Origin of the sequence: Pararoseomonas sp. SCSIO 73927 (assembly GCF_037040815.1) — a bacterium.
Taxonomy (GTDB): Bacteria; Pseudomonadota; Alphaproteobacteria; order Acetobacterales; family Acetobacteraceae; genus Roseomonas.
The window spans coordinates 5,010,604-5,063,919 of sequence record NZ_CP146232.1 but is presented as its reverse complement, the minus strand read 5'-3'; the positions used below and the strand labels follow the sequence as shown (position 1 = coordinate 5,063,919).

General features: G+C 71.6%; 61 protein-coding genes and 3 tRNA genes (2 of these 64 cut by a window edge). 36 read left to right on the top strand and 28 right to left on the bottom strand.

Annotation, left to right across the window (positions count from 1 at the left end; translation table 11 throughout):
- Positions 1-1,195, bottom strand: the 5' portion of a protein-coding gene (locus tag VQH23_RS23975; RefSeq protein WP_338666155.1) for a circularly permuted type 2 ATP-grasp protein. Its footprint begins 335 nt before the window's first position; only the first 1,195 of its 1,530 coding nucleotides appear in the window; its start codon is at positions 1,193-1,195; the stop codon falls past the left edge of the window.
- Between the two features lie 209 nt (positions 1,196-1,404).
- Between VQH23_RS23975 and VQH23_RS23970 the strand changes: the two genes are divergently transcribed.
- On the top strand, positions 1,405-1,536 hold the full coding sequence (locus VQH23_RS23970; RefSeq protein WP_338663181.1) for a hypothetical protein: 132 nt from the start codon (positions 1,405-1,407) through the stop codon (positions 1,534-1,536).
- Here the strand turns inward: VQH23_RS23970 and VQH23_RS23965 are convergent.
- Positions 1,533-2,237: a DNA-3-methyladenine glycosylase 2 family protein gene (locus VQH23_RS23965; RefSeq protein WP_338663180.1), complete on the bottom strand. Its 705-nt coding sequence runs from the start codon at positions 2,235-2,237 to the stop codon at positions 1,533-1,535. The two genes, VQH23_RS23970 and VQH23_RS23965, sit on opposite strands and share 4 nt — an antisense overlap.
- Before the next feature lie 256 nt (positions 2,238-2,493).
- On the opposite strand from VQH23_RS23965, the gene VQH23_RS23960 reads away from it, so the two are divergent.
- The 4 genes from VQH23_RS23960 to VQH23_RS23945 all read left to right on the top strand — a co-directional run bounded on the left by VQH23_RS23960 (position 2,494) and on the right by VQH23_RS23945 (position 5,989).
- A complete protein-coding gene (locus VQH23_RS23960) occupies positions 2,494-3,213 on the top strand; it encodes a response regulator (RefSeq protein WP_338663179.1) in 720 nt (239 codons plus the stop codon).
- Positions 3,214-3,226: 13 nt separating this feature from the next.
- The gene (locus VQH23_RS23955; protein WP_338663178.1) at positions 3,227-4,573 is read left to right on the top strand and encodes an ATP-binding protein; all 1,347 of its coding nucleotides are present in this window, start codon (positions 3,227-3,229) and stop codon (positions 4,571-4,573) included.
- A 170-nt stretch (positions 4,574-4,743) separates the two neighbouring features.
- Positions 4,744-5,289, top strand: a complete 546-nt coding sequence (locus tag VQH23_RS23950) for a hypothetical protein (RefSeq protein WP_338663177.1) — start codon at positions 4,744-4,746, stop codon at positions 5,287-5,289.
- A 49-nt stretch (positions 5,290-5,338) separates the two neighbouring features.
- Positions 5,339-5,989, top strand: coding sequence for a hypothetical protein (locus VQH23_RS23945; RefSeq protein WP_338663176.1), 651 nt, complete (start codon positions 5,339-5,341; stop codon positions 5,987-5,989).
- Positions 5,990-6,017: 28 nt separating this feature from the next.
- On the opposite strand, the gene VQH23_RS23940 is transcribed toward VQH23_RS23945, so the two are convergent.
- Positions 6,018-7,760, bottom strand: coding sequence for a class I poly(R)-hydroxyalkanoic acid synthase (locus tag VQH23_RS23940; RefSeq protein ID WP_338666154.1), 1,743 nt, complete (start codon positions 7,758-7,760; stop codon positions 6,018-6,020).
- Between the two features lie 766 nt (positions 7,761-8,526).
- Here VQH23_RS23940 and VQH23_RS23935 point away from each other — a divergent pair.
- The 7 genes from VQH23_RS23935 to VQH23_RS23905 all read left to right on the top strand — a co-directional run bounded on the left by VQH23_RS23935 (position 8,527) and on the right by VQH23_RS23905 (position 15,334).
- The gene (locus tag VQH23_RS23935; RefSeq protein ID WP_338663175.1) at positions 8,527-9,033 is read left to right on the top strand and encodes a hypothetical protein; all 507 of its coding nucleotides are present in this window, start codon (positions 8,527-8,529) and stop codon (positions 9,031-9,033) included.
- Between the two features lie 46 nt (positions 9,034-9,079).
- Entirely contained in the window at positions 9,080-10,306 is a 1,227-nt protein-coding gene (locus VQH23_RS23930) for an LL-diaminopimelate aminotransferase (protein WP_338663174.1), read from the top strand.
- Positions 10,303-11,589: a homoserine dehydrogenase gene (locus tag VQH23_RS23925; protein ID WP_338663173.1), complete on the top strand. Its 1,287-nt coding sequence runs from the start codon at positions 10,303-10,305 to the stop codon at positions 11,587-11,589. Before VQH23_RS23930 ends, VQH23_RS23925 begins: the two co-directional genes overlap by 4 nt.
- A complete protein-coding gene (gene glpX / locus VQH23_RS23920; protein ID WP_338663172.1) occupies positions 11,586-12,593 on the top strand; it encodes a class II fructose-bisphosphatase in 1,008 nt (335 codons plus the stop codon). The genes VQH23_RS23925 and glpX overlap by 4 nt, the downstream gene beginning before the upstream one ends.
- A 7-nt stretch (positions 12,594-12,600) precedes the next feature.
- The gene (recJ, locus tag VQH23_RS23915; protein ID WP_338663171.1) at positions 12,601-14,394 is read left to right on the top strand and encodes a single-stranded-DNA-specific exonuclease RecJ; all 1,794 of its coding nucleotides are present in this window, start codon (positions 12,601-12,603) and stop codon (positions 14,392-14,394) included.
- Positions 14,395-14,542: 148 nt separating this feature from the next.
- On the top strand, positions 14,543-15,211 hold the full coding sequence (locus VQH23_RS23910) for a hypothetical protein (RefSeq protein WP_338663170.1): 669 nt from the start codon (positions 14,543-14,545) through the stop codon (positions 15,209-15,211).
- A 47-nt stretch (positions 15,212-15,258) separates the two neighbouring features.
- Positions 15,259-15,334 (top strand) — tRNA-Glu (locus tag VQH23_RS23905).
- Between the two features lie 64 nt (positions 15,335-15,398).
- Here VQH23_RS23905 and VQH23_RS23900 read toward each other — a convergent pair.
- From VQH23_RS23900 to VQH23_RS23890, 3 genes are all read right to left on the bottom strand, one after another.
- Complete coding sequence (locus VQH23_RS23900) at positions 15,399-15,977, bottom strand: hypothetical protein (protein ID WP_338663169.1); 579 nt, start codon at positions 15,975-15,977, stop codon at positions 15,399-15,401.
- Between the two features lie 289 nt (positions 15,978-16,266).
- Entirely contained in the window at positions 16,267-16,533 is a 267-nt protein-coding gene (locus VQH23_RS23895) for a hypothetical protein (RefSeq protein ID WP_338663168.1), read from the bottom strand.
- Entirely contained in the window at positions 16,530-16,793 is a 264-nt protein-coding gene (locus VQH23_RS23890; RefSeq protein WP_338663166.1) for a hypothetical protein, read from the bottom strand. Before VQH23_RS23890 ends, VQH23_RS23895 begins: the two co-directional genes overlap by 4 nt.
- A 159-nt stretch (positions 16,794-16,952) precedes the next feature.
- Here VQH23_RS23890 and VQH23_RS23885 point away from each other — a divergent pair, with 159 nt between their 5' ends.
- The 4 genes from VQH23_RS23885 (at position 16,953) to VQH23_RS23870 (ending at position 19,083) form a co-directional block, all read left to right on the top strand.
- On the top strand, positions 16,953-17,207 hold the full coding sequence (locus VQH23_RS23885) for a helix-turn-helix transcriptional regulator (protein ID WP_338663165.1): 255 nt from the start codon (positions 16,953-16,955) through the stop codon (positions 17,205-17,207).
- 241 nt (positions 17,208-17,448) lie between these two features.
- The gene (locus VQH23_RS23880; protein WP_338663164.1) at positions 17,449-18,195 is read left to right on the top strand and encodes a hypothetical protein; all 747 of its coding nucleotides are present in this window, start codon (positions 17,449-17,451) and stop codon (positions 18,193-18,195) included.
- Between the two features lie 18 nt (positions 18,196-18,213).
- Positions 18,214-18,675: a peptidoglycan-binding domain-containing protein gene (locus VQH23_RS23875; RefSeq protein WP_338663163.1), complete on the top strand. Its 462-nt coding sequence runs from the start codon at positions 18,214-18,216 to the stop codon at positions 18,673-18,675.
- 75 nt (positions 18,676-18,750) lie between these two features.
- Positions 18,751-19,083: a hypothetical protein gene (locus VQH23_RS23870; protein ID WP_338663162.1), complete on the top strand. Its 333-nt coding sequence runs from the start codon at positions 18,751-18,753 to the stop codon at positions 19,081-19,083.
- A 475-nt stretch (positions 19,084-19,558) separates the two neighbouring features.
- Here VQH23_RS23870 and VQH23_RS23865 read toward each other — a convergent pair whose 3' ends face one another.
- The 4 genes from VQH23_RS23865 to VQH23_RS23855 all read right to left on the bottom strand — a co-directional run bounded on the left by VQH23_RS23865 (position 19,559) and on the right by VQH23_RS23855 (position 22,457).
- Complete coding sequence (locus VQH23_RS23865) at positions 19,559-19,798, bottom strand: hypothetical protein (RefSeq protein ID WP_338663161.1); 240 nt, start codon at positions 19,796-19,798, stop codon at positions 19,559-19,561.
- A gap of 1,385 nt (positions 19,799-21,183) precedes the next feature.
- Positions 21,184-21,429, bottom strand: a complete 246-nt coding sequence (locus VQH23_RS26650) for a phage integrase central domain-containing protein (protein WP_408904256.1) — start codon at positions 21,427-21,429, stop codon at positions 21,184-21,186.
- Complete coding sequence (locus tag VQH23_RS23860; protein WP_338663160.1) at positions 21,320-21,757, bottom strand: Arm DNA-binding domain-containing protein; 438 nt, start codon at positions 21,755-21,757, stop codon at positions 21,320-21,322. Before VQH23_RS23860 ends, VQH23_RS26650 begins: the two co-directional genes overlap by 110 nt.
- Before the next feature lie 463 nt (positions 21,758-22,220).
- Complete coding sequence (locus tag VQH23_RS23855; protein WP_338663159.1) at positions 22,221-22,457, bottom strand: hypothetical protein; 237 nt, start codon at positions 22,455-22,457, stop codon at positions 22,221-22,223.
- 404 nt (positions 22,458-22,861) lie between these two features.
- On the opposite strand from VQH23_RS23855, the gene ffh reads away from it, so the two are divergent.
- The 10 genes from ffh to VQH23_RS23805 all read left to right on the top strand — a co-directional run bounded on the left by ffh (position 22,862) and on the right by VQH23_RS23805 (position 30,011).
- Positions 22,862-24,247 carry a signal recognition particle protein gene (gene ffh / locus VQH23_RS23850; protein WP_338663158.1) on the top strand — a complete coding sequence of 462 codons (1,386 nt, stop codon included), beginning with the start codon at positions 22,862-22,864 and terminating at the stop codon, positions 24,245-24,247.
- Positions 24,248-24,296: 49 nt separating this feature from the next.
- On the top strand, positions 24,297-24,641 hold the full coding sequence (gene rpsP / locus VQH23_RS23845; protein ID WP_338663157.1) for a 30S ribosomal protein S16: 345 nt from the start codon (positions 24,297-24,299) through the stop codon (positions 24,639-24,641).
- Positions 24,642-24,659: 18 nt separating this feature from the next.
- Positions 24,660-25,247, top strand: a complete 588-nt coding sequence (gene rimM, locus VQH23_RS23840) for a ribosome maturation factor RimM (RefSeq protein ID WP_338663156.1) — start codon at positions 24,660-24,662, stop codon at positions 25,245-25,247.
- Positions 25,244-25,984 (top strand): tRNA (guanosine(37)-N1)-methyltransferase TrmD, encoded by a 741-nt coding sequence (trmD, locus tag VQH23_RS23835; RefSeq protein ID WP_338663155.1) that lies wholly within the window; start codon positions 25,244-25,246, stop codon positions 25,982-25,984. The genes rimM and trmD overlap by 4 nt, the downstream gene beginning before the upstream one ends.
- 24 nt (positions 25,985-26,008) lie before the next feature.
- Positions 26,009-26,443 (top strand): 50S ribosomal protein L19, encoded by a 435-nt coding sequence (gene rplS / locus VQH23_RS23830; RefSeq protein ID WP_338663154.1) that lies wholly within the window; start codon positions 26,009-26,011, stop codon positions 26,441-26,443.
- A 65-nt stretch (positions 26,444-26,508) separates the two neighbouring features.
- Entirely contained in the window at positions 26,509-27,948 is a 1,440-nt protein-coding gene (gene leuC, locus VQH23_RS23825; protein WP_338663153.1) for a 3-isopropylmalate dehydratase large subunit, read from the top strand.
- Positions 27,948-28,559 (top strand): 3-isopropylmalate dehydratase small subunit, encoded by a 612-nt coding sequence (gene leuD / locus VQH23_RS23820; RefSeq protein WP_338663152.1) that lies wholly within the window; start codon positions 27,948-27,950, stop codon positions 28,557-28,559. Before leuC ends, leuD begins: the two co-directional genes overlap by 1 nt.
- Before the next feature lie 90 nt (positions 28,560-28,649).
- Positions 28,650-29,762, top strand: a complete 1,113-nt coding sequence (leuB, locus tag VQH23_RS23815; RefSeq protein ID WP_338663151.1) for a 3-isopropylmalate dehydrogenase — start codon at positions 28,650-28,652, stop codon at positions 29,760-29,762.
- A 49-nt stretch (positions 29,763-29,811) separates the two neighbouring features.
- Positions 29,812-29,888, top strand: a tRNA-Arg gene (locus tag VQH23_RS23810).
- A gap of 46 nt (positions 29,889-29,934) precedes the next feature.
- A tRNA-Arg gene (locus VQH23_RS23805) sits at positions 29,935-30,011 on the top strand.
- Positions 30,012-30,070: 59 nt separating this feature from the next.
- Here VQH23_RS23805 and VQH23_RS23800 read toward each other — a convergent pair.
- The 6 genes from VQH23_RS23800 to VQH23_RS23775 all read right to left on the bottom strand — a co-directional run bounded on the left by VQH23_RS23800 (position 30,071) and on the right by VQH23_RS23775 (position 34,575).
- Entirely contained in the window at positions 30,071-30,277 is a 207-nt protein-coding gene (locus tag VQH23_RS23800; protein ID WP_338663150.1) for a hypothetical protein, read from the bottom strand.
- 163 nt (positions 30,278-30,440) lie between these two features.
- The gene (locus tag VQH23_RS23795) at positions 30,441-30,623 is read right to left on the bottom strand and encodes a hypothetical protein (protein WP_338663149.1); all 183 of its coding nucleotides are present in this window, start codon (positions 30,621-30,623) and stop codon (positions 30,441-30,443) included.
- 413 nt (positions 30,624-31,036) lie between these two features.
- Positions 31,037-32,347 carry a citrate synthase gene (gltA, locus tag VQH23_RS23790; RefSeq protein WP_338663148.1) on the bottom strand — a complete coding sequence of 437 codons (1,311 nt, stop codon included), beginning with the start codon at positions 32,345-32,347 and terminating at the stop codon, positions 31,037-31,039.
- Between the two features lie 294 nt (positions 32,348-32,641).
- Positions 32,642-33,217, bottom strand: a complete 576-nt coding sequence (locus tag VQH23_RS23785; RefSeq protein ID WP_338663147.1) for a thermonuclease family protein — start codon at positions 33,215-33,217, stop codon at positions 32,642-32,644.
- Positions 33,218-33,290: 73 nt separating this feature from the next.
- A complete protein-coding gene (locus VQH23_RS23780; protein ID WP_338663146.1) occupies positions 33,291-33,812 on the bottom strand; it encodes a histidine phosphatase family protein in 522 nt (173 codons plus the stop codon).
- Between the two features lie 82 nt (positions 33,813-33,894).
- Positions 33,895-34,575, bottom strand: coding sequence for a DUF3833 family protein (locus tag VQH23_RS23775; RefSeq protein ID WP_338663145.1), 681 nt, complete (start codon positions 34,573-34,575; stop codon positions 33,895-33,897).
- 191 nt (positions 34,576-34,766) lie between these two features.
- On the opposite strand from VQH23_RS23775, the gene VQH23_RS23770 reads away from it, so the two are divergent.
- On the top strand, positions 34,767-36,239 hold the full coding sequence (locus tag VQH23_RS23770; RefSeq protein WP_338663144.1) for an amidase: 1,473 nt from the start codon (positions 34,767-34,769) through the stop codon (positions 36,237-36,239).
- Between the two features lie 162 nt (positions 36,240-36,401).
- Here VQH23_RS23770 and VQH23_RS23765 read toward each other — a convergent pair whose 3' ends face one another.
- Positions 36,402-37,403 carry an NADP-dependent oxidoreductase gene (locus VQH23_RS23765; RefSeq protein ID WP_338663143.1) on the bottom strand — a complete coding sequence of 334 codons (1,002 nt, stop codon included), beginning with the start codon at positions 37,401-37,403 and terminating at the stop codon, positions 36,402-36,404.
- A gap of 118 nt (positions 37,404-37,521) precedes the next feature.
- Here VQH23_RS23765 and mobB point away from each other — a divergent pair, with 118 nt between their 5' ends.
- Positions 37,522-38,043 carry a molybdopterin-guanine dinucleotide biosynthesis protein B gene (gene mobB, locus VQH23_RS23760; RefSeq protein WP_338663142.1) on the top strand — a complete coding sequence of 174 codons (522 nt, stop codon included), beginning with the start codon at positions 37,522-37,524 and terminating at the stop codon, positions 38,041-38,043.
- Positions 38,044-38,104: 61 nt separating this feature from the next.
- The gene (locus tag VQH23_RS23755; RefSeq protein ID WP_338663141.1) at positions 38,105-39,085 is read left to right on the top strand and encodes an aldo/keto reductase; all 981 of its coding nucleotides are present in this window, start codon (positions 38,105-38,107) and stop codon (positions 39,083-39,085) included.
- A gap of 19 nt (positions 39,086-39,104) precedes the next feature.
- On the opposite strand, the gene mobA is transcribed toward VQH23_RS23755, so the two are convergent.
- From mobA to gabT, 3 genes are read right to left on the bottom strand one after another with little or no spacing between them, the layout of a single operon-like run.
- On the bottom strand, positions 39,105-39,707 hold the full coding sequence (gene mobA / locus VQH23_RS23750; RefSeq protein WP_338663140.1) for a molybdenum cofactor guanylyltransferase MobA: 603 nt from the start codon (positions 39,705-39,707) through the stop codon (positions 39,105-39,107).
- A complete protein-coding gene (locus tag VQH23_RS23745; RefSeq protein ID WP_338663139.1) occupies positions 39,694-40,092 on the bottom strand; it encodes a hypothetical protein in 399 nt (132 codons plus the stop codon). Before VQH23_RS23745 ends, mobA begins: the two co-directional genes overlap by 14 nt.
- 4 nt (positions 40,093-40,096) lie before the next feature.
- Positions 40,097-41,446: a 4-aminobutyrate--2-oxoglutarate transaminase gene (gabT, locus tag VQH23_RS23740; RefSeq protein ID WP_338663138.1), complete on the bottom strand. Its 1,350-nt coding sequence runs from the start codon at positions 41,444-41,446 to the stop codon at positions 40,097-40,099.
- Positions 41,447-41,651: 205 nt separating this feature from the next.
- On the opposite strand from gabT, the gene VQH23_RS23735 reads away from it, so the two are divergent.
- Together VQH23_RS23735 and VQH23_RS23730 are read left to right on the top strand one after the other, a co-directional pair.
- Positions 41,652-43,196: an acetolactate synthase large subunit gene (locus VQH23_RS23735; protein ID WP_338663137.1), complete on the top strand. Its 1,545-nt coding sequence runs from the start codon at positions 41,652-41,654 to the stop codon at positions 43,194-43,196.
- Positions 43,197-43,210: 14 nt separating this feature from the next.
- On the top strand, positions 43,211-44,665 hold the full coding sequence (locus tag VQH23_RS23730) for an NAD-dependent succinate-semialdehyde dehydrogenase (RefSeq protein ID WP_338663136.1): 1,455 nt from the start codon (positions 43,211-43,213) through the stop codon (positions 44,663-44,665).
- Here VQH23_RS23730 and VQH23_RS23725 read toward each other — a convergent pair.
- Positions 44,634-45,590 (bottom strand): acyl-CoA desaturase, encoded by a 957-nt coding sequence (locus VQH23_RS23725; protein WP_338663135.1) that lies wholly within the window; start codon positions 45,588-45,590, stop codon positions 44,634-44,636. The genes VQH23_RS23730 and VQH23_RS23725 overlap by 32 nt on opposite strands.
- A gap of 96 nt (positions 45,591-45,686) precedes the next feature.
- On the opposite strand from VQH23_RS23725, the gene VQH23_RS23720 reads away from it, so the two are divergent.
- Together VQH23_RS23720 and VQH23_RS23715 are read left to right on the top strand one after the other, a co-directional pair.
- A complete protein-coding gene (locus VQH23_RS23720) occupies positions 45,687-46,043 on the top strand; it encodes a metalloregulator ArsR/SmtB family transcription factor (RefSeq protein WP_338663133.1) in 357 nt (118 codons plus the stop codon).
- 5 nt (positions 46,044-46,048) lie between these two features.
- Positions 46,049-46,504: an SRPBCC domain-containing protein gene (locus VQH23_RS23715; protein ID WP_338663132.1), complete on the top strand. Its 456-nt coding sequence runs from the start codon at positions 46,049-46,051 to the stop codon at positions 46,502-46,504.
- A 13-nt stretch (positions 46,505-46,517) separates the two neighbouring features.
- Here VQH23_RS23715 and VQH23_RS23710 read toward each other — a convergent pair whose 3' ends face one another.
- The 4 genes from VQH23_RS23710 to def form a co-directional block, all read right to left on the bottom strand.
- Positions 46,518-48,248: a DUF4153 domain-containing protein gene (locus VQH23_RS23710; RefSeq protein ID WP_338663131.1), complete on the bottom strand. Its 1,731-nt coding sequence runs from the start codon at positions 48,246-48,248 to the stop codon at positions 46,518-46,520.
- A gap of 139 nt (positions 48,249-48,387) precedes the next feature.
- Positions 48,388-49,152: a tRNA pseudouridine(38-40) synthase TruA gene (truA, locus tag VQH23_RS23705; RefSeq protein ID WP_338663130.1), complete on the bottom strand. Its 765-nt coding sequence runs from the start codon at positions 49,150-49,152 to the stop codon at positions 48,388-48,390.
- Between the two features lies 1 nt (position 49,153).
- The gene (gene fmt / locus VQH23_RS23700; RefSeq protein ID WP_338663129.1) at positions 49,154-50,059 is read right to left on the bottom strand and encodes a methionyl-tRNA formyltransferase; all 906 of its coding nucleotides are present in this window, start codon (positions 50,057-50,059) and stop codon (positions 49,154-49,156) included.
- Between the two features lie 5 nt (positions 50,060-50,064).
- Complete coding sequence (gene def, locus VQH23_RS23695) at positions 50,065-50,604, bottom strand: peptide deformylase (protein WP_338663128.1); 540 nt, start codon at positions 50,602-50,604, stop codon at positions 50,065-50,067.
- 233 nt (positions 50,605-50,837) lie between these two features.
- Between def and VQH23_RS23690 the strand changes: the two genes are divergently transcribed.
- From VQH23_RS23690 to VQH23_RS23680, 3 genes are all read left to right on the top strand, one after another.
- Positions 50,838-51,275, top strand: coding sequence for an Hsp20 family protein (locus tag VQH23_RS23690; RefSeq protein ID WP_338663127.1), 438 nt, complete (start codon positions 50,838-50,840; stop codon positions 51,273-51,275).
- A 123-nt stretch (positions 51,276-51,398) separates the two neighbouring features.
- Positions 51,399-51,620: a DUF1150 family protein gene (locus tag VQH23_RS23685; protein ID WP_338663126.1), complete on the top strand. Its 222-nt coding sequence runs from the start codon at positions 51,399-51,401 to the stop codon at positions 51,618-51,620.
- Positions 51,621-51,947: 327 nt separating this feature from the next.
- On the top strand, positions 51,948-52,202 hold the full coding sequence (locus VQH23_RS23680) for a hypothetical protein (RefSeq protein ID WP_338663125.1): 255 nt from the start codon (positions 51,948-51,950) through the stop codon (positions 52,200-52,202).
- Positions 52,203-52,250: 48 nt separating this feature from the next.
- Here VQH23_RS23680 and VQH23_RS23675 read toward each other — a convergent pair whose 3' ends face one another.
- The 3 genes in view from VQH23_RS23675 to VQH23_RS23665 are tightly spaced (at most 10 nt apart) and all read right to left on the bottom strand, a layout consistent with a single transcriptional unit that may run on beyond the window.
- Positions 52,251-52,667, bottom strand: coding sequence for a DUF3574 domain-containing protein (locus tag VQH23_RS23675; RefSeq protein ID WP_338663124.1), 417 nt, complete (start codon positions 52,665-52,667; stop codon positions 52,251-52,253).
- Positions 52,668-52,677: 10 nt separating this feature from the next.
- A complete protein-coding gene (locus VQH23_RS23670) occupies positions 52,678-53,013 on the bottom strand; it encodes a multidrug transporter (protein ID WP_338663123.1) in 336 nt (111 codons plus the stop codon).
- Positions 53,010-53,316, bottom strand: partial view of a glycosyltransferase family 2 protein gene (locus VQH23_RS23665; RefSeq protein ID WP_338663122.1) — the 3' end only. Its footprint extends 674 nt past the window's final position; the window shows 307 of its 981 coding nt (coding positions 675-981); its start codon lies beyond the right edge, outside the window — the gene reads right to left on this strand; its stop codon occupies positions 53,010-53,012. Before VQH23_RS23665 ends, VQH23_RS23670 begins: the two co-directional genes overlap by 4 nt.

Genomic DNA, 53,316 nt, shown 5'->3' with positions numbered 1-53,316 from the left:
CCAGGGTGGGCTGGGCGATGTAGTCGGCGGGCTTCTCGCGGATCCGGGCGGCGAAGTCGGCGCGCTGCTCCGCGGTGCTGTGCGGGCCGACCAGCATGCCGTAGCCGCCGGAGCCGCGGGCGAGCTTCACGACGAGGTCGCCGAGATGGTCGAGGACGTAGGCGCGGTCCTCCTCCCGCTCGCACATATAGGTCGGCACGTTCTGCAGGATCGGCTCCTCGGTGAGGTAGAAGCGGATCATGGCGGGAACGAAGGGGTAGACGGCCTTGTCGTCCGCGATGCCGGCACCGGGGGCGTTGGCGAGGGTGACACGACCGGCGCGGTAGGCGCGCATCAGGCCGGGGACGCCGAGGGCGGAATCCGGCCGGAAGGCCTGCGGGTCCAGGAACTCGTCGTCGATCCGGCGGTAGATCACGTCCACGCGGCGCGGGCCGGCGGTGGTGCGCATGAACACCGTGTCGTCGCGCACGAAGAGGTCGGCGCCCTCCACCAGCTCCACGCCCATCTCGTCCGCGAGGAAGGAGTGCTCGTAGTAGGCGGAGTTAAAGGGGCCCGGGGTCATGACGACCACGGTGGGGTCGCCCTGGCAGGCCGGCGGGGCGAGGGACTTCAGCGTCTCCAGGAGCTCTTCCGGGTAATGGGAGACCGGCGCGATGCGGTGGGCGGCGCAGAGGTTCGGGAGGAGGCGCATCATCGCCTCCCGGTTCTCCAGCATGTAGGAGACGCCGGACGGCACGCGGCAGTTGTCCTCCAGCACGTAGAAGGCGTCCGGGCCGGTGCGGACGAGGTCGATGCCGGAGATGACGGTGTAGACGCCGCCGGGGGGCGTGAAGCCCTCCATCACGGCGCGGTAGCCCTCGTTCTTCAGGACCAGCTCGGCGGGGACTAGGCCCTCCTTCAGGATGCGCTGCGGGCCGTAGACATCGGCCAGGAAGGCGTTGAGGGCGCGGACGCGCTGCTCCAGGCCGCGGTGCAGGCTGTCCCACTCGCCCCGGGCCAGGATTCGGGGGATGACGTCGAAGGGGATCAGCCGCTCGGGGTCGCCGCCCTCTGTATAGACCGCGAAGGTGACGCCGATGCGGCGGAACAGCACCTCGGCCTCGCGCCGCTTCGCTTCCAGCGCGCCGCCGCCCGCACCGTCCAGATAGCGGGCGATACCCGTGTAGGCGGGACGGATCGCGCCCCCGTCATTCATCTCGTCGAAGGCCGGCACCCTGTCCTCCGTATGTGCAGCCGGAACGGGCTACAGCGTCCATTGTTGCAGCAAGCCGCGTGCCGGAGGAGGGGGGGCGGGCGCAACGGCGCATGGCGGGGGTGATGCGTGGAGGACACGGCGGGGGTGGGAGAGGGAGGCGGGGCGACTCTCCACTTGCCCCGTCTGTTCTTGTTTTGTTCATTGTCGGCATGCGCTACCTTCACGCGGCGACGCGCCCCATCATCCCCAACGACGCGGTCCGCGAGGCCATGCTGGCCTTCGTGATGGCCTTCCCGGCGCTCTGGGCGCTGGGGGAGGCGGCGGTGGCGCTGGGCCTCTAGCCGTCATCCTCCGGGTCCGCGCCGGGGCGGCCGGTGGCGTGGCGCCAGTGGTGCCAGAGCAGGCGGGCGGCGAGGGAGCGGTAGGGGCGCCACTCCCCCGCGATGGCCGTGAGGGCGCGCGGGGAGGGGCGTTCAGGCAGGCCGCGCAGGTGGGCGAGGGAGGCGGCGAGGGCGAGGTCGCCTTCCGGGAAGATGTCCGGCCGGTCCTCCGCGAAGAGGAGATGGACGGCGGCGGTCCAGCGGCCGAGGCCGCGCACGGCGCAGAGATGGGCGACAGCCTCCTCGTCCGGCATGGCGGGCAGCAGGTCCAGGCGGAGCTCGCCCGCGAGGATGGCGGCGGCGAGGCTGCGGGCATGGGCGGCCTTCGGGCGGGAGAGGCCGGCGGTGCCGCAGAGGGCGGCGTCGTCCAGCGCGAGCAGGCCGGCCGGTTCCAGCGCGCCGGGCAGGGCGCGGAGGCGGGCCCAGATGGCGCCGGCGGCGCGGTTGCTGATCTGCTGGCCGCAGATGGCGCGCAGCAGCCCGGGGAAGCCGGGCGCGCGGCGTCGCCAGGGCAGGGGGCCGCAGCGGGCGACGATCCCGTACAGGGCGGGATCGGCGTCGGCGAGGGCCGCTAGGCCCGCCTCGGCCCAGGGTGGTGGAGGGGCTAGCAAGGGAGGTGGCGCTGGCTGGGGCACCGGGTCCGGCGCCGTCTGGGTGTTCATGGGAGAGGGGAGTGGAACGGCGGCGGGGGGCGCGACAAGAGGGGGGATGCGACCGCACCCGCCGCCGTTTCCGCGGCGCCGCCCCGAGGATTTGGGGGGAAGGGAGGCGCCGACGCCCCCTAATTGGTCCGCCTGCGGCCCTGATCCAAGGCGTGATGACGGGCTGGTGAAACGGCGGGCAACGCAAAGCCGTTCCGACATGGATTGTAACAACCGGCCGCGCGACACCGGCCGCGTCCGCGCTATGTAACAGGCCATGGAACCCGCCCCGCACATCCTGGTGGTCGATGACGACCGCGAGATCCGCGAGCTTCTGGCCCGCTTCCTCGAGAAGCAGGGGTTCCGCGTGACAACCGCCCGGGAGGCGCGGGAGGCGCGGCGGGCCTGGCCGCTGGGGCGCTACCACATCGTCATCCTGGACCTGATGATGCCGGGCGAGTCCGGGCTGGACTTCGCGCGCTGGCTGCGCGGGCAGTCCGACGTGCCGATCGTCATGCTGACGGCGATGGGGGAGGAGACGGACCGGATCGTGGGGCTGGAGCTCGGCGCGGACGACTACGTGGCCAAGCCGTTCAACCCGCGGGAGCTGCTGGCGCGGATTCGCGCCGTGATGCGGCGCGCGCACGGGGAGGGGGCGCGGCGCGACCCGCTGCCCTCCGCCATTCGCTTCGGCGGCTGGGTGCTGGAGCCGCAGCGGCGGCGGCTGCTGAACCCGGATGGCGTGGAGGTCTCCCTCACCGGTGGCGAGTACGAGCTGCTGACGGTGCTGGTGGAACGGCCGAACCGCGTGCTGACGCGGGACATGCTGATGGACCTGCTGCGCGGGCGGCAGGCCGGGCCCTTCGACCGGGCGATCGACGTCGCCGTGTCGCGCCTTCGGCGCAAGCTGGAGGATGACGGGCGCAATCCCAGCCTGATCAAGACCGTGAGGGGCGGCGGCTACGTGCTGGCGGCCGATGTGGAACGCGCGGCGTAATGCGCTTCCTCTCGTGACGGCGCTGATCCGGCGCGTGCTGCCGCGCACCCTCGCGGCGCGCACGGCGCTGTTCCTGCTGGTGGCGCTGATGGCGGTGCAGGCGGCGGGGCTGACGATCCACGCGCTGGACCGCGTGGACCTGCAGCGCGCGGCGATGGAGCGCGAGGTTTCCTCCCGCGTGTTCGGGCTCTGGCGCGCGCTGGTGCTGGCGCTGCCCGAGCGCCGGGGAACGCTGATCGCCGATATCGACCTGCCGCAGGGGCTCGAGGCCTCGCTGGAGGAACGGCCCAACGTGCGGCTGGGCATGCCGCCCGCGCCGCCGCCCGTGCTGCGGATGGTGCGGCCGGAGATCCTGATGGGCGCGCCGCCGCGCCTGCGCCCGCGCGAGATCCAGGCGGGGATGGGCTTCGGCACGCTGCATATCGCGATGATGCTGCCCGACGGCTCGGCCTGGCTGAACATGGCCATCCATGCGCCGCCGCTGCGGCCGTGGCATTCCGAGACCTTCCTCGTCGCCTTCCTGCTGATGACGGGGGCGGCGGCCTCATTGATCATCTGGGCGGTGCGGCGGCTGACATCGCCGGTGCGGGACTTGGCCCGGGCGGCGAACGCGCTGGGTCGCGACGTGAACGCGCCGCCGATGCCGGAGGACGGGCCGCTGGAGGTGGCCACCGCCGCCCACGCCTTCAATACGATGGCGGAGCGCATCCGGCGCTTCGTGGGGGACCGCACCCAGATGCTGGCGGCGATCGGGCACGACCTGCGGACGCCGATCACCCGGCTGAAGCTGCGCGCCGAGTTCATGGACGACGACGAGCAGCGGGCGAAGATGCTGGCGGACCTGGAGGAGATGGAGGCGATGGTAAACGCCACCCTCGCCTTCGCGCGCGACGACGCGGCGGCGGAGCCGTCGGTGCCGCTGGACCTGGCGGCGCTGTGCCGCACCGTGCTGGACGAGGCGGCGGATGCGCGGCCGGACGTGGACGCGGACGCCTTCGCCTATGACGGGCCGGAGCGGCTGACGGTGCGCGGGCGGCCGATCGCGCTGAAGCGGGCCCTGGCGAACTTGGTGACGAACGCGGCGAACTACGGCGGCGTCGCGCGAATCGTGCTGGAACCGCCGCGGAACGGAAGCATCCTGATGTTGGTGGAGGATGACGGGCCCGGCATCCCGGCGGAGAGCCAGGAGGCGGTATTCCAGCCCTTCCGGCGGCTGGAGGTGAGCCGGAACCGGGAGACGGGCGGGGTAGGGCTCGGCCTGCCGATCGCGCGGAACATCCTGCGCGCCCATGGCGGCGACGTGACGCTGCGGAACCGGCCGGGCGGGGGGCTCTCCGCCGCGGTGGTGCTGCCGGCCTGAGGGCTCCGCGGTCGGGCGGTGTTCCCTCGCGGCGTGTTCTCCTGGGGGCAGTATTCCGTCGGGCGGCGTTCCGTTGCACGGAAAACGCCGGGTGGCCCGCGCCGTTAAGGCAGGAAGCGGGCGCGGGCCGGGCGATTCCGTCCGGACGCGACCCGTGCCGGGAAAGACCGATGCGGAACGCTGCCCTCGCCATCCTCCTCGTGCTCGCGGGCTGCGCGGCCGGGGATGACACCATCCCGCCCGTGCCGCCCCTGGCCGGGCAAGGAACGCGCGGCCCGGCCTTCAACGCGATCGAGGGCGCGGCCGAGGCCTTCGGCAACCCCGCCGCCCTGGCTGGCCGCCCCGCCGAGGCCGCCGTGGCGGTGAGCCGGCTGGAATGGGAGGCCTGGGCGATCCCGCGGGAGCGCAGCTTCTACACCTTCAGCGCCATCACCGCCCCGTCCCTGACCGCGGCGCGCTACGAGGTAAGGCAGGCCCTGGGCATCGCGCAGGACGCCCGGCCCGAGGTTGTGATCGCCGCCATGGAGGGGGCGGCGACGGCCCTGGCCTCGGGCGACCGGGCGGCGGCCCGCGGCGCCCTGCCGGCCCCGGCCTTCGCGCCGGACACGCTGGAGCGGCTGGCGAGCCTGCCGCGGCTACCGCAGGCGAACCAGGCGACGCGGCGGGCGCAGCGGGACATCGAGTTCGGCCGGGACCAGGACCGGGAGGAGCGGTGACGGCTCCTCCCGTGACGGGAGCGGCCGGGACGGGCATCCTGTGCGGCGCATGAGCCCGAATCCTCCTGTCTCCCGTCGCGCCCTGGCCGCCCTGCTCCTCCTGGGGGGCCTTGGGGCCTGCGAGGAGCTGCGCCGGCCGAAGCTGGGCTGGCCCGTCCCGGCCGGGCTGCTGCCGCCGGACCAGGAGCCGGGCCGCGCCGCGATCGCCGCGCTCGCCCGCGACATGCAGGGGGTCAATGTGGGGCTGCGGGACCAGCCCGTGCGGGTGGCGCGGGCCGCGGCGCTGCTGGAGTGGCTGGCGGTGGAGCTGAACGGCAGCCCGCGCTGGGCGCCGGTGCCGGGAGAGGCGAAGGCGGCGATCGGCCAGGCGCGGGACGAGATGCGGGGCGCGCTGGGGGCGGACCCGCTGGCGGCCTCGCCGCAGCTGGCGGCCGCGCTGGCGGGGGCGGCGCGGGCCCTGGCGGCCGGGAATCGCGGGGGGGCGGCCGCGGCGCTGCGCCCCAACCTGTTCCCGCGCGGGGGGGAGGCGGCCCTGGCGCGGCTCCTCGATCCCGGGCCGCTGCCGCAGGGCGAGATCGCGGCCGGGGCGCTGGCCGAGGCCGTGCGCAGCCTCGACGAGCGGAGCGGCTGGCAGGCCGACTTCGACACTCCCGTGCCGCCGGACCGCGGCGGCCGGGGGCCGACCCCCTTCGGGATCTGAGGGCCGGGATCCCCGTTTAGGGCGGGGGTCAGTCTCCCGCCATCACCTTCACGTAGCTGCCGGGCGCGTCCTCCAGCGCCGGGAGCCCGCCGGCACCGGGCTGGCGCGCGGGCACGGTGGCGCGGTCCTGCGCCAGGATCCAGCGCTGCCAGTCCGGCCACCAGGAGCCGGCGAACTCGGTGGCGTGCTCGAACCACTCGGCGGGCTCGGCGGGAGCGTCGCCAGTGCCGACCCAGTGGCTGTACTTGCCGCTGTCCGGCGGGTTCACCACGCCGGCTATGTGGCCGGAGGCGGCGAGGACGAAGCGGACGGGGCCGGAGAAGATCCCGGTGGCCTTGTAGCTGCTCTTCCAGGGCGCGATGTGGTCTTCCCGCGTGGCCAGGATGTAGGCCGGCAGGCGGATGTCGCGCAGGTCCAGCGCCTCCCCGTCCAGCTCGATGGCGCCAGGCTTCACCAGGTCGTTCTGCTGATACATGCGGCGCAGGTAGAAGCTGTGCATCCTCGCCGGCATGCGCGTGGAATCGCCGTTCCAGAAGAGCAGGTCGAAGGGGAAGGGTTCCTGCCCCAGCAGGTAGTTCTGCACGACAAAGGACCAGATGAGGTCGTTGGCGCGGAGCATGTTGAAGGTGTCGGCCATCTCCGAGCCCTCGAGGAAGCCGCGCTTGCTCATCTTCGCCTCGATGGCCTGGAGCTGCTCCTCGTCGATGAAGACGCCGAGCTCGCCGGCCTCCTCGAAGTCCAGCATCGTCGTGAAGAAGGTGGCGGAGGCGATGCGGTCGTCGTTCCGCTTCGCCATGTGCGCGAGGGTGGAGGCGAGCAGCGTGCCGCCGAGGCAGTAGCCGATGGCGTTCACCTGCCGCTCGTCGGTGGCCTTCTCGATCGCCTCCAGCGCGGCGTAGGGACCGAGGCGCATGTAGTCCTCGAAGCCCATCTCCGCGAGGTTCTCGTCCGGGTTCACCCAGGAGCAGACGAAGACGGTGTGGCCCTGGGAGACGGCCCAGCGGACGAAGGAGTTCTTCGGGCGCAGGTCCAGGATGTAGAACTTGTTGATCCAGGGCGGCAGCAGGAGCAGCGGGCGCTTCAGCGCCGTCTCCGTTGTGGGCGTGTACTGGATCAGCTCCATCAAGGCATTGCGGTACACGACCTTGCCGGGGGTGACGGCGATGTTCTCCCCGATCCTGAACTTGCTCTCGTCCGTCATGTTGATGCGGAGCCTGCCGTGCCCGCGCTCCAGGTCGGAGAGCAGGTTGGAGAGGCCCTTGAGCAGGTTCTCGCCGCCGGTCTCCGCCGTTTTCCGCAGCACCTCGGGATTGGTGAGCCAGAAGTTGCTCGGGCTCATCGCGTCCGTGAACTGGCGCGTGTAGAAATCCACCTTCTGCGCCGTCTTCGGGTTCAGCCCCTCCGCCCCGTGCACCACGTTCGTCACGTAGCGGGAGGAGAGCAGGTAGGACTGCTTGATGAAGTCGAAGACCTCGTTCTCGCGCCAGGCGTCGTCCTTGAAGCGCTTGTCGCCGCGGCGCTCCGTGATGACCGGCTGCACCTCGCCGCCGAGCATGCGGCGGGCGGTGTTCTGCCAGAGGGTGAGATAGTCCTGCCAGAAACCGATCCCGGCCTGCACGACGCTGGCGGGGTTGGTCATCAGGCGCGCCGTCATCTCCATGAAGGCGTTGCCGATGTTCAGCGGGTCCGGGCTGGGCGGGGCATCGGCCTCCCCCTGGCGGCGCAGGAACTCGCGGACGATGCGCTGCCCGCGCTCCGCCACGTCGGCCATGGTGCGGCCGACGAGGGCGGGGTCGGGCAAGCGGAAGGGGGGCGCCTCGGCGGGGCCGGGCGCCTGGGGGGCACCGGCCGGGGAGGGGGCGCCTGGCGGGGGCGCCGCGGGCGGCTTCTCCGCCGCGGCGGGCGGAGGCTGTGCTGGGGCGGCCGGTTCCGCGGCGGCCCCCGAGGCCGTTGGGGTGGATTCGGCCGGTGGCGCCGGCTCGGGCACCGGGACGACCGGCGTTGGGGCTTTCGCCGGGGGTGTTGCGGTCGGTTGTGCGGCGAGGCTGGCCGGCGAGGGCTCGGGCTCCGCGCGCACGGCGATGGCGGGGGCACCGGTCCCGGCCTCCGGCGGCGCGGCGATGCCGGGCTGCAGGAGGGAGGCGGCGGTACCAAGCGCCGTGCCGGATTCCAGGGCGCGGCGCGTGGCCGAGCCTCCCTTGCGGGGGGGCTTCGGCGGCGCCGGCGGGCTGCCCTCGTCCGGGCCGCCGAGCGCCTCGGCCCCGGACCGTGCCACCTCGGCTGGGGTCCGGCCGCTCCGACGCTTCTCGCTCATCTCTGCGCTCCTCTCCCGCCGGGTCCTCGCGCCCTGTCACCGGGGCGCGGCGTCCCTTCCGTGGCTTCCGCCGGTCGCCATTCTCAGGCAAACCCCCCGGGGAGAGGAGCGTGCGATGCGAGAGCAGGCCATGCCGTCCCGGCCGGATCCGATCCGGTACAGGGAAGCTAGGGACCGGGACGGAGGAGGACAAGCGCGCCTCCCCCTCGCGCGTGCATCCCTCGTGCTCGGCGCAACCCTCGCGCTCGCGGGATGCGTGGGATCGCCGGGGGAAAGCCCCTTCGAGTTCTACCGGCAGATCACGGGCGAGGCACTGGAGGGGCGGCCCATGCCGCCGGGGCTGGACCAGGCCCGGCCGAACCTCGGCAGCGTGCCGGGGCGGCCGGATCGCGGGCCGGCGAGCCAGCGGGCGGAGCTCTCGGCCCTGCTGGCGGCGAACCGGGCCGCGGCGGCAAACCCGCCGACGCCCGGCGCGCCGATCCCGGAGCGCCCGGCGACCGAGGGGCTGGCCGCCGTGCCCGCCGCGCCGCCCGCGCCGCCGCGGCTGGTGCCCGCGCCGCCGATCGGGGCAGGGCCGGCCACCCTGCTGCTGCCCGGCGGGGAGGCGCAGGCCGTGCCGGAGATCGCGCCCGAGGCGCCGGCCGGGCCGCCGCCGGAGATGACGGCGCCGCCGCCGCCCGATCTCTCGGCCACGCCGAGCTTTCCGCCGATCGCGCCTCGCGGGCTCTGACCGCCGACGCTATCCTGTCATCAGACGAACGCCGAGCACCCGTGACATGACCGACGAGTTCCACCGCATCCGCCGCCTGCCGCCCTACGTCTTCGCCGAGGTGAACTCGGCGAAGGCGAAGGCGCGGGCAGCGGCAGAGGACGTGGTGGACCTCGGCATGGGAAACCCGGACAGCCCGACGCCGCCGCATATCGTGGCGAAGCTGATCGAGGCGGTGCAGGATCCGCGCACGCATCGCTACTCCGCTTCCAAGGGAATCCCCGGCCTGCGGAAGGCGCACGCCGCCTACTACGCCCGCCGCTTCGGGGTGAAGCTGGACCCGGAGACGGAGGTGATCGCGACGCTCGGCTCCAAGGAGGGGCTGGCGAACCTGGCGCAGGCCATCGCCTCGCCGGGCGATACGATCCTGGTGCCGAACCCGTCCTACCCGATCCACCAGTTCGGCTTCCTGATTGCCGGGGCCAGCGTGCGGTCCATCCCCTACACGCCGGATGACGAGATGCTGCGCGCGATCGACCGCGCGGTGCGGCACTCCGTGCCGAAGCCGACGGCGGTGATCGTCAATTTCCCCAGCAACCCGACGGCGCTGACGGCCCCGATCGAGTTCTACCGCGAGCTGGTGGCCTTCTGCCGCAAGCACGAGATCTACATTCTCTCCGACCTCGCCTATGCGGAGCTGTACTACGGCGACACGCCGCCGCCCTCCGTGCTGGAGGTGGAGGGCGCGAAGGAGGTGGCGGTGGAGTTCACCTCCATGTCCAAGACCTACAACATGCCGGGCTGGCGCATGGGCTTTGCGGTGGGGAACCCGAAGCTGATCGCGGCGCTGACGCGGGTGAAGTCCTACCTCGACTACGGCGCCTTCACGCCGATCCAGGTCGCGGCGACGGCGGCGCTGAACGGGCCGCAGGACTGCATCGAGGACATGCGCAAGCTCTACAGGGAGCGGCGGGACCTGCTGGTGAAGGGGCTGCATCAGGCGGGGTGGGACGTGCCCTCGCCGGATGCGTCCATGTTCCTCTGGGCGCCGATCCCCGAGCGGTTCAAGCACCTGGGCAGCGTGGAGTTCTCCAAGCTGCTGCTGGCCCGGGCCAAGGTGGCGGTGGCGCCGGGGGTGGGCTTCGGCGAGCACGGGGACGACCATGTCCGCATCGCGCTGGTGGAGAACAACCATCGCATCCGGCAGGCGCTGCGCGGTATCAGGACCTTCCTGCAGGGCGACAACGCCGCCCCGCACATGGATGAGCACAAAGAGGACGCCGTTCGCGCATGACCCGCCCGCTTGCTGTTGGCGTCGCCGGGCTCGGCACGGTGGGCGCGGGGGTGCTCGGCCTGCTGCGCCAGAACGCGGAGATCGTGTCCGCGCGCGCCGGGCGCGGCATTGCCGTGACGGCGGTCTCCTCGCGGGACAGAACGCGGGACCGGGGAATTAGCCTTGAGGGGCTGCGCTGGTATGACGATCCCACCGCGCTGGCGAACGACCCGGCCATCGACGTGGTGGTGGAGACAATCGGCGGCAGCGAGGGGCCGGCGCGCGCGCTGATCGGGGCGGCGCTGGCGGCGGGGAAGCCGGTGGTGACCGCGAACAAGGCGCTGCTGGCGGTGCACGGGGCGGAGCTGGCGGAGGTGGCCACGAAGTCCGGTGCGCCGCTGGCCTTCGAGGCGGCGGTGGCGGGCGGCATCCCCGCGATCAAGGCAATCCGCGAAGGGCTGGCGGGGAACCGCATCACCCGCGTGACCGGCATCCTCAACGGCACCTGCAACTACATCCTGACCCAGATGCGCGAGCGCGGGCGGGAGTTCGCGGAGGCGCTGAGCGAGGCGCAGAAGCTCGGCTACGCCGAGGCGGACCCGACCTTCGACGTGGACGGGATCGACGCCGCGCACAAGCTGGCGATCCTGGCGGCGCTGGCATTCGGGCGGCCGGTGGACTTCGACGCGGTGCATGTGGAGGGGATCCGGCAGGTCTCCGCGCTGGATATCCGCCTGGCGGAGGAGCTGGGCTACCGGATCAAGCTGCTGGGTATCGCCTCCTGCTCCGAGAGCGGGGTGGAGACGCGGGTGCATCCCTGCATGGTGCCGGCCTCCCACCCCGTGGCGACCGTGGACGGCGTGTTCAACGCCGTGGTTGCGGAGGGCGACCATGTCGGGCGCGTGGTGCTGGTGGGGCGCGGCGCCGGGGCGGGGCCGACGGCCTCCGCCGTGGTGTCGGACCTGATCGACATCGCGCGCGGGCGGCACACGCCGGTCTGGGGGGCGGAGTCCTTCTCCGCGACGCCCTCGATCGGGATGGAGCGGCATTCCGGCGCCTACTACCTGCGGCTGATGGTGGTGGACCGTCCCGGCGTGATCGCGGACGTGACGGGCGCGCTGCGCGACGCCGGGATCAGCCTGGAATCCATGCTGCAGCGCGGACGCGCGCCCGGGGAGGCGGTGCCCGTCGTCCTCACCACCCATGACGCGCGCGAGGGCGCGATGCGCGAGGCGATCGCCCGCATCTCCGCCCTCGACGCCGTACTTGAATCTCCTGCCCTTATCCGGATCGAAAGCCCATGAGCTCCACCCGCGCCGCCATCAACCCGGATGCTCCCCTGCAGAGCGACCGCAACCTGGCGCTGGAGCTGGTGCGCGTGACGGAGGCGGCGGCCATCGCCTCCTCCCGCTGGATCGGGCGGGGCGACAAGAACGCGGCGGACGGCGCCGCGGTGGACGCCATGCGCCGCGCCTTCGACAGCGTGGCGATCACCGGGACCGTGGTGATCGGCGAGGGCGAGATGGACGAGGCGCCGATGCTCTACATCGGCGAGAAGGTGGGCGCCGGCGGGCCGGAGGTGGACATCGCGGTGGACCCGCTGGAGGGCACCTCCATCTGCGCGCGCGGGATGCCGAACGCGATCGCGACGCTGGCGGTGGCGGAGAAGGGCGGGTTCCTTCACGCGCCGGACATCTACATGGACAAGATCGCGGTGGGCCCCGGCCTGCCGGACGGGGTGGTGCACATCGACGCCAGCCCGAAGGAGAACCTGCGGAACCTGGCGCAGGCGAAGAAGTCCGCGATCGAGGACCTGGTGGTCTGCACGCTGGACCGCGACCGCCACAAGGACATCATCCGCGCCTGCCGCGAGGCCGGGGCGCGCATCATGCTGATCCCCGACGGCGACGTGGCGGGCGTGGTGGCCTGTTCCCAGCCCGAGGCCGGGGTGGACATCTACCTGGGCTGGGGCGGCGCGCCGGAGGGCGTGCTGGCGGCGGCGGCGCTGCGCTGCATCGGCGGGCAGATGCAGGGGCGGTTGATCTACGAGGACGAGACGCAGCGCGAGCGGGCGAAGTCCATGGGCATCACGGACCCTGACAAGATCTTCACGGTCGAGGAGATGGCGAAGGGGGACGTGATGTTCTCCGCGACCGGCGTCACGTCGGGGGCCATGCTTCGGGGCGTGCGGCGCACGGCAGCCGCCGCGGTGACGCACTCCATCGTCATGCGCAGCAAGACGGGGACGGTGCGCTACGTGGAGGGGCACCACAACTTTATGGTCAAGCCGAACACCTATCTTGCCTGATGGATCGATGACGGACGCGCTCGCCACGGGAGCGCCGGGAGAGGCCGTCCTCGGCGTTTCGCGCAGCGCGACCGGCCGCCGCTGGGTGTGGCGGGAGGGCGATGAGCGCACCGGGCTGGCGATCGCCCAGCGGCTGGAGTTGCCGGAGATCGTGGGGCGGTTGCTGGCGGCCCGCGGGATCGGCGTGGAGGCGGCGGCGGACTTCCTGGAGCCGCGGCTGCGCGCGCTGCTGCCCGACCCATCCTGCATGCGGGACATGGACGCGGCCGCCGCACGCCTCGCCCAGGCGGTGCTGTCCGGAGAGAGGGTCGCGATCTTTGCCGACTACGATGCGGACGGGGCCTGTGCCGGGGCGCTGATGCTGCGCGTGCTGCGAGACCTCGGCGTGCCCGCCACCCACTACGTTCCCGACCGCATCAGGGAGGGCTACGGGCCCAACGCGCCGGCCATCGCGGCGCTGTGCGACGCGGGGGCGCGGCTGATCGTCTGCGTGGATTGCGGGATCGCGGCGCATCAGGCGCTGGAGGCGGCGCGCGGACGGGCGGACGTGGTGGTGCTGGACCACCACAAGGCGGAGGGGCCGGCGCCGGCGATCCTGGCCACGGTGAACCCCAACCGGCTGGACTGCGATTCCGGGCTGCGCGGGCTCTGCGCCGCCGGGGTGTGCTTCATGGCGGCGGTGGCGCTGCACCGGGCCCTGCGGAAGGCCGGCTTCTTCGAGGGGCGGGCCGAGCCTCCGCTGCTCGAGCTGCTGGACCTGGTGGCGACGGCGACCGTGTGCGACGTGATGCCGCTGACCGGGCTGAACCGGGCGCTGGTGGCCCAGGGGCTGCGCGTGATGGCGCGGCGCGGGCGGCCGGGGATCGCGGCGTTGCTGGAGGTGGCGGGGGTGAAGGACGCGCCCACGGCCTACTCCCTCGGCTTCGGGATCGGGCCGCGGCTCAACGCTTCCGGCCGGATCGGGGAGAGCGACCTGGCGCTGCGGCTGCTGGCGGAGGAGGACGCGCTGGAGGCCCGCGCCAAGGCGGAGAGCCTGGATGCGACCAACCGGCGGCGCCAGGAGGTGGAGGCGGGGGTGCTCGCTTCCGCCCTCGCCATGGCGGAGATGCAGGCGTCCGAGGGGCGGCCGGTGCTCCTCATCACCGGGGAGGGGTGGCATCCCGGCGTGGTCGGGATCGTCGCCGGGCGGGTGAAGGAGCGGTTCAACCGGCCGTCCCTCGTCGCGGGGGTGGCGGAGGGGCTGGCCAAGGGTTCGGGCCGTTCGGTGCCCGGGCTGGACCTGGGGGCCGCGATCATCGCGGCGCGGCAGGCCGGGCTGCTGGAGACGGGTGGCGGGCACGCGATGGCGGCCGGCTTTTCCTTCCGGGCGGAGCGGCTGGACGCCGTGCGGGCCTTCCTGGAGGAGCGGCTGGCGCAGGCGGCGGAGCTGCCGGATTCGGTCGCGCTGGTGGTGGAGGGGACGATCTCCGTCGCCGCCGCAGGCACGGCGCTGGCGGAGCAGGTGGCGCGGCTGGCGCCCTTCGGCACAGGGAATGAGGAGCCGCTCTTCGCCGTGCGCCGCGCGCGGGTGGTGCGGGCGGACCGAGTGGGGAAGGAGGGCGGGACCATCCGCCTGTTCCTGGAAGGGGAGGGGGGCGGGCGGCTCAAGGCCGTGTGCTTCCGGGCGAAGGAGGGGCCGCTGGCCGACCTCCTTCTCAAATCTCGCGGGGTGCCGCTGCACCTCTGCGGCGCGCTGCGGGCGGAGAGCTGGAACGGCGAGGTCTCGGCCTGCCTGCACGTGCAGGACGCGGCGCCGGCCTGACCTGCCCCGTCCGGGACGCTCCCGGGTTGTGCGGCGCCGCGGGGGCCCTTAACTGGCCGCGCGAGGTTCCCGGGGCGGCCCGGCGGACCCGCCCCTGCGCGCCCGACAACGCGGAGCTCCCATGCGCCCCTGCCGCTTTCTCCTTCCCTTGCTGCTCCTGGCCGGCTGCGGCAGCGACTACTCCGCCGACACCTACTCGACCCGGGCGGTGCAGCAGGCGAATCCGGTGCAGCAGGGCGTGATCATCGGCGCGCGGGAGGTGCAGATCTCGGCCGACGGCACGGCAGGGGCCGCAGTGGGCGCGGCGGCCGGCGGCATCGTCGGCGGTTCAACGCCGGGCAGCAGCATTACCTCCGCCCTGGCCGGGGTCGGGGGCGGGCTCGTCGGCGGGATTTTCGGCTCGGCGACGGAGCGCGTGATCAACGACAACCGGGCGACCGAGTACATCGTGCGCAGGACCAACGGAGAGCTGGTGAACGTGACCCAGCGGGACGTGCCGCCGTTGCCGGTTGGGCAGAAGGTGCTGGTGATCGCGGGCGCACAGGCGCGGATCGTGCCGGACTACACGGTGCCGGATGCCGCCGCCGCGCCGGCCACGGCGGGGCAGCAGGCGCCGGCGCGGGTGGAGGGGCCGGTGCGCGCCGAGCTGCCGGGGGCCGGCGGGGCTGCCGGCCCGCCGCCGGGCAACCCCGTGCCGCCCGCCGAGGCGCCGACCCGCACGGAGCTTCCCCCGGCCGTGCCCGCGCCTGCGAGCGCGGACGCCCCGCCCTCCCCGCGGGTGCCGCTTGTGCCGCCAGAGGCGCCGCTCGCGCTCTAGGGGTGCTGGACGGGGAGGGCGGGGCGTTGTAGTGACCCGCCGCGCCTGTCCCCTTCGTCTAGAGGCCTAGGACACCGCCCTTTCACGGCGGCGACACGGGTTCGAATCCCGTAGGGGACGCCAAGTACCGTTGATGCTGCTGGGGTTTCTGGTCAGTTCGGGCCAGCACCCCACAATCACCCCACACCTATCTTCGAACATCGGCGGACGATGCGGCTTCCCGCTCGCACTCCGCCCAGTCCACCTCGCCCATGCCGTTGTCCTGGAACCAGGGGTGATTGGCCCAGGTCTCGAAGCCTGCTGGCGGGGGAACATCTTCGTCAGCCAGCTCGGCCGCAGCCGCCAGATCTCGCCGCGAGGCCTCCTCGATGAGGGGGCGCACCGTCGCCATAGGCAGGTGCGCCAGCAAGGCCACGACCAGTTCCGTCTGCACTCCAGCCAGGGATGCCAAAGAGCACGGGCCCGGAAAGTCGTGGGCGTGCCGGATCGTCCCGGTGGTCGGATGGGTCACCCTGTCCGCACCCGACCTGTCACCCTGGGTGACGGTTTTCGGCAACCTGCGGACGATGCTGGGGCGGAGAGTGTCACCCTCCAGGGGCGATCGGCCGGCGCGGGCGAGTGCCGCGTTCGATGCGGCGACATCGACGAGTTTTCCAGCAAACACGAGGTATCCGCGGTCGCGCCACTCGTAGATCGGCTTCCGGGACACCCCGTGGAGGCGCGCATATGCGGCCGGCGTGGCTGTCGTCAGGGCGTTACCTGTCACCCTCTTTTCAGGTTTGCAGCTACGGAGGAGACGCGCTCGGGAATGCCCCGCATCCGGGGGAGGGGGCCTGAAGGGACCCGCATTGGGGGGTTACCCCCCTCTCTCCCTCGGGGTCTGGGGGCAGGCCTCTCGACCCACCCCCTGCCCGGTCGCGCCGTGGCACTCCTCCCAGACCCCTCCGTGATGACGGGGCACCCCGGCGCGCAGCTCGTCGTCGGGCCGGGCCGATCGGCTAAACCTCAGGCCAGGGACACGGCGCCAGTAGCTCGTCGGCGCGCGCCTGCCCCAGTCAGCCATGGTGCGTGCCCACCGCCGGAGAGAATTCCGCCACCACCCCGCGCCGCCCGTGTGGGTCCGTCATGGTGTGGGCTCGGATCACCTTCTCCAACAGCCGGCGCGCGGCCGTGAGGCGATGCTGCTCAGCGGCGGTATAGCCGGCCGCCTTGGCCTGGCGCGCTGCGCGGATCTCGGCCTCGATCAGCACAACCCACACCTCGCGCCGGTAGCTGGCGGCGCGCGTCTCGTAGTACCGTGGGTGAGGGCGAAGAGACCTCATGCGCGGCCTCCCCGCTGGGCAGCACGCGCGGCAGCGAGGATCTCGGGGGTCAGCGGCGCGCGGGGCTTGGCCGCGGGCAACTCCACCTCCCCCAGCAGGTCGCGCAGCAGGCTCCATGCCACCAGCACATCCCCGTTCCGGTTAAGATGGATGAGGCCTAGCGCGCGATCACCGCCGGCGAGCCAATCGGCCACCGCCTCGGCCTTTCTTCTCAGGCCTTCAGGGGTTCTGGCCGGCAGCGCGGCGGCGCAGGCCAGCAATCCTTATATGGGCGTGAGTAGCCATAGTCGCGTTGCCTCCAGCATCGCGGTTGCGGTCAGGCTGGATGACGGGCTCCAACCCCCGCCATCTGGCCGCTTTGCCCTTTCAGGCTGCCCGTATTCCGCATAGAATGTGCGACATCGTCAGTAGGATTTCGCATGACAGATGCGATTTTGCCTGCTCAGAGCCGGGCGGCGCGGGGGCTGCTGGATTGGTCGCGGGAGAAGCTGGCCGAGACAGGCGGCGTGCCTGCGCGGACCGTTGCCGATTTCGAACTGGGCAACACCACACCCCGTGCGAGCACGACGGCGAAGCTGATGGGCGCTCTCGAGGCCGCCGGCATCGAGTTTATCGCGGAGAACGGGGGCGGGGCTGGTGTTCGGCTTCGCAAGTCGACGAACGGCATGTTTTGAGGAGGCAGTCACGTTCCTTCGCAAAAGTGGGCGGCGGTACGCCATTCTCCTGCTCCTCTTGGATGAGGAGGAGGTTTAGACCTTGCTGTCCCACACGATGTCTCGTTCATAAAACGAATTCTTGCAGCCAAGTTCTGGGTAATCCTATGCTCGTCTGCTGCTGTAAAGTTTGGAGCTGTCGATCGGGATGATGGACAGCGGGCGTGGCAGCCCTTGAAGATTATGCCGGGGGTGTTTTCCGATGGGAACCATGCTTGGACCAAGCTTCACCCGCTGCTTTGCCCCAAGCTTCGGTGTATCGCGAGATACAGCCAAGCTCTTCGGGCTGATTGCCGAAACAACCATCGGCGGATTTTACTTGAAGGATCGGGGCAAGCCCTTTTTCTTCCCAGTCACCGACCAGGATTTCGGCGATTTTACTGCTGGCTTCGCCAATGTTACGCTATATACTGCCTTTCTTAAGATGAAGAACCCTCATCTTCGTCTTAGCCAGCTGTTGGACATGCGCCGCAAGCTGGGCGGCGACGAAAGCGGCTCACTTTTCAAGGTGCCGGATTTGGTCACTGATAATGGTGCCATTCGGCAGTTTTATGAGATTAAACCGAACTCGGCTACAGGTTTGAGGGACGGTGACGAGAAACTGGCTAATCTTAGCGCCTTCTGCGATTTCTTCAAGGTCAGTTACAAACCTGGCACAGCTTGGTCTCCGGATAAGCGGCTCTTGCTCTACGATGGAGTCATTGAGGCAGTTGAGCTGCGGGTGAAGGTGTTCTTCCACTTCTTCCGCGTCCAGCCAGGTTTAATCGTTTACGAATTGTGCATCGAAGCGGGCATTGCGATCGAAGATATAGTTGCAAAGATCATAGTGGGCGTCGTGGTGCTGGCCATCATATTTGGACCAGAGATCCTAGCTGGCGTCGCAGCCGCAGGCGAGACAATCGGCCCGCTTATCCCTGCCGGGGGTTTGATCCCCGTGCTGGCGCGATAGATCCGAGAGGAGGACATCATGCCTGCCATCCGTCTTCCCAGCGCCTCTGTCGGTCAGGGCGGCATCAATCGCCCTGCTGACGTACGGTTGGTGCAATGGCTGCTGAATGCTTGGCTGCGACCGCGCGGTGATACCGTGCTGAAGCTGGACGGGCTGATCGGTCCGCGTACTATTGGTGCCATCCGTGCTTTTCAGCAGACGCGCTCTGGAGCTGTGGACGGCCGCGTGGACCCCGGCGGACCGTCCATGTGCGCCCTAGTCAGGGAGCACTTCGCCGCGTTAAGGGGAGCTATGCCTGTTTATCCGTCGCAGAATGCAATGCGAGCGGACATCACCCCTGTATCAGCCGACGTGTTGCATAGCGACTTGTTGCAGATCTTCGCCGCAAGCGAGGCATATCTTAGCCGCAGCCGTCAGGCTGCACCGAGCCTGTCGAAACCTAACCCGTCTACGCCCCCTCCTAACGGACAAGTAGCCTGAGAAGGGTGTGAGGGGAGGGCGGCGAGCTACGCCGAAGCTAGGTGGGGTAGGGGTGAGGCGGCAGGAAGCGCAGAAATGATAGGCAGCTGGACCGACTGGCGCCGCTTCCCGGATCCCCGCTGTGGCGAGTTGCTGACGGCGCCCTTCGGTCCCGGTGTCTACGATCTCCGCCGGCGTGACACTCTACAGCCGGTCCTCTTCGGCATCGGCAGCAACGTCTGCGCCCGGATGGCGTCCCTGCTTCCTGAGCCGCTGGGGTGTAAGGGGCGGAACAACAGCAGCAAGCGCGCCTTCGTGCTGGAGCACCTGGGCGTCATCGAGTACCGCACGATGGCATGCGAGACGAGAGCTCAGGCTGGCGAGGTGGAGCGGGCGCTGCCCCGGCAAGATTACCTGTTCGGGACTTAGGGCGGGCTGCCTTCAGACGTCGAGGTTATCGGGGCAAACAGCGGCGGGCGAGGGAGAGGTCGAGGTAGACTGGTGCCAAACCGCAACTCTGCTAGCGTAACGGAATGAAGATCCTACTTCTCACAGCCTTCACCATAATCTTGAGCGCACGGGCGCTCGCGCAACCGGTCCCTGTCCCGTCCGATCCCCGCGCGAAGTACGAGGCGTTGTCGATTACCCGGAAGCCCAACGGCCTGGTCGAGGTGTTGACGAGGCGCGATGGACCGTCGGGAACGTCATTTTCGATCCGCGAGATCGACTGCAGAGCCAATCAGTTCCGCTACCTCGGTGAAGGGGACACTCGGGCTGAGGCAGAGCGACGCTCCAAGCGGGACACGATGGGCCCGCTAACTGAACAATCCATCTCGACGTACATCTCGCAATTTGCCTGCCGCAACGCACGCTGACCTGCTCTGTCCCGAGTGTCCGGCTGCCATCAATGATCTGACGTGCCGCGGTGCCGGAGCCGCTCCAGCCGCTCCAGGCACTTTCTGCAGGTCACCTCATGGTGCGGCGGTTCCTCCCATCCCGACCCGTTGCCAGGCTCTTCGGCGCAGAGGGCGGGCCGGCAGTACGGCGTGACGGCGTGGTAGACGCGCTCGCGCCCAGGCACCGGCCGACCAGCCTTGCGGAGGGCGACGAACGTCCGGTCTGCCAGGGTGATGATGTTCAGCATCTCCGGATGAACGCAGCCAGGGGCTTCACGGCGGCGAGCTGCGCCGGGGGGGGGCGCCTTTATCTCAGCCAGTGCGGGGTTTCGCGGCTGTAAGCACGGCGACAAGGGACGCAGCTGCGGCTGGAAGAGGTGGCCCAGGCGGCTGGCGGTTTTGGGTGGTGAAGGTGGGCCGTACTCAATCACCCCCAGCCATCGCCCGTGCCAGCCCTAGCAGCCGCTTCCGCTCCTCTCGATTGAGCAGGTCCCACCGGCGGAACAGCTCGGCCCGATCAGCGCGGTCGTCAACAATTAGCCTGAGAGCTACCAGTGCTGCTCCGGCGGCTTGATTGTCCAACAGCTCACGATCCTCAGGCACTTTCCCCACTCCCGCCGAACTACATCCGGCGCGGTCTGTGGCGAGCAAGGGTGGCCGAACTGCGGCACCAACTAAGGCAGGGACAGGCGCTGGCGGACGAGCTCCCTGTCCGACCTGTCCGACCACCGCCCAGCAGGTCGGACAGCGATCTAGCTCCGAAAAATAAGGCTCGTCCGACCTGTCCGACTTGTCCGACCCGAAATCCGCACCCTGGAGTGAAAACGATGTTTCCCCACTCGCCAGTTCGGGCAAGTGGGTCAGCCCTCACCCCGGATCGGGACCACCTCAGCGCCTCCAGCAGCCGGAACACAGAAGCCGCTCCATGCCGTCATCAGGGGCCGGCGCTGCTCCAACATGTCGGACCCGCGGTAGGCAGCCCGGACGCTGTTGTCGTCCTCATGGGCCAGCGCCTTCTCTGCGGCCTCTCCTTCGGCAGGGCGCGTCTCGTCCACCCAGCTACGGAAGGACCGACGGAAGCCGTGAGGGGTGGCGCCGCAGCCATCCACGTCCGGCAAGGGAGGGGGGCGCCCTTAGGGGCGTCCTTGTTCATCCGCCGGATGGATGCACCCAGGGCGGCGTCGCTGAGCGCCAGGCCGGTAGGGGAGGTGAAGACCAGGGCGTCGCCCTTGAGCGCTGCCTGAGATGCCAGCTTGTCCGGTCCCTCCACCTTGCCGGTGACGTGCACGGCCGCGGCGGCGAGCACGGTCAGCATGGCGTCCGTCATGGGTACGCGGTGAGGAGGCATGGCCTTGGCCCTGCCCCCTTTCATGCGCTGGGCGGGGATTGTCCAGTTGAGGGTGGCGAAGTCGAGCTCGGGCCAGCGGGCGTGGCGCACCTCGGCCGAGCGGACGGCGGTCAGTACAGCGAAGCGAAGGGCGAGAGGAGGCGTGCCCTCCATGACCTCCACCCGGCGGAGAAAAGCCGGCACCCGCTGCCAGGGGAGGGACGGCTGGCGTTGCTCGGGCGGCTGCTTTGGGAGGGCCTTCGTCAGTCGGAGGACGCGCCCGGTAGCTGGGTTGTCCGTGGAACGTCACTTAAGGGCCGTGGCGTAGTCCAGCACGGAGGCGATGCGCCGCTGCAGCTTGCGGGCTGTAGCGGGTTGGGCGGTCCATACGGATGTGAGGGCCTGGACGACGTGATCCCGGGTCACGTCACCGATCCGCAGGTCACCGAGCACTGGGTAGGCGTGCTTGTCGAGGGTTGAGGCGCCAGCTCGCCAGGGCCTTGCCGCTGGTCCAGCCGGGCTTCTGCGCCTCCACCAAGCGTTCCGCCACACCCCGGAAGGTGCGTGCCTGCCGCTCGTCCTCCAGAGCCCTCCTCGCCGCCTTGGCGCGGTCGGTGGTCTCGCGCTGGCCAATGGGGTCGGTGCCCTTCTCGACCTGGACAGCAGCAGCTCTAGCCTTCTGCCGGGCCTCTTTCAGCCCGACGGCAGGATAGGCACCCAGCCCCATGTCCGGACGTCGGCCGGCCAGCATGAATCGAAACAGCCAGGCCCGGCCTCCACCAGGGCGCACCTCCAGCAGCAGCCCGTCTCCGTTGGAGAGGCGGTAGACCCTCTCCCTGGGCTTGGCATTGGCAACGGCGCGCTCGGTCAGGTTAGGCACCGGGCCTCCGTGTCGGGCGGACGCACAACCGACTCACCCCCACAATCACCCCCATAATGCGACAGCGACGGGGGCGGGGACAAGCGGACGGCCATGGGCAGTGGGGAGGTAAGCAACTGTTCTAACGCAAGGGTTCTGGTACGCCAGCGCACGCCCCTGAACGGCGGTCATGATCCCGTAGGGGACGCCATCCGTCTCAAGGCGCCGGCCGGTGGCCGATCGGCCAACTGGCGGACAGGGCGAGGCATCTTTCCACGGTTGGTACGAACGTCCTTCGGGCCGGGACTTCCGGCATGGCCGTTCGGTGCGATGCGCGGGTGTGTGCGGGTTGCACGCGGACCGCTACCGGGGCAGGACGATCGAGGCCGGTGCCGGCAAGCAGCCTGGGCCCGGCTTGTGGCAAGGCCGGCTTCGTGATGGGATTCGGATCGGCATCAGCTCAGGCCACGATCCCGCCTGGGTGTCAGCGAAGTCTGTTCAGTTCTTCGACCGGCCAGCCGCTGAGCTTGGCCAGAACATCGGTCAGGACCTCGTCTGCCAGCGGCAGGTCTGCGGCGCGGGCGTAGTAAACAAGGTCCTGAACGGCGGCGATGACGAGATCGGAGGCGGTGCCTTGCGCCGCTCCTCCGGCCCCTTGATTGGCCCCTCGACTAGCCCGTGGATTCGCCCTTGGGCTGGAAGGGGTGTCCAGGTCCTGCATCTCTGACGGCTCCACCTTTCCGCAACAGCCAGTTCTGGCTGCCGGCCAACAACCCCAGCGTGCGGCTGCGCTGGCCTGCCGGGCTTTGCCGGTCGGCCATTGCGGCCTGAAACTCAACTTCGCGCAGGTGTCCCGGTTGCTTACAACTTGAATTATGCAACTCAAGCGGGAAGTTGGAGGCGGAGCAAGGGTCATGTTGCGGCGCAGCACGAGCTTCTCTGGAGTGTGGCGGCGGCATCACGCTTGACGCCATGGATCGGCGGGCTTAAGGGGCGCGCTCCCGGGACATGTCCCGTTCGTCGGTCGGTTGCCCCCGTGGCGCCGGCTCCGCCGCTCCGCGAAGGCTCGCGCAGCGGCGCGATCGGTCATGGGCGTGTTCCAAGAATGAGGTCCATCCCGCCCGCATGTTCGAGGCGCTCTCCTCCCGCCTGAACGGCGTCTTCGACAAGCTCCGCCGCCGCGGGGCCCTGTCCGAGGCCGACGTGAACGAGGCCCTGCGCGAGGTCCGCATCGCCCTGCTGGAGGCGGATGTGGCCCTGCCGGTGGCGCGCGACCTCATCAACAAGGTGCGGGAGCGAGCGGTGGGCGCGGAGGTGATCCGCAGCGTCTCCCCCGCCCAGCAGGTCATCAAGATCGTCAACGACGCGCTGGTGGAGGCGCTCGGGGGCGGGGAGGGGGTCGAGGCTCCCGGGCTCGATCTGAACGCGCCGTCGCCGGTGCCGATCCTGATGGTCGGGCTCCAGGGCTCGGGCAAGACGACCACCTCGGGCAAGATCGCGCTGCGGCTGCGGACGCGCGAGAAGAAGAAGGTGCTGCTGGCGTCGCTCGACGTGCAGCGGCCCGCCGCGCAGCTGCAGCTGCAGACGCTGGCGAACCAGACCGGCGTCACCAGCTTGCCGATCATCGCCGGGCAGACTCCGCTGGAGATCGCGGAGCGCGCCATGGATACGGCGCGGCGCGAGCTCTACGACGTGGTGATCCTCGACACCGCCGGACGCCTGTCGATCGACGACGCGCTGATGGACGAGGTCGCGGCCGTGAAGGCCGCGACGAGGCCGCACCAGACGCTGCTCGTCGTCGATGCCATGACGGGCCAGGACGCGGTGAACACCGCGCGGAACTTCCAGGACCGCGTGGGCGTCAACGGCATCGTCATGACGCGCGTGGACGGCGATGCCCGTGGCGGCGCCGCGCTGTCGATGCGGGCCGTGACGGGCGCGCCCATCCGGCTGCTGGGCGCCGGCGAGAAGCTGGACGCGCTGGAGGATTTCCACCCCTCCCGCATCGCCGGGCGCATCCTCGGCATGGGCGATATCGTCTCGCTCGTGGAGCGCGCGGCGGAGACGATCGACCGCGACGAGGCCGAGAAGCTGGCCGCGAAGATGCAGAAGGGTCAGTTCGACCTGGAGGATTTTGCGTCCCAGCTGAAGCAGGTCGGGAAGATGGGCAACCTCTCCGGCATCCTCGGCATGCTGCCCGGCATGGGTGCGATGAAGGATAAGATCGCCAACGCGAAGATCGACGACGGGATGATCGGGCGGCAGTCCGCCATCATCTCCTCGATGACGCGCAAGGAGCGGAAGAACCCCGACATCATCAAGGCGTCGCGCAAGAAGCGCATCGCCAGCGGTGCCGGCGTCACGGTGCAGGACGTGAACCGCCTGCTGAAGCAGTTCGACGACATGTCCGCGATGATGAAGCGGATGAACAAGCTCGGCCAGAAGGGGATGATGCGCGGCGGTCTCGGCGCGCTCCTGCCTGGCATGGGGGGCGGCAAGCGCCCCTTCTGAACCACCCCGTCCACTCAAACTTTGCAGAAACAGACTAAGGATACGATCGATGGGCCTTAAGATCCGCCTCGCCCGCGCCGGTGCCAAGAAGCGCCCCTACTACCACATCGTGGTGGCCGACAGCCGCTCCCCGCGCGACGGCCGCTTCATCGAGCGGCTGGGTTCCTACAACCCGATGCTGCCCTCCGACCACGCCGAGCGCGTGCGCCTGTTCGACGAGCGCATCAAGCACTGGCTGAGCCAGGGCGCCGTGGCGACGGACCGCGTGGCGAAGTTCCTCGGCAAGGCCGAGCTGGCGCCGATGCCGGTGTTCCGCGAGCAGCCGAAGCAGTCCGCCCCGAAGAAGCGCGCCCAGGAGCGCGCCGCTGCGGCCGCTTCCGCCGCGAACGCCTGAGGATAGCGGCCCGAAGCCATGTCCGCGTCGCGTCGCATCCTGGTCGGCGAGTTCGGCCGCCCGCACGGGGTGAGGGGGCTGGTTCACCTGCGCTCCCACACCGCGGAGCCGGCCGCCATCGCCGGCTATGGCCCGCTCTCGGATGAGGGCGGGACGCGGTGCTTCGTGCTGAAGTGGCTGGCCGAGGGGCTGGTGCAGGTGGAGGGGATCACGGACCGCGACGCGGCCGCGAAGCTCACCGGCACGAAGCTCTACGTGGAGCGGGACGCGCTGCCCGCGCCCGAGGAGGACGAGTTCTACCTGTCCGACGTCATCGGCCTGCGCGCCGAGACGGAGGCGGGGGAGGTTCTCGGCACCGTCGCGGCGCTGGAGGATTTCGGTGCGGGCAGCGTGCTGACGCTGCGGGACGCGAGCGGGCGCGAGACGCTGCTGCCCTTCACCAAGGCCGTGGTGCCGGTGGTGGATGTCGCGGCGGGGCGCGTGGTCATCGTGCCGCCGGGGGAGGTGGAGGTTCCGCCCCAGCCCGGCGAGGCGGAGGCGGTGGACACGCCGCGCCCGCGCCGCTCCTCCATGCGCCGCCGCAGCGGCGGGCGGGACGCGGCATGACCTGGCGCGCCACGATCCTCACCCTGTTTCCCGGCATGTTCCCGGGGCCGCTCGGCACCTCGCTGGCCGGGCGGGGGATGGAGCGCGGGCTGTGGTCCCTGGAGGCGCGCGACATCCGCGACGCCGCCACGGACCGGCACCGCACGGTTGACGACATGCCCTTCGGGGGCGGCGCCGGCATGGTGCTGCGCCCGGACGTGGTGGATGCGGCCATCGCCTCCGCCGTGCCGGAAGGGGATGACCGCCCGTTGGTCTTCCTCACCCCGCGCGGGGTGCCGCTGCGCCAGTCCCTGGTGCGGCAGCTCGCCGCCGGGCCGGGCGTGGTGACCCTCTGCGGCCGCTACGAGGGGGTGGACCAGCGCGTGGTCGAGGCGCGGGGCATGATCGAGGTCTCTATCGGCGACTACGTCCTCTCGGGCGGGGAGCTGGGGGCCATGGTCCTGCTCGACGCCTGCGTGCGCCTGATCCCCGGCGTGATGGGCGCGGCCGAGAGCGCGGAGGAGGAGAGCTTCAGCTCCAATCTTCTCGAGTACCCCCACTACACCCGCCCCGCCGATTGGCGCGGCCTGCGCGTGCCGGAGGTCCTCCTCTCCGGCCACCACGCGGAGGTCGCGCGCTGGCGGCGGGAGAGCTCCGAGGCGGTAACGCGCGAGCGGCGTCCCGACCTCCTCACCCAACAGGGGCGCCCGGGGCCTGCGGCCGGCGCGCCGTTGCATCCGGCGGCAAGCCCCGCCTAAACGAGATCTGAAAGGACCCTTACGATGAACCTGCTGCAGCAGTTCGAGCACGAGCAGATGACCCGGCTCTCGGGCGCCCGCACCACCCCCGAGTTCGCGGCCGGCGACACGCTGCGCGTGATGGTGAAGGTGCAGGAAGGCGAGCGCATCCGCACCCAGGCCTATGAGGGCGTGTGCATCGCCCGTTCCAACCGCGGGCTGAACAGCAACTTCACCGTCCGCAAGCTCTCCTACGGCGAGGGTGTGGAGCGTGTGTTCCCGCTGTACTCCCCGAACGTGGCGGAGATCCAGGTGGTGCGCCGCGGCAAGGTGCGCCGTGCGAAGCTGTATTACCTGCGTGGCCGGACCGGTAAGTCCGCCCGCATCCAGGAGGCCGCGAGCCCGCGCGGCAAGGCGGCGACCGCCGCCGCCACTCCTGCCGCCCCGGTGGCCGAGGCCCCTGCCGGCGAGCAGGCGTAAGACGGAAGCGGCCCGCCGGATCATCCGGCGGGCCGTTTTCAGATTGGAGTATGGAGGGAAGAGCGATGTCGGCCACGAAGCCGCGCACCTTGTTCGACAAGATCTGGGATGCCCACGTCGTCGAGACGTCCCCCGACGGGACCGCCCTTCTCTACATCGACCGCCACCTCGTTCACGAGGTGACAAGCCCGCAGGCCTTCGAGGGACTGCGGACTGCCGGCCGCCCCGTGCACCGGCTGGACGGCACCTTCGCCGTGACCGACCACAACGTGCCGACGGACGCCACGCGCTTCACCGGCATCCAGGAGCCGGAGAGCGCGCTGCAGGTCTCGACGCTGGAGAGGAACGTTGCGGAGTTCGGCGTCACCTATATCCCGCTGAACGACAAGCGGCAGGGTATCGTCCACATCATCGGGCCGGAGCTGGGCATCTCCCTGCCGGGCATGACGATCGTCTGCGGCGACAGCCACACCTCCACCCACGGCGCCATGGGCGCGCTTGCCTTTGGCATCGGCACCTCCGAGGTGGAGCATGTGCTGGCCACCCAGACGCTACTGCAGAAGCCCGCGAAGAACATGCGCGTCACGGTGAACGGGACGCTGCCCCTGGGCTGCACGGCGAAGGACATCGTGCTGGCGATCATCGGCAAGATCGGCACGGCCGGCGGGACCGGCCACGTGATCGAGTACGCGGGCGAGGCGATCCGGGCGCTGGACATGGCCGGGCGCATGACGGTCTGCAACATGTCGATCGAGGCCGGTGCGCGCGCGGGCATGATCGCGCCGGACGAGACGACCTTCGAGTACGTCCGCACGCGGCCGATGGCCCCCAAGGGCGAGGCGCTGGAGCGGGCCATCGGGTGGTGGAGCACGCTGCCCACCGATGAGGGCGCGCATTTCGACCGAGAGGTCACCCTCGACGCGTCCGAGATCGCGCCGATGGTGTCCTGGGGCACCTCGCCCGAGGACGTGCTGCCGATCACCGGCACCGTGCCGGACCCGGAGGCCGCGGGGGACGAGGCGCGCCGGGCGCAGCTGCGCCGCATGGTTCAGTACATGGGCCTGACCCCCGGCCAGCGCCTGCAGGACCTGAAGGTGGACGCGGTCTTCGTCGGTTCCTGCACCAACGGCCGGATCGAGGACATCCGCGCCGCCGCGGAGGTCGTGCGGGGCCGGAAGGTCGCCGAGGGCGTGCGCGCCATGGTGGTTCCCGGTTCCGGGCTCGTGAAGGAGCAGGCGGAGCGAGAGGGACTCGACATCATCTTGAAGGAGGCGGGCTTTGAGTGGCGCGAGGCCGGCTGCTCCATGTGCCTGGGAATGAACCCCGACAAGATCGGGCCGGGGCAGCGCTGCGCCTCCACTTCCAACCGCAACTTCGAGGGGCGGCAGGGCAAGGGCGGGCGCACGCACCTGCTCTCCCCCGCCATGGCGGCCGCCGCGGCCGTCACGGGGCATCTGACCGACGTGCGGGAGCTGTCGCGCGAAGGCGCGCGGGGGACGGTGTGATGCAGCCCTTCACCACGCTGACCGGCATCGCCGCCCCGCTGCCCATGGCGAACGTGGACACGGACAAGATCATCCCCGCGCGCTTCCTCAAGACCATCGAGCGCAAGGGGCTGGGGCGCGCCGCCTTCGCCGACATGCGCTTCAACGACGACGGCAGCGAGAAGCCGGAGTTCGTGCTGAACCAGGAGCCGTACCGCCGGGCCGAGGTGCTGATCGCGCACGAGAACTTCGGCTGCGGCTCCTCCCGCGAGCACGCGCCCTGGGCGCTGCTGGATTTCGGCATCCGCTGCGTGATCGCGCCGGACTTCGCCGACATCTTCTTCAACAACTCCTTCAAGAACGGCATCCTGCCGATCAAGCTGCCGCGCGAGATCTGCGACAGGCTGATGGAGGACGCGACGATGGGGGCGAATGCCCGCATCAGCGTCGATCTCGCGCGCCAGGTCGTCATCCGCCCGAACGGGGAGGAGATCCCGTTCGAGGTGGACCCGCTCCGCAAGCACAGGCTGCTGAACGGGCTGGACGACATCGGAGAGACGATGCAGCGCGCGACCGTCATCGAGGGCTTCGAAGCAAGGCAGCGCGCGGCGCAGCCCTGGCTCTACGGCTGATCTCCCGGGGCTCCACCCGGTCCTTCACCTGACCCCGCGGCACGGCCCCGGCGATCCTGCCGGGGCCGATCGCGCCCTGAGGAATCCTTCATGCCCGCCAACAAGAAGATGCTCGTCCTGCCGGGTGACGGCATCGGCCCCGAGGTGATGCGGGAGGTCCGCCGGCTGGTGGACTGGATGGACCGCCGCCGCCGCGTGACCTTCGACATTGAGGAAGGGCTGGTTGGCGGCGCCGCCATCGACGCGGAGGGGCATCCCTGCCCGGACAGCACGATGGAGAAGGCGAAGCGCGCGGACGCCATCCTGTTCGGCTCCGTTGGCGGGCCGAAGTGGGACAGCCTTCCCTTCGAGAACCGGCCGGAGCTGGGCATCCTGCGTCTGCGCAAGGATCTCGGCCTGTTCGCCAACCTGCGCCCGGCGATCGTGTGGTCGCCGCTCGCCCAGGCCTCCTCGCTCAAGGCGGATCTGGTGGACGGGCTGGACCTGATGATCGTGCGCGAGAGCACGGGCGGCATCTACTTCGGCGAGCCGCGCGGCGTCGAGACGATGGCGAGCGGCATGCGCCGCGGCTTCGACACCGAGTCCTACACGGAGGAGGAGATCACCCGCGTCGCCCGCGTGGGCTTCGAGCTGGCGCGCAAGCGCAGCAACCGGCTGACGAGCGTGGAGAAGGCCAACGTCATGCAGTCCGGCCGCTTCTGGCGGGAGATCGTGACGGCGGTGCACAAGGCGGAGTTCGCCGATGTCGAGCTCTCCCACATGTACGCGGACAACTGCGCCATGCAGCTTGCCTCCCGCCCGAAGCAGTTCGACGTGATCCTCGCCAGCAACCTGTTCGGCGACGTGCTCTCGGACCTTGCCGCGGCCGTCACGGGCAGCCTGGGGATGCTGCCCTCCGCCACGCTCGGCGCGCCCGACGCGAGCGGGCGTCGCCACGCGCTGTACGAGCCCATCCACGGCTCCGCGCCCGACATCGCGGGGAAGGGGATCGCCAACCCCTGCGCGCAGATGCTCTCCTTCGCGATGCTGCTGCGCTGGTCCTTCGGCATGGAGGAGGATGCGCGGCTGGTTGAGAACGCGGTGGAGAAGGTGCTGGCCGGCGGGCTGCGCACGGCCGACATCATGGTGCCCGGCGCCGCCCGCGTGGGCACCAGCGTGATGGGCGAGGCGGTGGTGCGCGAGCTCGACAAGATGGCGGCCTGAAAGGGGTTGCGCCTGGCAACCCCAGGCGCTATCCCCCGCCGAACGGAGAGCGCCCGTAGCTCAGCTGGATAGAGCACCAGACTACGAATCTGGGGGTCAGGAGTTCGAATCTCTTCGGGCGCGCCATCTCCGTCGCCCACGCGTTGTTTGACTAGCGTTTTCTTTCTGCGATGCGCCCGTAGCTCAGCTGGATAGAGCACCAGACTACGAATCTGGGGGTCAGGAGTTCGAATCTCTTCGGGCGCGCCACTCACGCGCCGCACATCGCCGGTACCGGAGTGCCCGTATTGGGCCGAGCCGGACCTCCGCTACCCCGGAAGATGCATGACGTTCGCCGCCGCGCTGGCCCGTGCCAGCAGGGCGCGCATGGCCGGGTTCTCGTCCCCCCGCTCCGCCGTCAGGGCCTCCATCGGGCAGGAATACTCGTGCGCCCGCGGCATCTGCGTCCGCGCTGAGCCGTCGTACTGCCAGGATTTGAGGCCGTAGAGCACGCGCGCGTCGCGCACGGGCAGCACCAGGGCGCGCCCGCAGCATCCGGATCAGTCGCCAGCGCGGGGTGGGATCGTTCGGCTGGCCGGGGCTCATGAGCCAGGGCACGGGGCAGACCGCCAGCAAGGAGGTGGTGAAGGGGGCGAAGCGCGAGCGCTTGTCCAGGAGGTTCTGCAGGCTGGAGCAGGCCTAGATGCAGAGCATGTCGGCGTAGGGATCGGACGCGTCCGGGGAGAAATGGAGCCACAGCCCGTCCGGCAGGGTGCGCTGGCGGTTGGTGCCGGGCAGCTCTAGGAAGGGCTGGTTGGCCGTGCGGGGGGCGCCCGGGCGGGCGCGGAGCCAGATCCCCGGCTGCTTGACGTTGCTCGGCATTCACGGCGGGTGCTGCGGCCACGGGCGAAGGCTGCGTAGCACCAGTTCGCCGGCCGATGGGGCGATGCTGGGCCGCGTACGAACTGCAGTGATTACGGGTGAATGCCCTCCGGTCTACAACTTCCCGTAGAGAAACGGCTTACCGCCACAGTACCAGGAGAACAGAGAGGGAAATAACGCCTGATGATCAAGAAAATGTGAAAAATTTGGTGGGCAGCATGAGGCAATTGGATCGTAAGTTCCTGCCTAGTGTCAGAACTGCTTTAACAGCATCCTCATCACGCTGGACGGTTTCTTTGACGCGGCAGGTGGATGCCTTCTCCCGCAAGCAAAAAGACCCGCCTCTTGCGAGGCGGGTCCTTCAGGGCGCGGGGTCGGTCCCCGGGTGGCCGGCTTCCTGGCCGGAGCGGGGCTCAGCCCCGCTCGGCAACCGCCTTGTAGTCGCGGGTCGTGGCGCCGGTGTAGACCTGCCGCGGGCGGCCGATGCGCTGCGCCGGGTCCTCGATCATCTCCTTCCACTGGCTCACCCAGCCCACGGTGCGCGCCACCGCGAAGAGCACGGTGAACATGTGGGTCGGGATGCCCATCGCCTTCAGGATGATGCCGGAATAGAAGTCCACGTTCGGGTAGAGCTTGCGGGAGACGAAGTAGTCGTCGCTCAGCGCGATCCGCTCCATCTCCATCGCCATGTCCAACAGCGGCTCGTCCTTGATGCCGAGCTCGGCCAGCACCTCGTGGCAGGTCTCCTTCATGATCTTCGCGCGCGGGTCGAAGTTCTTATAGACCCGGTGCCCGAAGCCCATGAGCTTCACGTGGCTGTTCTTGTCCTTCACCTTGCTGATGAAGTCCGGGATGTTCTCCGGGCTGCCGATCTCGCCCAGCATCTTCAGCACCGCCTCGTTCGCGCCGCCATGGGCCGGGCCCCAGAGCGCCGCGATGCCCGCCGCGATGCAGGCATAGGGGTTGGCGCCGGTGGAACCCGCGAGGCGCACGGTGGAGGTGGAGGCGTTCTGCTCGTGGTCGGCGTGCAGCACGAGGATCCGGTCCATGGCGCGCGCCAGGATCGGGTTCACCTTGTACTCCTCCGCCGGGACGGCGTTCAGCATGTAGAGGAAGTTCTCGGCGTAGCCGAGGTCGTTGCGCGGGTACACGAAGGGCTGGCCGATCGAGTACTTGTAGGCCATGGCGGCGATCGTCGGGATCTTCGCGATCAGGCGAAAGGCCGCGATCTCGCGCTGGCGCGCGTCGTTGATGTCGAGGCTGTCGTGGTAGAAGGCCGAGAGCGCGCCTACCACGCCGCAGAGGATCGCCATCGGGTGCGCGTCGCGGCGGAAGCCGCCGAAGAAGGAGCGGAGCTGCTCATGCACCATCGTGTGCATGGTGATGTTGTGCTGGAACTCCTTCAGCTCCGCCGCATTCGGCAGCTCGCCATGCAGCAGAAGGTGGCAGACCTCGACGAAGTCGGAGTGCTCGGCCAGCTGCTCGATCGGGTAGCCGCGGTACAGCAGCACGCCCTGGTCGCCGTCGATGTAGGTGATCTTGCTCTCGCAGGCCGCGGTCATGCCGAAGCCCGGATCGAAGGTGAAGACCCCGAGGTCGGCGTAGAGCTTGCGGATGTCCGCGACCGCCGGGCCGACGCTCGCCTGCACCAGCGGCGCGCTGGATGACTTGTTGGTCCCGTCGAGGGTGATCGTGACGGAGCCCGAGGTGGTCGGTTCGCTCATGCGCTGATCCTCGCAGCCGGTACGTCCGGCCGTATGGTGGAAGCCGGGCCGCCCGGTAGGGCATCCGCACCGACCGGTCGCCCATCCCCGGGGTCGGGCCCCGGGGGATGATGCGGCGCAAGATAGGCCGGTCCGCGCCCTTGTCCATCCACCGGGCCGCCCCCAAGGGCGCGGCGCCGCCGGGCGGGTCGCGCATGGGGGAACGCCCAGCGGAGTACCCTGGCGCAAGCGCGGGGAAAGAGAGGAAACCCGCACAGGCCGGGACGGCGGCTGGGCCTGCCCGTTACTGGAGCCTCAGCGGCGCTCGGCCCAGCCCTCCGGCGGGCGGGCGCCGGCGGCCCAGAGGCCGCGCCCGGCGGCGCGGGCCGCGCCCTCCATCCCCGCCAGGCCCTCGTCCTCGGCCAGGGCCCAGCCGGCGGAAACGAGGGCGCCGTTCAGCTCCGTCCCGGCGGCATCCGTGCCGGCGAGGGTGGCGCACTGGCCGAGGCCCCGCCCGAAGCGGTCCCGCCCGCGCACGCGGCAGGCCACGCCGCGCCCGCCCAGCAGGCGGGACAGGGCCTCGGCCGATCCGGCGCCGCAGTCGAACTCCCGCCCGGCGGCATCGCGGCAGGGCTGGCCGCGCGCGGGGGCGTCCAGCCCGCGCAACCGCACGATCCGGTCGGCGAGGCGCAGCGTCTCCCCGTCCACCACCCGCACCTCGGCGGGGGGGGCGGCCCAGTCCTGCTCACGCGGGGAGTTGCCGAAGAGCTGGGTGGGGCCGCCCAGGCCGATCCAGGTCGCCGCCCCGGCCGCGAGGCCGAGCAGCAGTAAGGGCCCGCGCCAAGCGCGGGGGGAGGGGGCAGGGCGGAAGATGCGGCGACGAGGAAGCACTGCCGGCCTGCCTAGCAAGGCCCGGCGCCCCGGCACAAGCCGCCGCGTGCGGCCGAGTCCCCGGCCGGGGGTGCTACCCCGCCATCTCCGGCAGGTCCTTCGGTTGAAGGAAGCGGACGAGCCTCGCGCGGTGCGGGCCGAGCGCGGCCCACCTCTCCTCTACCGCGAACTCGGCGAGGGTGGCCGTGGGGTAGGCCTCCGCCAGCGCTTGGCCGGGCGCCCCGGAATCGGGCGCGGCGAGGTTCAGCGCCAGGTCGTGCAGGCCGGGGTTGTGGGCGATGAGCAGCACGCTCTGCACCTCCTCCGGAACCTCGCGAAGGGTGTCCAGCAGGCGTGTCCAGGGCGCGAGGTAGAGGTCGTCCGTCGGTTCCACCCGGGGCGGGCCGTCCAGCGCGCCCAGCCCTTCGAGGGTCTGGAGGGTGCGGCGGGAGGAGGAGACGAGCACCAACTCCGGCCGCAGCCCGAGGGAGCGCATCGCACCGGCCATCGCGACGGCGGCGCGTCGGCCGCGGCCGTTCAGGGGACGGGCATGATCCGAGAGGGCGGGGTCGTCCCAGGCCGACTTGGCGTGACGCAGCAGCAGCAACTGACGCATGGGCGGCACCCTGCCACAGCCGCGGGGGCTTGTCGCGGGTGCGGCCCGTGACGCTTCGGCAAGGCTGGCGGGGGACCCGGGATCAGCGCCGGGGCGGGGCGTTCATCAGCCGGCCGGGGTCGCGCCCGCCGGTGCCGCTGGGCACGCCGCGCGGCGCCACCGGCTCCTCCCGCGCCGCCGCGCCGGCATAGACGGATCCCTCCGTCACGCCGACGCTGACGCGCTGGAAGGACACCTGGGCGGTGCCGACCTGGATTCCGTACCAGCTCACGGCGGCGCGGGAGAGGACCGTGTCGTCCGAGATCCGGACGAACCACTGGTCGAAGCCGAGACGGCGCCGGTCGCCGGAGAGGGTGAGCATGTCCAGCTCGTGCTGCAGGTGGAAGGCGTTTCCAACGCTGCGGCCGCGCACGGGGCCGGTGGCGTCCGTCGCCTCGCCGGTCCAGGCGGCGGAGTCGGTGGGGTCGCGCCGCAGCTTCCAGAAGCGCCGGTCCTCGAAGCTGTCCTCGTAGTGGAAGATCTCGTCGAAGGTGAGGGTGGTGCCGTCCCAGGCGCCCACCGTGGTCGCGCGGAACCAGCGCTCGATCGCGCCCAGCCGGGTGGCGAAGACGCCGTGGCTCCTGATCTTGCCGGCGAAGAACTCCTCCGGCCGGAAGGGCGGGCCCTTGCCCTCGAAGACCTCCGGGGAGGTGCCGCAACCCGCGAGGGCTCCGGCCGCGCCGAGGGCGGGAAGGGCGAGGAGGAGCGAGCGGCGGGAGGTCATGGCGGGCGAACCATCCCGCAGGATCCCCCGCCTGCCCAGGGGCGCGCGGGCCACAGCGCCGGCCATTCCGCCCCCGTGGCGGAAGGGGACGCGTGGGGGCACCGGTGCGCCGCGCGGCAGCCCCGCGCGGCGGCCTTGACCGGGGACTCCCCTGATCTAGCCTCGATCCGCACCACGGGGCGGAGGGCGGCGTGACGCTTGCGATGAGCTGGGACGAGTGGGCGCGCCACGACGCCACGGCCCTGGCCGGGCGTGTCCGCGCCGGCGAGGTGACGCCCGCCGAGCTCGCCGCCCAGGCCGCCGCGGGGATCGCGCGGGTGGACCCCGCCCTCTCCGCCGTGGTGGAGGTGTTCGCGGACGCGGTGGCGGACCCGCGCGGCAACGGCACGGATACGGACGGGCCCTTCGCCGGGGTGCCCTATCTCATGAAGGACCTGGGCCCCACCCTGAAGGGGCGGTTGCAGGAGATGGGCTCGCGCCTCATGCGCGGGAACCGCGCGCCGGCAGACAGCTTCCTGGCCGGGAGGATCCGCGCCGCCGGGCTCAACATCATCGGGCGCAGCACCACCCCGGAGTTCGGCTGCTGCTCCTCCGCCGAGAACCCGGCCGTCTACGTCACGCGCAACCCCTGGCACACGGGCTACACCACCAACGGCTCCTCGGCCGGCACCGCCGCCATCGTCTCGGCCGGGGCGCTGCCCATCTCCCACGCGACGGATGGCGGGGGCTCCATCCGCATCCCGGCCGGTGCCACGGGGAATATCGGGCTGAAGCCCTCGCGCGGGGTCTTCTCCATCGCGCCCCATGCCTCGGACCTCACGGGCCTCGTCTCCATCCAGGGCTGCCACACGCGCACGGTGCGGGACACCGCCGCCTTCGTGGATGCCTGCCGCGGCGGCGCGCCGGGCGAGTTCATGCCCTACTGGACCGCGCCCGAGCCCTATGCGGAGCTGATCCGCCGCGACCCGCCGCCCCTGCGAATCGCCCTGTCCCACGCGTGGGGCGAGTACCGGGCCGTGCCGCACTTCGTGGCGGAGCTGGAGCGGGCGGGGCGGCTGCTGGAATCCCTCGGCCACCAGGTGGACTGGGCGCTGCCGGAGGTGGATTTCCCGGCCGCCTTCGCGGCGCAGACCACCTGCTACATCAGCAACTTCGCGCAGACCGTGAACAACCTGATCGGCGCGCTGGGGCTGGAGCGCCCGCCGGCGGACCTCGTGGAGCCGGTGAACATCCGGATCTGGGAGGCGGGGCTGCACACCTCCTACACGGAACGGGCGCGGATGCAGGCGGTGTTCAACGCCACGTCCCGCGGCTTCGGGGAGTTCCTGGAGAGGTGGGACATCATCCTCACGCCGGTGACGGCGCTGCCGACTCCGGTGATCGGCACGACCGAGTACCTGACGATCAGCGACAACCCCGACGTCCACGACTGGTTCGCCAATCTCTGGCGCAACTTCGCCTATACGCCGCTGTCGAACCTCTGCGGCATTCCCGCCATCTCCCTTCCGCTGGGATGGCAGGAGAGCGGGCTGCCGCTGGGCATCCAGGCGCAGGCGCGGCAGGCGGGGGACGGGCTGCTGCTGCAGCTGGCCGCGCAGGTGGAGCGCGCGATCGGCGGGGCGTGGAACGACGGGCGCCGGCCGGGGGTGCACGTGGCCGCCTGATCAGGCCTTCCGGCGCGGCCGCGCCGCCGGTTCCCCCGCGGAGGTGGGGCCGGCGCTGGGCCTCCCGCACCGGCGATCCGCGGGTCCGGCCCTTGCTTGCGCCGGCGGCTCCGCGTCGCGGAAGGCGTCCGGCCCGGTCGGGGCCGACACCTTCCCGCCGCCTCAGCCCAGGTCGATGACGAGCTTGCCGAAATTCCGGCCGGCCAGCAGGCCCATGAAGGCCTCCGGCGCCTTCTCCAGCCCGCGCACCACGTCCTCCCTGTACTTCAGGGAGCCGTCCTTCACCCAGCGCGCGCCGGTCCGCCGCCACTCCGCGAAGGCGCGGGGGTGGTCGCCGACGATGAAGCCGCGCAGGCTCATCTTCTTGCGGGTGATCGCCCCGAGGTTCGGGCCGGGCGGCGGCTCCGCCTCCTGGTACTCGGCGATGGAGCCGCAGAAGGCCAGCCGGGCGAACTCGTTCATCAGCGGCCAGGCGGCCTTCTGCACGGCGCCGCCGACATTCTCAAAGTAGCCGTCGATGCCGTCCGGGCAGGCCCTGGCCAGCAAGTCGGGAAAGTCCGGCGCCTTGTGGTCCACGCAGGCGTCGAAGCCCAGCTCCTCCGTCACGAAGGCGCACTTCTCCGGCCCGCCGGCGATGCCGACCACGCGCGCGCCCATGCGCCGCGCGATCTGCCCGGCCACCCCGCCCACGGCGCCCGAGGCGGCCGTGACGACGTAGGTCTCGCCGGGCTTCGGCCGGGACATCTCCGTCACCCCCACCCAGGCGGTGGTGCCGGGCATCCCCAGCACGCCGAGGGCCGTGGTCAGGGGCGCCAGATCCGGATCCAGCTTCCGCAGGCCCCCCGCGGGGACGCAGCAGAAGCGCTGCCAGCCGGCGCCGCCCAGAACGACATCTCCGGGCCTGAAGGTGCCGGTCGGGTCCTCCACCACCTCGGCCACGGTCTGGCCGACCATGACCTCGCCGATCCCCACCGGGGCGGCGTAGGACTTCGCGGCGCTCATCCGGCCGCGCATGTAAGGGTCCAGGGAGAGGTAGCGGTTCCGCAGCAGCACCTCCCCGGGGCGGGGGGAGGGGAGGGCCTCCTCCCGCACCTCGAAGTGCTCGGGGCCGACCTTCCCCTCGGGGCGGGCGCGGAGAAGGACGCGAAGGTTGGTGTCGGGCATCGGTCGATCCTCTGTTCGCCGCCAGAGTTGGGCCGCGGCCCGGTCCGGACAACCCGGCCCCCTGGCGCGCCCCGTCCGCCCGCTCTACAGCCCCTGCCATGACCGCGCCTGAACCGCCATGCGGGTGATCGGACTCGCCGGGTGGAGCGGGGCCGGCAAGACCACCCTGCTCGCCGCCCTGATCCCCTGGCTGAAGGGAAGGGGGCTGGCGGTCTCCACGATCAAGCACGCGCACCACGCCTTCGACGTGGACCGGCCGGGCAAGGACAGCCACACGCACCGGCAGGCCGGGGCCGCCCAGGTGCTCGTCGCCTCCGCGAACCGCTGGGCGCTGATGACGGAGCTGCGCGGTGCGCCGGAGCCGCGGCTGCCGGAGCTGCTGGCCTATCTGGACCCCGTGGACCTGGTGATCGTGGAGGGCTTCAAGCGCGACCCGATCCCGAAGATCGAGGTTCACCGCGCGGCCAACGGAAAGCCCTGGCTGCACCCGGAGGACGCGGCGATCCGGGCGGTGGCGGCCGATATCCCGCCGTCCGTCGGCCTGCCGCACGCCGCGCTGGACGACATCGCCGGCGTCGGCGCGCTGGTTCTGGAGCACGCGATGCCCTGGCCCTCACCAGGGCCACTCCCAGCCGCGTGAGGCCCCTGGAATGCGGGCCGCCGCGGCGCACCTATGGGGCGAACGGCTTGGACGCTTTCCGATGACGCAGCACTTCGCCCCGCCCGGCCCGATCGGCTTCGGCGGCGCGCCCCTTGGCAACATGTTTGAGATCGTGTCGGACGCGGATTCCCGCGCGACGCTGGAGGCCGCCTGGGACGCCGGCATCCGCTACTTCGACACCGCGCCCGAGTACGGGCCCGGCATCTCCGAGCACCGCTTCGGCGAGGTGCTGCGGAACCTCCCGCGGGACGAGTACGTGCTCTCCACCAAGGTCGGCCGGCTGCTGCGCGCGGACGCGACCAAGGGCGGGAAGCACGGCCCCTTCGTCGCCGGCCTGCCCTTCCGCTCGGACTACGACTACTCGGCCGACGGCGTGCGCCGCTCCATCGAGGACAGCCTGCAGCGGCTCGGGCTCGCGCGCATCGACGTGGCCTACATCCACGACTGCGCGGAGGACGCGCACGGTGAGCGCTGGCTGGAGGTGTTCGACACCGCGATGAAGGGCGCGGCGGTGGCGCTGACGCGGTTGCGGGAGGAGGGGGTGATCCGCGCCTGGGGCCTCGGCGTGAACCGGGTGGAGCCCTGCGTCATGGCGCTGGAGCGGGCGGACCCGGACGTGTTCCTCCTCGCCGGCCGCTACTCCCTGCTGAACCAGCCGGCGCTGGAGACGCTGTTCCCGCGCTGCGAGGAGCGGGGCGTGCACGTGGTCGTCGGCGGGCCGTACAATTCCGGCCTCATCGCCGGCGGCAGCACCTTCGAGTACCAGCAGGCCTCCTCCGACAAGGTGCAGGCGCGGGACCGGCTGGCCGCGATCGCCGCGCGGCACGGCGTGGACCTGCGCGCGGCCGCGCTGCAGTTCTGCGCGGCGCACCCGGTGGTGGCCTCCGTCATTCCCGGCACGAAGAGGCCGGAGCGGGTGCGGGAGAACCTGGAGCTGATGCGCCGGCCGATCCCGCCCGACTTCTGGGCGGAGCTGAAGCGGGACGGGGTGCTGCCGGAGAGCGCGCCGACGCCGGCCTGACCGGGACCGGCCCGGGGCGTCAGGCGCCCCGGGCCAGCGCCTCCTCCAGCGCGGCCAGGTCCTGCGGCGCGTTGGCGTTCAGGAAGGGGTCCCCAGGCCATTCCACCGCGGCGCAGCCGTGCCGGCCGGCCCAGCGGCTCACCTTACCCTCGCCGGCGGCAATGGCCTGCCGCAGGGTCTCGCGCAGCGCCACCGGCCAGAGGCCCACGGGCGGGTGCGCCCTGCCGGACGAGGCGGCACAGGCGATCGGCGATGCCGCGTCCCGCAGCCGCGCGGCGAGGTCCGCCGGGATCAGCGGCGTGTCGCCCGGCACGGTGAGCACGAGTTCCAGGCCGAGACGGGCGGCATGTTCCATCCCCGCCAGCACGCCCGCCAGCGGGCCGGGGAAGCCGGGGAGGGGATCGGGCAGCACCGGCACGCCCGGCGCCGCATCCCCGAAGCGCGCGGGATCGCCGTTCGCGCTGATCGCGAGCGCCGCCACCTGGGGCGCGAGCCGTTCCAGCAGGATGGAGAGCATTGGCCGCCCGCCCAGGGGCAGCAGCGCCTTGTCCCCGCCCCCCATGCGCCGCGCCAGCCCGCCGGCCAGCGCGACACCGAGGATCCGGCGCTCAGTCCCGCCCACGCAGCGCCAGGGGCCGCATGAGGAAGGCGCTGCCCCAGCCCCAGGCCGCGCCGATCAGCGGCAGCACCCAGGCGGGGGAGGAGGCCGGCAGGCGCTGCGGCAGCAGGTAGGCCGCCGCCACGCCGAGCACCGCGCCCGTCAGCAGGTCCGCGAAGGGCAGCAGTCGCAGCGCCAGCCCGATGATGACGCCGCCCAGAGCACCCCAGGCCACGAACCACCACACCCAGGGCAGCCCGTGCCAGCCGACCGTCTGCACGTAGGCGGCCAGCGGCATCACCTTGAAGAGGTGGTGCAGCAGGAACAGAGTCGAGTCGCGGAAGACGATGACGGAGAGCGCGCCGCAGGGCGCCCCGAACAGAAGCGCCCTGCGGATATCCTCAAGCATCGCGTCAGGCCTGCGCGCGCTCCGCCACGCACTCGCGCAGCGCCTCGGCCAGCTTGTCCATGCCCTCGTTCACCAGCGCGTCGGAGGTGGTGAGGGGGCAGAGGAAGCGGATCACGTTCGCCCGCACGCCGCAGGAGAGCAGGACGAGGCCCTTCTCCGCGGCGCGCGCCACCAGGGCGCGGGTGAGATCGGGGTCCGGCCTGTCGGCGTCGCCGTCGGCCACGAGCTCCATCGCCACCATGCCGCCGACCTGGCGGATGTCACCGACGATGCCCTTGAGGGAGTTGCTGTTCTGCAGCTCCTTGATGCGGGCCACGATTAGGTTCCCGATCTCGTTGGCGCGCTCGATGAGGCCTTCCTCCTCGATCACGTCCAGCACAGCGTTGGCCGCCGCGCAGCCGAGCGGGGAGCCGCCATAGGTGCCGCCGAGGCCGCCCACGTTCGGCGCGTCCATGATGGAGGCGGTGCCGGAGACGGCGGAGAGGGGGAAGCCGCCGGCCAGCGACTTCGCCATCGTCACGAGGTCCGCCTTTACCCCAGTGTGCTCCATGGCGAACATCTTGCCGGTGCGCGCGAAGCCGGTCTGCACCTCGTCCGCAATCAGCAGGATGCCGTACTTGTCGGCGATCTCGCGCAGGCCCTGCATCAGCTCCGGCTGCGCCTGGTAGAACCCGCCCTCGCCCTGCACGGGCTCGATGATGAAGGCCGCAATCCGGTTCGGGTCGATGTCGGACTTGAACAGGGTCTCGATGGCGTCGAGCGTCTGCGCCACCTCCTTGCCGTGGTAGACCACGGGGAAGGGCAGGTGGTAGATGTCGGCCGGCATGGGGCCGAAGCCCACCTTGTAGGGCACCACCTTGCCCGTGAGGGCCATGCCCAGCAGCGTGCGGCCGTGGAAGGCGCCGGAGAAGGCGATGACGCCCGGGCGGCCCGTGTGGGCGCGGGCGATCTTCACCGCGTTCTCCACCGCTTCCGCGCCCGTGGTCAGGAAGATGGTCTTGGCCGGGCCGCGCACGGGGGCGATGGCGTTCAGGCGCTCCGCGAGGCGGATGTAGCTCTCATAGGGCGTCACCTGGACGCAGGTGTGGGAGAAGTTCTCCAGCTGCGCCTGCACGGCGGCCTTCACCTTCGGGTGCAGGTGGCCGGTGTTCAGCACGGCGATGCCGCCGCCGAAGTCGATGTAGCGCTTGCCCTCTACGTCCGTGATCTCGGAGCCCTTCGCCTTCGCGGCGAAGACGGGGAGGGAGATGCCGAGGCCGCGCGGCACCGCCGCCTCGCGCCGCTTCTGCAGGGCGGCGTTGGTCGGGCCCTCCGGGATGTCGGCCGTCGTCTCGCCGGAAATCGTGGTGCCCATGGTTCCAATGCCCCTCGCGCGCGGAGGCCGGAAATTGCGCCGCGGGCGCCGCCGGGGCAAGGCTGAAGGCGCCTCGCCCGGCCCGAATTCTGCTGTATTCCCCGTGAGAACGCTCGCCTTTTCGAAAGCCGCGGCCCCGCCCCGGCTTGCGGCGGCCGCCCGCCGCGCGCAACTTGCGCCCCGTTCAGAAGGGGAGTCGAAGCCGGTGAACGGTGCCCAGAGCCTTGTCCACACGCTGCTGAAGTCCGGGGTGGACACCTGCTTCGCCAATCCCGGCACGAGCGAGATGCACTTCGTGGCGGCGCTGGACACCATCCCCGGCATGCGCTGCGTCCTCGGCCTGCAGGAGAACGTGGTGACCGGCATGGCGGACGGCTACTTCCGCCTGTCCGGGAAGCCGGCCTGCACCCTGCTGCACTGCGGCCCGGGCCTGGCGAACGGGCTGGGCAACCTGCACAACGCGCGGCGCGCGCGCAGCGGCATCGTCAACATCGTGGGCGATCAGGCCACCTACCACCGCCCGCACGACGCGCAGCTGACGGCCGATACGGAGGGCTGGGCCCGCCCGGTCTCCGCCTGGGTCCGCACCACGGCGAGGTCCGCCGATGTCGGGCGGGACGCGGCCGTGGCGGTGCAGGAGGCGCGGGCCGCCCCTGGCGGGATCGCCACACTGATCCTGCCCTCCGACGCTTCCTGGGACGAGGGCGGCGAGGTGGCGGAAGCGCTTCCGGTCCCGGCCGCCGTGGCGCCCGATCCGGCGACGGTGGGGAAGGTGGCGAAGGTCCTGCGGGAGAAGGGCGGCAGCGTCCTCATCCTTCTCGGCGGCCCGGCCCTGCGCGCCGAGAACACGGCCCTGGCCTGGCGCATCGCGCAGGCCACCGGCGCGAAGCTGCTGGCCGAGGGGTCCAATGCCCGCATCGCCCGCGGCCGCGGCCGGCCGCAGCTGGAGCGCGTGCCCTATGTCGGGGAGGTCGCCCGCAAGGCGCTCGCCGATTACGAGCACATCGTGCTGGTGAACGCGAAGCCGCCGGTTTCCTTCTTCGCCTATCCCGGCAAGCCCTCCTTTCACAACCGGGAGGACGCGGTGTTCCACGTGCTGACCCGGCTGGAGGGCGATGCCGGGGCCGCGCTGGCGGCGCTGGCGGACGAGCTGGGCGCCCCCGAGGCCGCGATCCCCGATCCCGGCCCACGCCCGGACGCCCCGCGCGGCGCGCCGAGCCCGGAGGGCGTGGCGAACGTCGTCGCCGCCCTGATGCCGGAGGGCGCCATCATCTCCGACGAGAGCGTCTCCTACGGCCGCGGCTTCTTCCCGCTGACCCATGTCGCCCCGCCGCATGACTGGCTTCAGCTGACAGGCGGCGCCATCGGGGACGGGATGCCGGTGGCGACCGGCGCCGCGATCGGGGCCGGCGGGGGGCGCCGGACCATCAGCCTGCAGGCGGACGGGTCGGCGATGTACAGCCTCCAGTCGCTCTGGACCCAGGCGCGGGAGAAGCTCCCGGTCACCACGATCATCCTCTCCAACCGCAAGTACCAGATCCTCATCGGCGAGTACGCCGGCGTGGGCGCCAATCCCGGGCCGACGGCGATGAACATGCTTGATCTGGGCAACCCGGACCTCAACTGGGTGAAGATCGCCGAGGGCATGGGCGTGGAGGCCGCGAGGGCCACCACGCTGGAGACCCTGGCCGACCTCCTCGCCCAGAGCGTCAGCCGCCCCGGGCCCTTCCTCATCGAACTCGTCATCTGACGGAGACGCAGACCATGGCCGATTACCCGCCCAGCTCCTACCCCAAGGTCCAGCTTCACATCGACGGCGAGTGGCGCGACGCGCGCTCCGGCAAGACGATCGAGATCATCAACCCCGCCACGGAGGAGGTGATCGGCACCGTCGCCCATGCCGAGCGCGCGGATCTGGACGAGGCGCTGGAGGCGGCGCAGCGCGGCTTCGAGGTGTGGCGCAAGACCTCGGTCTTCGAGCGCTACAAGCTGATGCGGAAGGCGGCCGACATCCTTCGCTCCCGCGCCGATTCCATCGCCGCCATGATGACGGCCGAGCAGGGCAAGCCGCTCGCCGAGGCAAGGATGGAGACGCTGGCCGGCGCCGACATCATCGAGTGGATGGCCGAGGAAGGGCGCCGCGCCTATGGCCGCGTGATCCCGGCGCGGGCGGAGGGCGTGTACCAGCTCTCGCTCCGCGAGCCGGTCGGGCCGGTGGCCGCCTTCACGCCCTGGAACTTCCCGATCAACCAGGTGGTCCGCAAGCTCTCCGCCGCGCTGGCCACGGGCTGCTCCATCATCGTGAAGGCGCCGGAGGAGACGCCGGCATCTCCGGCCGAGCTGATCCGCGCCTTCATCGACGCGGGCGTGCCGAAGGGCGTGGTGCAGCTGGTCTACGGCGTGCCGGCCGAAATCAGCAGCTACCTCATCCCGCACCCCGTGATCCGCAAGATCACCTTCACCGGCTCCACCCCCGTGGGCAAGATGCTCGCCGGCCTCGCCGGCCAGCACATGAAGCGCGCGACGATGGAGCTGGGCGGCCACGCCCCGGCCATCGTGTTCGACGACGCGGACGTGCAGAAGGCGGCCAAGACCCTTGCCGCCGCGAAGTTCCGCAACGCCGGCCAGGTCTGCGTCTCCCCCACGCGCTTCCTGGTGCAGGAGCGGAGCTTCGACCAGTTCCTGGAGACCTTCACTAACCACGTGAAGACCATCAAGGTCGGCAACGGCACCGAGGAGGGGGTCCAGATGGGCCCGCTGGCGAATGACCGCCGCATCCCCACCATCGAGACGCTGGTGCAGGACGCGGTGGGCCGCGGGGCGAAGCTGCAGACCGGCGGCAAGCGCATCGGCAACAAGGGCTACTTCTACGAGCCGACCGTCATCTCCGAGGTGCCGCTGGACGCGCGGGCGATGAACGAGGAGCCCTTCGGTCCGCTGGCGCTCGTGAATCGCTTCTCCGACCTGGACGAGGTGGTGAGCGAGTCCAACCGCCTGCCCTTCGGCCTCGCGGCCTACGCCTTCACCGGCTCCGCCACCACGGCCCAGGCCCTCGGCGCGCGGGTGGAAACGGGCATGATGACGATCAACCACCTCGGCCTCGCGCTCCCCGAGGTGCCCTTCGGCGGCGTGAAGGACAGCGGCTACGGCAGCGAGGGCGGGTCCGAGGCGCTCGAGGGCTATCTCGTCACGAAGTTCGTGACGCAGGCCGGGCTGTAGCCACCCCTTGGGGGATCGGGGCTCCGGCCCCGATCCTTCGCAAGCCCTCGCGCGGGGTCAGGTGCCGCGGTTCCCGCAGGCCCCGCACGAGCCCGATCCGCCGCAGCGCCACCAGCACCCACCAGCCCGGGTCGGCCTGCCCCTTCTCCACCCCGAGCCTCGCCGATCCCGGCCAGGCGTGGTGGTTGCCGTGCCAGGCCTCGCCGAAGGTGATCAGCGCCGCCGCGGGCAGGTCGTGGCCCTGCACGGCGGTGCCGTCCACCGCCCAGCCCTGCGGCCCGCGCCGGTGCGTGACGTGGCCGACGGCCCAGTGCCCGGTCACGCTCACCGCCACCCGCACCGCGATGCCCCAGACGAGCCAGGGCATCCCGCCGATGAGGAAGAAGGCCGCGCCGAGCGGCACCTGCTGCAGCATCCACGTCGCCTCCAGCCAGCGCAGGACGCGGTCCTCGCGCAGCCGCGGTTCGGGCAGGAAGCGCGGCGGTCGGGCCAGCACCAGCCGGCAGTGCATCTGCCACCACGCGTCCTTCCATGCCGGCGCGCGGTGCGCGTGCAGGTCGTGGCAGGCCGATTGGCGCTGGGCCCAGTCGCGCGTGTCGTGCAGGCGCACCATGCCGAGCGGCCCGGCCATGCCCACCAGCGTGCCGAGCCAGGCCAGCGCGCGCTCCAGCCACAGCGGCGCCTCGAAGCTGCGGTGGATCACCAGCCGGTGCAGCCCGATGGAGTGCCCGAGGCACAGCGTCACCCCGCTCGTCACGAGGAACAGCGCCACCGCCCCGGGCGTGACGAAGACCGGCCCGAGCCCCAGCGCGGCCAGCGTCATCCCGCCGATCCAGAGGGAGCGGGCGGGCGCCCATTCCACCCGGCCGTCCGTGGCCGAGACCTCCGGGCCCGCGACCACCCGCTCCGTCGAAAGGCAGCTCATGGCGCTCCTCCGTGTCGGTATTTAGGAAATAAACTAAATACCGAGGAGGCCGGTGGTCAACCCGCCGCCTCTCGCCTACATCTGGCCCGAGCCACCATGCAGCGCGTCTTCGAAGCCCTCGCCTCCGCCGCCCGGCGGCGCATCCTCGCCCTCCTCGCCCATGGCGAGCTGAGCGCGGGGGAGATCGCCGCGCGGTTCGAGATGACCCGCGCCTCCATCTCCCAGCACCTCTCCGTGCTGGAGGCTGCGGGGCTGGTAGGGAGCGAGAAGCGCGGCCAGTACGTCTTCTACCGGCAGGTGCCGGACAGCCTCGTGAACACCCTGAACGGCTTCGTGCAGGAGGCCTGCCCGGTGGCACGGCCGCTGCGACGCGAGAGCGCGGCGCGGGCCCAAGAGGCCAAGGCCCGGGAAGCCAGAACCCGGAAAGCCGGAATTCCGGGGGCGAAGGGCTGAGCCGCGTGCGGCCCCTGCGGGCGGAGGGCCGGATCCCGCTCCGCGCCGTGCCCACGGCCGTGCGGGCCGCGATCCTGGATCCCGCTGTCCTCGCCCGCATCATCCCCGGCGCGGAGCGCGTCGCCGGGGACGGGGAGGGCGGCTACACGGCCGTGCTCGGGCTCGGGGTCGGCCCCTTCCGCGGCCGCCAGGCCGTCGCCCTGCGCGCGGAGGACGGGGCGGGCGGCCTCGCCGTCTCCGGCCGCGCCGACGGTCCCTTCGGCAGTGGCACCGCCACGGGAAGGATCGATCTTCTCCCGGAGGCCGGCGGCACGCTGCTGTGCTGGCGCTACGACGGCGCGGTGCGCGGCCCCGTCAGCCTCGCCGGGCCGCTCCTCCTGCGCCTCTCCGCCACGGCCTTCACCGCCGGCGTGTTCCGCGCGCTGAAGCGGCTGCTGGAGGAGCGCTCCCGGCCGGGATAGCGGTGGCCCGCGCTCAGCCGCAGTCCCGGCGCGGCAGCACCGGCTCCAGCCGCACCCCGTTCGCCTCCAGCTCCGGCAGGCGCGGCGGCAGGGGGCGCGGGCCGGTCTCGGCGATGCCCCCGCGTGCCCTCTCCCGGCAGTGGAAGGGGGCGCGGTAGATCGCCAGGCGCCGCCAGCCCTCGCCCTTCGGCACCATGGCCCAGAAGTCGCCGTGGACGGGCCCCACCAGCCAGGCCTCCCGGCCCTCGAGCGGCAGGGCGCGCGCGACGCAGCCGGGCTCCGTGCACTGCGGCCGCGAGGCCTCGGCGGCCGCCCCCTGCAGCTCCGCCTCGACGGCCGCCAGAAGGCCCGCCGGGAGGGCGGCGCCCGCGGGCGCCGCCTCCAGCCGCACCGGACCTCGCGCGACGGGCGCCTCCCAGCTGCGCCGGGGCCGCGCCCGGTTCCCCGCGCGCTCGGCGATGACCGGGTTGGGGTTCGTCAGCAGCGCCTCCCGCGCCTGCCGGCCGTCGCGCCCGGCCCGCGCCAGCCAGGCGAAGTCGAAGCGCTCGGGCGGCACCTCCCCGCGCAGCAGCCGCCCCGTCTGGCTCGCGACCGAGAGGCGCACGGGGTCGGCCAGGGGCGTGTTCAGGGCGGCGAGGACGAGGATCGCGACGCCGGCCGCGAGGACGTTCACGGGCTCCAGCAGCCGCATCCCCGGCCGGAGCGCCGCGGCGGCGTAGCCGAGGGCGTAGAGGGCCAGCAGCACCAGCGCCGCCGCGCCCGCCACCCGGGCCTCGGTCCAGCCGTACTCGAGGACCCGCAACGCCAGGCCCCAGGCCGCCAGCGCCGTGAGCGGCACGAGGAGGATGCCGGCGAGCCGCGCCGAGAGGTCCAGCAGGCGCGGCGGCGCCTCCCGCCCGTCCTGGTGCACGGCGTTGGTCAGCAGCACCAGCATTGCGGCCGCGAAGAGGAGAGAGGGGATGGCGTAGCTGCGGGCCAGGAGTGGCCCGAGCCCGGTGACCGGCAGGGCCAGGAGGAAGGCGGCCACCAGCACGGCCAGCAGGGGGGTCAGCCAGGCTTCCAGCCCCAGCGCCAGCCGGCGCAGCCCGCGCGCCATGTCCTCCCGCGCGTCGGCCGCGTGGACCGCGAGGGCGCCCAGCCCGAAGCTGACGGGTAGGACGAAGGCGTGGCGCCGGGCGAGGCTGTTCAGCGCCCCGATGCCGATGGCGCGGAACATTTGGTCGCCGACCCAGAAGACGATCCAGAAGCTGCCGACGAAGGCCACCGCCTGGGCGAGCTGGAGCGCGCCGCGCCAGGAGGCCTCGAACAGGTCGGCGTAGCGCGGCAGGCCGCGCCCGCCCCGGGCCCGGTCCGCCTCCCGCGCGGCGAGCAGCGCGTGCCCGATGAAGAGGATGGCGGAGAGGGCGACGACCAGGCGCGGGCTCGGCAGGGGCAGGTCCGGCCGCGCGTTCTGGCCGAGGTCGTGCCAGCCCAGGCCAAGGATCAGCAGCGCCGCGGCGAGCACCCAGCCCGCCAGCACCCGCGGGCGGAAGTGTCCCAGCCCGAGGAGGAGCGGGAAGGGCGCCAGCCCGGCCAGCAGCACGGCCACGCCGTAGGCGCGGGGATGGGCCGTGACCAGCGGGTGCACGCCGGCGCCCCGCACGAGGGTGCCGAGGGCGTAGAGGGCCACGCCCTGGCCGAGCCCGATGCCGAGCCGCAGGGCGCCGAGCCAGGCCAGCGGTGTCTCCGTCGGGCGCGTCGTCATGGCCTGCCTTTCCCCTCCCGCGCGCGGCGGCCCGGGGCGCGGCGCCGGGCTCCCGGAGCGGCACCCCCTGTGCCCCGGCCGCGTGAGCCCGTCTTCGGTGCCGCTCAGCCCCGGCGGCTCGGCCGGAACGGGAGCGGCTCTAGCACTCCCAGACGAGTCCGGGGTCGTATCGGACGGACACGAAGCAGAGACCTTCCGCCGGCGCCGTCTGGCCGGCGCGCCTCCGGTCCCGCGTGTCCAGCACCTGGCGCGGCCAGTTCACCGGCCGCAGACCGCGCCCGACCTGCGCCAGCGTGCCCACCATGTTCCGGACCTGGTGGTGCAGGAAGCTCCGCGCCTCCACCCGCACCTCGATCTCCTCGCCGTGGCGGGAGACGTCCAGCCGGTCCAGCGTCCGCAGCGCGTCCTTCGCCTGGCAAGCGGCGGCGCGAAAGGCGGAGAAGTCGTGGTGGCCCAGCAGGCCCTGCGCCGCCTCGTGCATCGCCTCCGCGTCCAGCCGCTGCGGCACGTGCCACACGCGGCCGAGGTCCAGGCCCGGCCGGGCGCGGCGGTTCAGGATGCGGTAGCGGTAGGCCCGGTGCACGGCCGAGAAGCGGGCGCTCCAGTCCTCCGGCGGGCGGGTGACGGAGAGCACGGCGATCGGGTGCGGCCGGGAACGGGTGTTCAGCGCCTCCCGCACCCGCTCCACCGGCAGGTCGGCGGCGAGATCGACTCCCGCCACCTGGCCTTCCGCGTGCACCCCGGCATCCGTGCGCCCGGCGGCGCCGATCACCGGCTCCACCCCGCCGTTCAGCGGCGCGGCGGCTTCCTCCAGCACCTGCTGGACGGAGAGGCCGTCCTTCTGCCGCTGCCAGCCGACGAAGGGCGTCCCGTCGTACTCGATCAACAGGGCGTAGCGCGGCATCTCAGCCCAGGGCCGTGCCGGGCGGCACGGGGGTGCCGCGCAGGAAGGCTGGGGCGTCCATCGCCGCCTTGCCGGCGCGCTGCACGCGGCTCAAACGCAGGGCACCCTCGCCGCAAGCGACCAGCAGCGCGTCGTCCAGCACGGTGCCCGGCCTGCCAGCGCCGGGCGCGGGCTCGGCGGCCAAAACGCGCAGGGTCTCGCCGTTCCAGGCGGTGAAGGCGCCGGGCCAGGGATTCATGGCCCGCACGCGGCGATCGAGTGCGACGGAGGGCTCCGACCAGTCCAGCCGCCCGTCCTCCTTGCCCAGCTTCGGCGCGTAGGCCGCGCCCTCCTCCGGCTGGGGCACGGGGGAAGGCGCCTCCTCCAGCGCGCGCAGGATCAGGCGCGCGCCCATCTCGGAGAGCGCGTCGTGCACCTCCGGCGTCGTCGCGCGCGGGCCGAGGGGCAGGGATTCGCGGAGCAGCATCGGGCCGGTGTCCAGCCCCTCATCCATGCGCATGATGGTGATGCCTGTCTCCGCATCCCCCGCCAGCACGGCGGCCTGGATCGGGGCGGCGCCGCGCCAGCGCGGCAGCAGGCTGGCGTGGATGTTCAGGCAGCCCAGGCGGGGCGCGTCCAGCATCGGCCTCGGCAGGATCAGCCCGTAGGCGGCGACCACGGCCGCGTCGAGGCCCAGCGCGGCGAAGGCCTCGTGCTCGGCCGTGCTCTTGCGGACTCGCGCGGGCGTGCGCACGGGCAGACCCAGATCCAGGGCCGCCTGGTGCACGGGGCAGGGCGTCTCCCGCTGCCCCCGCCCGGCGGGGCGGGGGGGCTGGGCATAGACCATCGCGATCTCATGCCCCGCCGCGTGCAGCGCCCGCAGTGCCGGCACGGAGAAGCCGGGGCTGCCCATGAAGGCGAGGCGCAAGGGACTCACATCGCCTCGCGAGACTTGAGCTTCTGCTCCTTCAGGAACTTCTTGATCAGCATGTTCCGCTTCAGCGGGCTGAGGTGGTCGGTGAACATCACGCCGTCCAGGTGGTCGATCTCGTGCTGCAGGCAGGTGGCCAGCAGGCCGTCCGCCTCCACCTCGCGCCGGGTGCCGTCCAGCTCGCGCCAGCGCGCCTTCACGCGGGCCGGGCGCTCCACCTCGGCGTACTGGCCGGGGATGGAGAGGCAGCCCTCCTCTCGCAGGGCGCGCTCCTCGCTCGCCGCCACGACCTCGGGGTTGACCAGCACCATGGGGGCCGGCGGCTCACCCTCCCGCGCGACGTCGAGGACGACGAGGCGGAGGCCCTCGCCCACCTGCGGCGCCGCGAGGCCGATGCCGGGGGCCTTGTACATCGTCGCGAGCATGCGGGCGGCGAGGTCGCGCACCCGGTCGCCGTCGCCCTCGGCAACCGCACGGGCCCTGGCGCGCAGGATCGGCGCGGGATGAAGCAGGATGGGGAGGATGGGAGCGTCGTCGGTCATGGCGTGCGCGTCATGTAGGGCCGATCCCTCCCGAGTGGAATTGCGGGGTGGGTATCCGGCAGCGAGCAGGGCTCGGCGGCCGCTGCGGGCCGTGGCGCCGCGGCCACGGGTTGCCGGCTTGCAACCTCCCCCGCGGTTGCCAATATGCGAAGCCGTTGGCCGGTGCCTCCCTGGGCCGGCTCCAGTGGCCTCCCTTCGTCCCTGTGGCTTCGCTTTCTCAAGGATGCCGCCTCATGTCGCGCTCGCCGGTCTTCGGATCGCCGTTGTTCCTGGGCTTCGACCATCTCGAGCAGATGCTCGACCGGGTGCAGAAGACCTCGGACGGCTACCCGCCCTACAACATCGAGCAGACCGCCGCCGACCGGCTGCGGATCACTCTCGCCGTCGCCGGCTTCGCCATGGACGACCTGCAGATCACGCAGGAGGACAACCAGCTAGTGATCCGCGGGCGGCAGAAGGACGACTCCGAGGGGCGAATCTTCCTTCACCGCGGAATCGCCGCCCGCCAGTTCCAGCGGGCCTTCGTGATCGCCGAGGGAATCGAGATCGAGGGCGCCTGGCTCGACAACGGGCTGCTGCACGTGGAACTGCGGCGGCCACAGCCCGAGGTCCGCGTCCGGACCATTCAGATCAACGGCCGCACCCGCCCCATGGTGGACGGCGACGCCTGAGGCCCCACGGCCCCAGCAAGCACGGCCCCAACAAACCCCGCCCGTAGCGCCTTGCCGAACCGGGACGCGCGCCGGGCGTTACCGGCCTGCAGGCCATTCCGGCTGCGGGCGAGGAGCAGAGCGATGAACCCGACCCCGATCACCACCCTCCGCAACCTCTCCGCCGTGGACTGGGCCCAGTTCGGCGCGCAGGAGATGGCCTATATCCGCCCGGTGACCGTCAACGGCACCCAGGCCGTGGCCATCCACGCCGCCGACGGCACCCCGATCGGCGCGGCGCCGACCGAGGCGCTCGCGATCGCCGCCATTCTCCAGCACGAGATGGCGCCGGTCCTCGTTCACTAGGGCGCCCCGGCGGGGGCGGCTCCGGCCGCCTTCTGCGCCGGGTGTGCGTGCTCCGCGACCCCACCGGACAGGCCGCTGGGCGGCCTGTCGAAAATCTGGCCCGTCTCGGCAGCGATTCGGCGCGACGTTTCCGGTGTCCCGGGCGGAACTGGCCCGAGGAAGGGCGCTGGGACGGCCCTCAGCGCGGCCCTCTTTCCACGAACTTCCAGGGTCCGCATCCCTGTTCACCTAAACTTTTTCCGGGATGGCAACATAGGGAGTGGTCGCGCGCGGCCCGGATAGTAAGATGTCATCCTGTCTTTCCGACGATGAGCAGAACGCAGGGTGATGATGGGCTCGCGAAACGCCGGAACGCTGACGCTGCAGGGGATCGACGCCGCGGTGGAGACCGCCATGCGGAAGATTCTCAGCGACGTTCCGCCGGAGAGGCGGCGCGAAACCGTCGGACGACTCCGCCGGGAGTTGCAACGGTGCCTGACGGAGGCGCCCGGAGCCGGCGGGGCGGTTCAGGAGCTGAAGCTTCGCTCCCAGCTCGCCGCGAGCTTCAGCCGCCATCTCGGTCCGCTGGACGAGGACGACTAGGCTCCCGCCCGCGGGCCGGAGCCGTTCAGCCTTCGTTCATGTTCCCATTTATTCACCCGGCAGCGACGCGCACGCGATGCGGTGCACGGCGAGGACGCTCTCCTGCTGAAAGCGGCGCCTGTAGGTGTCCACGAGCGGCCTCGTCCTGGCGCCCGCCTCCTCAAGTGTCGTGCCCGGCATCACCAGCCAGAGAAGCTTCGACGGCTCCCGTGCCGCGCGCCCATCGGGACCGCGCCACTGGCCCGCGGCGTCGAGAGCGGTGAGGCCGTCGGGGAAGCGCGGGGTGACCTCCTCCTCCAGGAAGGCGGCCCAGTCGGTCTCGGTGACGCGGAGGGCGCCGTCCGGCCCGTTGCGGCCGAAGGCGAGCTCCGAGACGGCGGCGGGGGAGGTGCCGGCGGGACAGGCGGGCGGCGCGCCCTCCGTCCGGCACGCGGCCAGGAGGAGCAGCGCCGCCGCGATCCGCACGCCGCGCCCCTCAGGCCGTGGCGAGGACGACGACGCCGGCGCTGATGAGGGCGATGGCGGCGATCTTCTGCGCGCCCAGCGCCTCGCCGAAGGCGAAGTGGCCAACCAGCACCGCCACGACGTAGGAGGCGGCGGTGCAGGGCAGGGCGACCGACATCGGGATCTTCCGCAGCGCCACGATGTAGAGGAGGGCGGCGCCGCCGTAGAGGCCGAGGCCGAGGATGGTCTGGGGGCGGAAGAGCTGGGAGACGAAGCCGCCCTCCGCCACCGCGCCGGACTTCAGCAGCACCTGGCCGCCCAGCGAGGTGAGGATGGCGGCCGCCAGCATGAGCCAGTGCAGGGTCATGCCGCGTCCTCCACCCGGGGCATGGCGGGGCGCGCGCGCACCACCTCGCGCACCACGCCCTGGGGCGTGCCGTTGGCCGAGAGGAAGGCGCGGCCGACATATTCCCCGAGCACGCCGAGGATGAGGAACTGCACGCCGGAGATGAGCAGCGTCACCGTCATGGTGGAGGCCCAGCCGGAGGGCGGGTCGCCCGTCAGCGCCTCCGCGATCACGAAGAGCGCGGCGATCACGCCGAGCACGCCCATGGCGACGCCCGCGAAGACGGCGAGGCGCACGGGGAGGAGCGAGAAGTTGGTGGCGAGG

Coding starts and splice junctions, on each gene's coding strand:
- VQH23_RS23970 (WP_338663181.1), top strand. CDS start 1,405: ATGCGCTACCTTCACGCGGCGACGCGCCCCATCATCCCCAACGACGCG.
- VQH23_RS23965 (WP_338663180.1), bottom strand. CDS start 2,237: ATGAACACCCAGACGGCGCCGGACCCGGTGCCCCAGCCAGCGCCACCT.
- VQH23_RS23960 (WP_338663179.1), top strand. CDS start 2,494: ATGGAACCCGCCCCGCACATCCTGGTGGTCGATGACGACCGCGAGATC.
- VQH23_RS23950 (WP_338663177.1), top strand. CDS start 4,744: ATGCGGAACGCTGCCCTCGCCATCCTCCTCGTGCTCGCGGGCTGCGCG.
- VQH23_RS23945 (WP_338663176.1), top strand. CDS start 5,339: ATGAGCCCGAATCCTCCTGTCTCCCGTCGCGCCCTGGCCGCCCTGCTC.
- VQH23_RS23940 (WP_338666154.1), bottom strand. CDS start 7,760: ATGGCCGACGTGGCGGAGCGCGGGCAGCGCATCGTCCGCGAGTTCCTG.
- VQH23_RS23930 (WP_338663174.1), top strand. CDS start 9,080: ATGACCGACGAGTTCCACCGCATCCGCCGCCTGCCGCCCTACGTCTTC.
- VQH23_RS23925 (WP_338663173.1), top strand. CDS start 10,303: ATGACCCGCCCGCTTGCTGTTGGCGTCGCCGGGCTCGGCACGGTGGGC.
- glpX (WP_338663172.1), top strand. CDS start 11,586: ATGAGCTCCACCCGCGCCGCCATCAACCCGGATGCTCCCCTGCAGAGC.
- recJ (WP_338663171.1), top strand. CDS start 12,601: ATGACGGACGCGCTCGCCACGGGAGCGCCGGGAGAGGCCGTCCTCGGC.
- VQH23_RS23895 (WP_338663168.1), bottom strand. CDS start 16,533: ATGAGGTCTCTTCGCCCTCACCCACGGTACTACGAGACGCGCGCCGCC.
- VQH23_RS23885 (WP_338663165.1), top strand. CDS start 16,953: ATGACAGATGCGATTTTGCCTGCTCAGAGCCGGGCGGCGCGGGGGCTG.
- VQH23_RS23880 (WP_338663164.1), top strand. CDS start 17,449: ATGGGAACCATGCTTGGACCAAGCTTCACCCGCTGCTTTGCCCCAAGC.
- VQH23_RS23875 (WP_338663163.1), top strand. CDS start 18,214: ATGCCTGCCATCCGTCTTCCCAGCGCCTCTGTCGGTCAGGGCGGCATC.
- VQH23_RS23870 (WP_338663162.1), top strand. CDS start 18,751: ATGATAGGCAGCTGGACCGACTGGCGCCGCTTCCCGGATCCCCGCTGT.
- VQH23_RS23865 (WP_338663161.1), bottom strand. CDS start 19,798: ATGCTGAACATCATCACCCTGGCAGACCGGACGTTCGTCGCCCTCCGC.
- VQH23_RS23855 (WP_338663159.1), bottom strand. CDS start 22,457: ATGCAGGACCTGGACACCCCTTCCAGCCCAAGGGCGAATCCACGGGCT.
- ffh (WP_338663158.1), top strand. CDS start 22,862: ATGTTCGAGGCGCTCTCCTCCCGCCTGAACGGCGTCTTCGACAAGCTC.
- rpsP (WP_338663157.1), top strand. CDS start 24,297: ATGGGCCTTAAGATCCGCCTCGCCCGCGCCGGTGCCAAGAAGCGCCCC.
- rimM (WP_338663156.1), top strand. CDS start 24,660: ATGTCCGCGTCGCGTCGCATCCTGGTCGGCGAGTTCGGCCGCCCGCAC.
- trmD (WP_338663155.1), top strand. CDS start 25,244: ATGACCTGGCGCGCCACGATCCTCACCCTGTTTCCCGGCATGTTCCCG.
- rplS (WP_338663154.1), top strand. CDS start 26,009: ATGAACCTGCTGCAGCAGTTCGAGCACGAGCAGATGACCCGGCTCTCG.
- leuC (WP_338663153.1), top strand. CDS start 26,509: ATGTCGGCCACGAAGCCGCGCACCTTGTTCGACAAGATCTGGGATGCC.
- leuD (WP_338663152.1), top strand. CDS start 27,948: ATGCAGCCCTTCACCACGCTGACCGGCATCGCCGCCCCGCTGCCCATG.
- leuB (WP_338663151.1), top strand. CDS start 28,650: ATGCCCGCCAACAAGAAGATGCTCGTCCTGCCGGGTGACGGCATCGGC.
- VQH23_RS23795 (WP_338663149.1), bottom strand. CDS start 30,623: ATGCCGAGCAACGTCAAGCAGCCGGGGATCTGGCTCCGCGCCCGCCCG.
- gltA (WP_338663148.1), bottom strand. CDS start 32,347: ATGAGCGAACCGACCACCTCGGGCTCCGTCACGATCACCCTCGACGGG.
- VQH23_RS23780 (WP_338663146.1), bottom strand. CDS start 33,812: ATGCGTCAGTTGCTGCTGCTGCGTCACGCCAAGTCGGCCTGGGACGAC.
- VQH23_RS23775 (WP_338663145.1), bottom strand. CDS start 34,575: ATGACCTCCCGCCGCTCGCTCCTCCTCGCCCTTCCCGCCCTCGGCGCG.
- VQH23_RS23765 (WP_338663143.1), bottom strand. CDS start 37,403: ATGCCCGACACCAACCTTCGCGTCCTTCTCCGCGCCCGCCCCGAGGGG.
- mobB (WP_338663142.1), top strand. CDS start 37,522: ATGCGGGTGATCGGACTCGCCGGGTGGAGCGGGGCCGGCAAGACCACC.
- VQH23_RS23755 (WP_338663141.1), top strand. CDS start 38,105: ATGACGCAGCACTTCGCCCCGCCCGGCCCGATCGGCTTCGGCGGCGCG.
- VQH23_RS23745 (WP_338663139.1), bottom strand. CDS start 40,092: ATGCTTGAGGATATCCGCAGGGCGCTTCTGTTCGGGGCGCCCTGCGGC.
- gabT (WP_338663138.1), bottom strand. CDS start 41,446: ATGGGCACCACGATTTCCGGCGAGACGACGGCCGACATCCCGGAGGGC.
- VQH23_RS23730 (WP_338663136.1), top strand. CDS start 43,211: ATGGCCGATTACCCGCCCAGCTCCTACCCCAAGGTCCAGCTTCACATC.
- VQH23_RS23725 (WP_338663135.1), bottom strand. CDS start 45,590: ATGAGCTGCCTTTCGACGGAGCGGGTGGTCGCGGGCCCGGAGGTCTCG.
- VQH23_RS23720 (WP_338663133.1), top strand. CDS start 45,687: ATGCAGCGCGTCTTCGAAGCCCTCGCCTCCGCCGCCCGGCGGCGCATC.
- VQH23_RS23710 (WP_338663131.1), bottom strand. CDS start 48,248: ATGACGACGCGCCCGACGGAGACACCGCTGGCCTGGCTCGGCGCCCTG.
- truA (WP_338663130.1), bottom strand. CDS start 49,152: ATGCCGCGCTACGCCCTGTTGATCGAGTACGACGGGACGCCCTTCGTC.
- def (WP_338663128.1), bottom strand. CDS start 50,604: ATGACCGACGACGCTCCCATCCTCCCCATCCTGCTTCATCCCGCGCCG.
- VQH23_RS23690 (WP_338663127.1), top strand. CDS start 50,838: ATGTCGCGCTCGCCGGTCTTCGGATCGCCGTTGTTCCTGGGCTTCGAC.
- VQH23_RS23685 (WP_338663126.1), top strand. CDS start 51,399: ATGAACCCGACCCCGATCACCACCCTCCGCAACCTCTCCGCCGTGGAC.
- VQH23_RS23680 (WP_338663125.1), top strand. CDS start 51,948: ATGATGGGCTCGCGAAACGCCGGAACGCTGACGCTGCAGGGGATCGAC.
- VQH23_RS23670 (WP_338663123.1), bottom strand. CDS start 53,013: ATGACCCTGCACTGGCTCATGCTGGCGGCCGCCATCCTCACCTCGCTG.